Consider the following 57,494-nt stretch of genomic DNA (forward strand, 5'->3'; position numbering starts at 1 on the left):
AGGACCGGACGGACGGCCACTATCCACGAAGCCTGGAGGAGGTATTTCGAAGCTTCGGACCCTCGGGTGGAGGCCCCAGACGCCCATGAGACCAACCGCGCCCGCACCGGTCGCATCATCGCTCAGGCACTCATGTACCGCGAAGCCGGCGAACCCGTCGAATACCTGATCCAGCTCATGTACGCCGACTACGCGGCCAGCAGCAGAGGCTGGGACGATGTCCAGCCCGAGCTCGACGCCGCACTCGAAGACCGGACAGCCGAATACCACCAGGCACGTGGAAAGTTCCATGCAGCCTTCGCGGGAGCCACCGACGATCCCGCCGTCTGGTACGAATCCGCCATCAGACCCTACACCGAAGCCGAGCACGCATCCGACCCCAGTGATCCCCGCGTCCAAGGCCTCTTGAGTCTCCGCCTGGCAGAGTGCTATCTAGCCTTGCTCGAGCTCGGCCAGGACAGCGCCGAGACCCTCCAGCACGGCATCTTCAGTTCCCTCCAAACCGCGGCCCAATACCTGGGCCCAGAACCCGAGGTTGCCAAAGTAACCAGCCTCATGGATGAACTCAGCCCGCAACCATGGTGGCAATCCCTCGTGGCGGGCTCGTAGGCCCACCACTTAAGGCCCCGGCAGGAGAGCCCCCGGACTCTCGTGCCGGGGCTCACTGCTTTTTGATGCCTTGTGCGATATCCCTAATGCATCGCCGCCCCATTTTCGCTAAGCTGTATCCAACAACAAGGACCAAGCCATGCGCGCCATCTGGACCGGCTCTATCTCATTTGGACTCATCAATATTCCCGTCAAATTATACTCGGCCGCCGAGTCCCGCGACGGCATCGACCTACGCATGCTCCACAAACAAGATGAAGCCCCCATCCGCTACGCCAAATTCTGCACCAAAGAAAATATCGAGGTTCCGTACGAAGACATCGTCAAAGCCTACGAATATGATGATGGCCGGTTTGTAGTGCTCAGCGATGAGGATTTCAGCGCCGCCGAGGGTGAAAAAACCGCCACCGTCGATATCGAAGAATTCACCAGCGAAGCTCAAATCGACGTCCGCTATCTCGAGCGCCCCTACTACCTCGAGCCCTCCAAGGGCGGCGAAAAAGCCTACGCCCTCCTGCGCGAATCGCTCGCCCAAGCCGGCAAAATCGCCGTGGCCCGCTTCGTGCTTCGCCAACGCGAACATCTAGCCGCCATCAAACCAGTCGGGAAGATGCTGGTGCTTAATCAAATGCGTTTCCCCACCGACCTGCGTACCCCCGGCGGCCTCAAGCTGCCGCCAAAGGACCTCGCGGGACCCGCCGAGCTCAAAATGGCCGGCACGCTCATCGACCAGCTCACCAAGCCCTTCATCGCCGAAGACTTCCACGACACCTACACCGAAGAGCTCGAGGAGCGCATCGAAGCCAAGGTCAAACACCAACCTGCTCCCAAGATTAAAGCTGCCGACACCGCACCCGTCAAAGACCTCATGGCCGCACTCAAAGCCAGCCTCGAAGAGGCCAAAAAATAAGATTTACTTTCGGTTTTAGTTCGGTATAATACCTTGGCACAACCGTTATACTGATAATCAAGGATACTCACCATGCCCACAGTAGATTTCACCCTCCAAGACATTCGAACCTCTCTGTTACCAGAGATTCAAACTATTATCGATGAATCAATCGACACACGATTCAAGCAGTTTGAACAATCATACGAATCCGACATAGCCGCCATCCAGCAAGATTTCCTTGCCATCTATACTAGGTTCGATGGAATCGACGCCAGGTTCGACGGTGTGGATGCCAGACTCGATGGTATAGACGCCAGATTTGACGGCGTGGACGCCAGACTCGACGGAATGGACTCCCGACTCGACGGAATAGATGCGCGATTCGACCATCTCGAAACCGACCTCAAGGACGTCAAAAAAGACGTCCGCTATATCAAGCACCATATGACCGACCTCGACAAGCTCGCCGGTCAGCACTCGCGCGACATCATGAAGCTCCGCGCCCGCGCCGCCTAAGCCAGGAGCCACCCGGCATGCCCCTCAAGGATTACCACGCCAAGCGCAAATTCGACCAAACCCCCGAGCCCACCGGGGGATCAGGGGAGGGACCGCTACGATTTGTAGTCCAAAAACACCACGCCACCGCCCTGCATTACGATTTTCGGCTCGAAATGGGCGGCGTGCTCAAATCTTGGGCCGTCCCCAAAGGACCATCACTCAACCCCCAAGACAAGCGCCTCGCCATGATGACCGAAGACCATCCCTACGACTACCGCACCTTCGAGGGCGTCATTCCCGAGGGCAACTACGGCGCCGGTCCCGTCATCGTCTGGGACGAGGGCACCTATGAGCCGCTCTTTGCCACCGGCGACCGCGACGCCGACGACAAACTTGCCCGAGCCGGCGTCCACAAAGAGCACCTCACCTTCATCCTGCACGGCCAAAAACTAAACGGCGAATTCGCGCTCATCAAAATGCACGGCAACGCCGATGAAAACGCCTGGCTAATCGTCAAGGCCCACAAAGACAAATTTGTCTCCGCCAGCGACATCACGGCCCAAAACCGCTCAGTCGTCACAAACCGCACTATCGAAGAGACCGCCGCCGGCAAACCCATCACCAAACTCCACCTTGGCGAACTAACCACGGCGCCCAAAGCGCCCCTGCCAAACACCTTCGAGCCCATGCTCGCCACCCTCGCCGAGCATCCATTCGACGACCCCGCTTGGATCTACGAGATCAAATGGGACGGCTACCGCATTATGGCCGAGCTGGGAGCCGGCGGCGTCACGCTGCACACGCGCGGCGGCCAGGATTATACCCAGCGCTTCAAAATCATCGCCGACGAATTGCACCACCTACGCGTCCCGGCGCTCATCGACGGTGAAATCACTGTGGTCGACCCAGACGGCCGCTCCAGCTTCCAGGCGCTCCAAAATTACCTGCGCACGGGCCAGGGCCGGCTCCTTTATTACGCCTTTGACCTGCTCCACCTCGCCGGACACGACCTCACAAATTTACCTTTGGCAAGCCGCAAAGCCCTGCTGCGCCGAATACTGCCCCCGGGCCCGCATCTGCGCTACAGCGACCATATTGCCGAGCAAGGCACGGCGATGCTGGCGCACATCAAAGAGCAGGGGATGGAAGGCATAATCGCCAAACGCGCCGACAGCCTCTACCGCTTCGGCCACCGCAGCCGCGATTGGCTCAAGCTCAAAACCAAACACCGCCAAGAAGCCGTCATCGTGGGCTATACCGCCCCGCGCGCTGGCCGCCACCATTTTGGCGCGCTGGTGCTCGGCATCTACGACCACCAGCGGCTCGTCTACGCCGGCCACACCGGCTCGGGCTTCACCGACGCATCGCTGCAGAGCCTCCACGAACAGCTCCAGCCGCTCGTCACCACCCAGTGCCCCATCGACCCGGCGCCCCAAACCAACGAACCCGCCACCTGGGTGCGCCCCAAACTCGTTGCCGAAGTTGAATTTACTGAATGGACCGAAGACGGCTCCATGCGCCACCCCATTTTTGGAGGCCTGCGCGAAGACAAGCCCGCCGCCGAGGTGCACAGAGAACAAGCCATCAACGAGGAACCCACCGTGACCAACGAAACCACACTCAAGCTCAACGGACACACCGTCCCCATCACCCATCGCGACAAACTGTATTGGCCCGAGGACGGCATCACCAAAGGTCAGCTCATTGAATACTACCGCGCGATCGCCCCCACCATATTGCCCTACCTCACAGACCGCCCCGAGTCGCTCAACCGCTTCCCGCACGGCATCCACGGCGACAGCTTTTACCAAAAAGACCTCGAAGACCACCCCGCCTGGGCCAAAACCACCCTGATTCATTCCGAATCCGCCAACAAAGATATCAATTATTTACTGTGCCAAAATGAGGCCACGCTCATCTACATGGCCAACCTCGGCTGCATCGACCTCAACCCCTGGAATTCGCGTTTGAAGCACCTCGACAACCCCGACTGGTGCGTCATCGACCTCGACCCCGAGGACATCGGCTTCGAAGCCGTCATCGAAACCGCTAGAGCCGTAAAATCTGTGCTTGATAAAGCCAAAATTCCCTGCTATCCCAAAACTTCCGGCGCCACCGGCATTCACATCTACATTCCCATGGGCGCAAAGTACCCCTATGAACAGGTCAAAGATTTCGCGCACATCATCGCACGGCTCGTAAACGCACAAGTACCCAAACTCACCAGCGTCGAGCGCAACCCAGCCAAACGCCAGCACAAAGTCTACCTCGATTACCTCCAAAACCGCCACGGCCAAACGCTGGCCGCTCCCTACTCGGTTCGGCCCCGACCCGGCGCACCCGTCTCTACACCCCTGCGCTGGGACGAGGTTAAGCCCGGCCTCCAGCCCACCGACCACACCATCCACACCACCACCAAGCGCCTCGAAGCCGTTGGCGACCTGTGGGCACCAGTGCTGGGCCCCGGCATTGATCTCGCCGCAGCCTTGGGGAGACTCTAACCACACCCCATGGAAGCATACCGCACCCAAATCGACGCCCTCGACCGCCAGATTATCGCCCTGCTTGGCCAACGCTTCGCTGTCACAAAGCAGGTGGGGGAGTACAAACAAATCCATCACCTGCCCATACTCGATGCCGACCGCGAAACAGCCCTCCAGGAGCGCCTGCGAACCCTCGCCATAGACGCCCACCTCGACCCGGAATTATGCCTTGTCCTCTACGAAATCATCCTCAGGCACTCCCGAACCCAACAAGCCTTGCCAAAACATATCTAAGTCACTCGCCGGCGGACTCATGCTGGTACTCAGCTCGGCCAAGCCGAACCCAAAGACGAGCCGGCACTATAGCAGCAAAACGCCCGGCTTAACAAAAGCACGGGCGTTTTGAACGAAAGATACGGGAGCTAGAAGTAGGTCAGGTTAGCATCTACCGTCGTGTCGTCAAGCCGGAAGTTAAGACCACTGGCGTGATTCTTCACTTGAGCCCTCACAAAGTAGGTACACACAGCCTCCCGAGTGTTGGGCGAGCAGCGCAAGTAAGCCGTACGCGTGAAAGCGTTGCTTTCCCAGGCGTTCGGATCCACCTGGCTGTTGGACCACGCAAACGAGTCAGGCTCGGGCGCGCTTGGCTGGCCCTCGGCCCCATTAATCAGCACCCGACCCTCGCACCACTGATTGTTCGCCGCCGCCGAGTTGGTACACGTCACCTCGCCGTCCACCTTCACTACCGCCAACGCCGACTTACCGCGCGGCACCGTTACCGTAAACGAACCACACTGCAAATTCACCCAATCCGTCGTGGTGTAAGCAGTCGGCGTGTTATTCGTATACGCCCGGCGCTGAACCGCCGCATTCGTAGCCGAGAAGAACCGACAGTCCGGATTGGCCGCCGCCACCGCCGCTGCGTCCAACTTCTTAAACCCATCTTGCGCACTCTGCGCCTGCGTTTCCGCCAGCACCGGCCCGCCTCCGAGCACCAACAGGCCGGCCAGGCCAACACCCGCCACCAGCTTCCTTTTAAGCGTGAATTTCATAAACACTCCTTTTAATTGTGTCATCCCCTAAAACATCGTGAGCTCAACGACTCGACCATAATGGGCTTGCCCGAGGGATTCAGCCACTCACAGAAACGAAAACTTTCTCATCCAAAAATCAATAATTATTAGAGATAAGCACAAGAATTAAGAGCACCACAACCCCCGCTATACATGGAAAATATTAAAAAATCCCTAACTCGGCTACATTTGCCGCTTATTCAGAATCCCCACCACTCGCACGCCGAATCAAATCAAGCCCACGCTTAAAATCGTCACCCGTATCCTCGTAAGAAAGGTCTCTCAAATTCCGATAAAGCCCTGGTGAAACCCTCTCGATGCGATAAGCCACCTCACGCAACCCATCGACGTTATTGCGGGCCCGATACAAGGCGGGGATTATCTCGGGGTCTTTGGCGTTGAGCAATTCAAACCCATATCCCGCCAGAGCGCTCGAACCATAAGCAATGGCCCCATTAGGCGCTTTGGCAATGTACTTACCTGGAATTTGGCCTAAATCCGTATCCATGAAACCATCAATGCCGGAAAAACCATGGGGGAGACCCAGCTCATTTTGGATATAATCCATCTCCACAACGGCGCCAAAAGCCTCCTCGATAAAACCGCCTTGGCCGGCCACATTATGCCCCTGACGAAGCGGTTGGAATAATTCAGTACCATCTTCTGTTTTGAGCAGGGCCATGTCGTAGTATTTCCCACTACTATGCGACTTCTCATGAACCAGAGTCGCTTCAGAAAACCCCGGCCCATTGGCGGCCTCCATCGCAGGATCGCGAACAACAAAGGTCAACCCTACCTCGTGCAAATATCCCCCAATAAAACTATCTTTTTCTGCCACATTATTAGAAATACCGTTAGCCGCTAAGACTCGCCGAAACTCCGGAACGTCTTCGGGCGTCAACAGAATATGAGGCCTAACTGCCAGGCCCTTCTTCGCAAAATACGAAGCGACCCGAGCGACGTCGATGCCTTCTTCGCGCGAAGGCGTCGCCTCCATAAGACGCTGTCGAGCCTCAGCCCAGTAAGCTAAAAAGGCTTCATCATCTGATTCCTCCGCGTTCGCACGAACCAGATCGCCGCTCTTTCCGGCCTTAAAACGCATCAGATTAGGCTCTTGATCGGGATGAAAGGGGAGTTCCGCCATACCAATTAAATTACAGCAAACGGCTCTTAGCGAAAAGGGCCTCAGGCTCGGGTCGAGGGACTTCCTTTTAAAACCGCGTCTCCTATACTAATTCCATGAACCGCGCCTACCCAAACTCCATTCTCAAACTCATCTGGCGCCTACTCCTACCCGTACGCGCTTGTTTCTGGGTCCGAAACTGGATCCGCTGGGCCCGCACCAAATTTCCCGACCCGCCCAAAGACATGGAGGTAGCCGCGCGTCTCCAAACATTCATCATCGTGACGCTCTTCTTCATCGCCTACGCCTTCTACCGCTCAAACCAGATCACCAGCTTCACCGACCTGGCCAATAACTTTCTCCTCAGCCTCAGTGCCGCCTCGGTAGGCAACACCGCCGTCTTTGTACTGGGGGTTTTCGTGATTTACGCCTACCTCATGGGCGTCCCGGCCCGCCAACTCTGGGCCCCCGTCGCCTGCATCGCGCTGCCGCTCGGCATTTTGCTCAGCTTGTTCACCTTTCAATACACTCGCTGGGACATGGCGCCAATCACGAGTCTCAGTGGTAACGACGCGATATTGTCGCTCATCACCGGCTGTATGCTCCTTTTTGCCACCGGCGGCTTCGTCTACACGCTCCATCGAGCCGTTAAAGCCCGCTTCAACGCCTACCTCATGCACCCCGCGCTCACACCGCTCATCGAGCTAGCCCTCACTGCCAAAGCCCTCGCCATCGTCCTCGAAGGCCAAGCCACCTTCCCGTCGCTGCCTTTCGTTTCCGGCCGTCTGCTCATCGTCGCCCTACCAGCCACCATGGTAGTTTATTACCTATACAAAGCCCTCATCGGCGAACGAACCTACTTGCGTCAACATCAAGCCGATCCGTCCGCCCGCATCCACGCCTACCGCTTTGCCCTGGCCATCATTCTCCTCATTGTCGTGCTCGTCTTCTTCCCCTCCGGCCTGGCCAACTCCGACTTTTTCCGGCCCCATTAATCCAAGAACGCATACAACCCGTCCCTTGAAACACAAGCCTCAGATAAGTAAACTGCCATACATGCTTACCGTCCGGTAAGCTACGTAGACGAGCCAAAGGGGCTAAGGTGGGAACAGGTACGGCCCAGCGGCCAAGAGTGGGCGCCGTTCGCGGTACTCTAACTCTCCTCGCGCTAGCACTTGGAGTCGGAGCAATGGTTCTTGGCATACATCCGACTGGCGATCGCAACCCGAAAATAAGACTATCGACCACAACGCCACGCACTATCGAGATGCGGGCGCGCTGGTCGCCGGATGACCTACCCGAGGACAGGGTAGGTGAGCTGACAATTTCGTGGCGGCTGGGCGAAGGACATGATTCGGGCCCACTCCAGCCATCGGATGTGAAGACCGTGCATGACGCTGGCCGCGAATACCGCTCCTGGTCACACAAGCGCCAACTAGGAGTACCGAACATCGCTTACAACGGGGAGTTCGCCAGCATTGAAGCCGAGGCCAAGAACAACCAGGTACATCTAAGGGTCTCGATCGTTATTTCTCTGCCTGAGTTCGGATCTGGAAACGAAGGTGACGGACACGCTTACTGCCAATATCCCTAAGACCCAGCCGGCTCAACTACTGCTCCGCGTACCGGCCCGTTCGGCGCGCGGAGCAGATTGCCGCTTCAGTGAGCTAACCTAACCGAGCCGATTATTGATGAACCTATGAAATTATAGTAAAGTATTAAATCGGTTGCACGCCCCCACTCACTAGGTGGTACACCATGTACATCGGGAGCGACGGTCCTCGTCGCCTGCTCAACATCACGCCGACCCAGCCGCTGTCAGGCGAGCCGGCCCTCGACCTGCTCACCCACTACCTCGTCCATGTCCTAGGCACTGCCACCGCCGGTCTCGTGATTGCCGAAGCAGGCTACCACGAGTTCAAGCCGGGCGCCACCGCCGCTGAGCAAACCTGCGCTTGCGGAGTCACCGCACCTGAGTTCGAATACTATGTGCAGGATCCGGGGCTGTACGGCCACATCTTGCCCTCCCTAACGCTCCACTATCTGGTCTGGCATCGAGCAGAAGTCCCGGGGCACCACCTCAGACTCCTTCGGCAAGCCGCCACCGACAGCTTCATGAGCAGCATCGGCCAGCGACCGCCGGCGCTCGCCGTCCAGCGCGACGAGGCTATCACGATCGTTCGCAAGACGCAGGAGTACCTGCACCTCCAAGGAAACCCGGCCAAGCTGACCGCCGCGCTTGCCACCGCGCTGACCGAAGTGGGCTACCAGCAAGTGGGATGGCGCCACACGTGCCCACTACAAGACGCCACCACGGCGATCGTCGCCGCCTACGCGAAGCTCCACCCCGATATCGACACGGACTGTGTCGACAGCACCGCCCTGGCGCATATAGGCGAGTGGGCCGCTCAGCCCAATCGGTCGCTCGCCGAAGTCAAGCGCATCCTCAAGGGCGCCATCCAGCATCTCAGCAATCCCTGAGTACCCGCAACCTCATGCCCTGCCAGGGCTGGAGCGATTAACGCCCCGTCATCTTGGCAGGGCGTTACTCGTTAATGAACAAAGCCGTTAACATTGGTTCAATACAGTAGATAGATAGGAGCAAACCATGCCCACCTATGATATAGAAAAGATCAAATACGCCACCGATCCGCCAACATTTCAGCGAGCCGTGGAGCTTTATGAGCAATCCAAAATAGTTGATTTCACCGCCCTCGCCGACGGTTTTCGCGCCACCGTTCTTGGCACGCAGCCCTATCGCGTGGTCGTTTCGGCGAAACACTTCGATCACGGCAGCTGCGAATGCTACCTCGGCCGCAAAGATACATTATGCAAGCATCTTGTGGCAGTTGCTATCATGGCCGCAAAAAATGGACAACCGCTCGAAAAGCCCGAAATAACACCGGTAAGCGCCCCGACTCCCAGCGGCAAAATAGGGGAGTTATCGGAAGAGGATTTAGCCCAAACCAAACAAGCCGTCACCGCTGCAATGCGCCATATCAAAGCCTATTCAGGACCATCTCGAACTTGGTTCGCCTATCAAGGATCGCTACAAGAGGGTTGCTATCGACTGTCGGACATTGTGTCAAAACTGCCCATAAGCCCACAGGCAGCCAAATTACTCGTAGACATTCTGCTCCGGCTCGATCGCAAACTCATGACCGGCGGGGTTGATGATTCCGATGGTACCGTCGGCTCGTTCATAGAAGACACGGTTATCGTGCTGAAGCATTTTGTCTACCTAGACCCCAATTGTAAATCAACATTATACCGCCTGACCTACCGTCCCACCTGCTTTGATTGGGAGGTCCCTCTGGTGGAACTGCTAAACGAGCGATGAGGCTCGGCTGACTCCACTCCTGCCCTCATACTGGCCCATCCGGCACGCGGGATCGAAAGAGAGCAGGAGTACTTCCGCGACGTCTAACCGCAACAGGCACCCCGGGTCGGCCCACCCGCCGACCCGGGAGCACCGCCCTTATTCAAAAAACAACCCACAAGCCATGGGTTGTTTTTATTTTTGAGCCAAAATAATACCTTGGTAGTCCCGAGGGGATTCGAACCCCTGATCTCCTCCGTGAGAGGGAGGCATCCTAGGCCGCTAGACGACGGGACCACATAAAAGACCGTATGAATATAGCAGGAAACAAGCGTTTTGTCCACCTCGACACCGGCCGAGCAGAGTCTCGACACTCGGACGCTCCCAGTACATATTATCAACGGAATCCGAGGAAAACGGAGATGGATCCTGCTTACAAATACATAAAATCCTCGGATTCCGTTGATAATAGGGAACAGACGCAACCCCCGGGACGAGCCCCAGCCCCACCCAGCGCACACCCACCCCCTGCGCTTGCGAGCCCGGCCCCGAGCGGGCATAATTAACCACAAGCATAATTGTGTGTTGATGCGCGTATGAACCCATGACCGACCAGCGAACCCGCAGCCTAACCATCCTCGCCCGACTCCAAGCCGCCCTCGGAGCCGGTATAGCCGTGATTGTGTTTGGGCTCTACGGCCTCGTGCCCAACCTCCTCACCGACACCACCCTTTCGCTTACCGCCGCCATTTTGGGCGCGTTTGCCGCCGTTTATTTCGGCACGTTGCACCAAATTTTCAAATTCAGCAAACTCGCCCTATCCACGCTGGCACTGAGCATCATCACCGGCATGAATCTCGTACTCGTCATTACCTCCACCGGCGGGCTCGACTCACCGTTTTACGCCTTCTGGATTCTAGCCATCGTGGTAGCCGGAATCTTTGGCGTCGTCGAGATCATTTTGGTCGGCAGCCTCACGGTAGGGTACTACGCCTACGAAATTTTCCACGGCGGGCTCCACTCCCAGTACCTCACCGACCACCTCATCGAATTTGGCCTCACGCTCGCCGCCGCCGGCCTCGCGCAATGGGTGCACATCCGCACCCGCAACGCCGCCGTCGCCACCAGCAAAATCGCCAAGCTCTCCGGCCAGCTCAGCACCGAGCAAATCAAAGCCGACGCCATCGTTTCGAGCATTGGTGAGGGCGTAATGGTAGTCGACAGCCTACGCCGCATCCAAGTCTTCAACAAAGCCGCCCAAAACCTGTCCGGCTGGGACGAATCCAGCGCCCAAAACATCGACTACAATCTGGTATTGCAGCTGCGCACCACCGACGATCAACCCCTCAACGACCTCAACGACCCGTTCAACGAAGCTTGGCGCAAACAAGCCGAAATCGTCCACGACAATCTCACCACCACCACGCGCAGCGGGCACAAAATTCAACTCAGCCTCTCGATTTCACCGCTCTTCGACGACCATGGCGCGCCCAGCGGCGCCATCGCCCTCTTCCGCGACATCAGCAAAGAAAAAGAAGTCGAACGCCAAAAAGACGAGTTTGTGAGCACCGCCAGCCACGAAATGCGCACCCCCGTAGCCGCTATCGAAGGCTACATTTCGCTCGCCATGAACGCTAATGTAGCCACCGTCGATGACCGTGCCAAAAAATACCTCGGCAAAGCCCACGACACCATCCAGCATCTCGGCGAGCTCTTCCGCGACCTGCTCAGCGTCACCAAGGCCGAGGAAGGCCAGCTCGGCGGCCACATCGACGCCATCAACCTTGGCGAGCTCGTCCAAAGCACCGTCGACGACATGCAATTTACCATCCAAAAGAAAAACCTCACCCTGGTATACCAAATCGGCGGCCAATCCGGCAAAGCCATTGCCCCGCTCTACTACGTAGCCGCCAACCCCGAGCGCCTGCGCGAAGTACTCATGAACCTCATCGACAACGCCGGCAAATTCACTACCGAGGGCGGCATCAAGGTCACCCTCGAAGGCAACGAAAAAGAGGCCACGGTGGGAATCAGCGACACCGGCGTCGGCATCGCCCCCGAAGACATCGGCCACCTGTTCCAAAAATTTTACCGCATCGACAACTCTGCCACCCGCACCATCGGCGGCACCGGCCTCGGTCTCTATCTCTGCCGCCGCGTCATTGAGCTCTTCAACGGCCGCATCTGGGTAGAATCCAAGGTAGGGGAGGGGAGCACGTTCCGCTTCACCCTGCCACGGCTCACCGACGCTGAAATCACCAAAATTAAGCTGGCGGCCACCGCCACCACGCCCGGAGTCACCACCCCGGGCGTTGATTCCATTGCCGCACCCGCCGCCATACCAGCCCCAGCCGCGCATCCCGCCAGCTCAACCAGCAATCGGCGAATACGTTGATCCCGATTGGACCAACCCCCTTGCCAAGCATAAGACGAATAGTCTAGACTAGATACAATGGCAAAAATCCTGTTAGTCGAAGATGATGTCAACCTTCGTGAGATATATTCGGCCCGGTTTGCGGCCGAGTCATATGAGGTGATCACAGCCTCCGACGGCGAAGAAGCTCTCGCTACCTCGGTGCGCGAACGGCCCGACCTCATCGTGCTCGACGTCATGATGCCCAAAATATCCGGCTTTGACGTTCTCGACATCATTCGCTCCACCCCCGAAACCAAAGACACCAAAGTCATCATGATGACCGCCCTCAGCCAAGAAACCGACCGCCAGCGCGGCGAAGCCCTGGGCGCCAACAAATACCTGATCAAATCTCAGGTGACCCTCGAAGATGTAGTTAATTCGGTAAGAGAAATTCTCGGCGCCGCCAAGTAAGGAGCGTCCATGAGCCATACGGTTGCAGTTGGCGAATTTGAGGGACCGCTCGGCGTGCTACTCGATCTGGTCGAGCGCAACCAACTCGAAGTCTCGCGCATCTCAGTCGGACGCATCACTACCAATTATCTCGAACACGTCCACCAATTAGCCAATGTCGGTCCCGAAGAACTCAGTGAATTCCTCCAACTCGGCGCCCGCCTGCTCTACATCAAGAGCCTGGCCCTCCTTCCGCAAACAGATTCCGACGAACAAACCCGCGAGCTCCAACAACTAAGCTTGGAGCTCGATGAATACCGCCGCTTCCAAGCCGCCGCCAAACTCCTGGCCTCACGCGGCTCACAGCGCACCTGGCAGCGGCCGGCCAGCCCCCGCCGGTCCGGCGCCGATCAGCCGCTGCCAGCACTCAGCCTCGATCAACTCGCCGAAGCCTTTAGCCGGGCGCTCAAATTCGCCCCGGCCGTACCCCGCCACACCGCACTCCAACCCCACTTGAGCCTCGAAACCGTCACGGCCAAGCTCCACCGAAAACTGCCCGCCGGCTTCGATCTTCATACTATCATCGAAGGCTGCCGCGACCGGCTCGAAGTCGTCGTCACGTTTCTCGCCCTCCTGGAGCTCATTCGCAACGGCGCCGCCTACGTCATCCAGGCCGGCCAATTCGATCCCATCCGCGTCGAAGCCGCCTCTGCAAAGGTCGCTCATGAGTAACCTCAACCTTGATGCGCTCATCGAAGCCGTGCTTTTTAGCACCCATGAGCCCCTCACGATGGCCCAGCTCGCCACCATAACTGGCGCCGACACCGACGCCATCCCCGGCGCGCTGGAAAGCCTCAAAGGCCGGCTTACGGGCGGCATCCGGCTGGCTCATTCCGGCGACACCTTCCGCCTCGTCACCGCCCCCGAAGCCGCACCAGTCATCCAGGCGTTTCTCGATGACACGCAGCGCCAAGACCTCACCCGGCCGGCACTCGAAACCCTGGCAATCGTCGCCTACCGCGGACCCATCACCAAATCCCACATCGAGCACATCCGCGGCGTGGCCTCCGAAAGCATGCTGCGCAACCTCGTAGCGCGCGGCCTCGTAGCCGAAGCCGGCCGCAGCCCCGAGCCAGGCCGGCCGCAGCTCTACGCCGTCAGCCACACCTTCCTGCAGCATTTTGGTCTCACCAGCACCACCGACCTCCCGCCACTTCCCGCCGAAGAGCCGGCCGCGTGAGAGTTAACCAGTTTGTGGCCGCCGGCTCTGGTCTCTCGCGCCGCGCCGCCGATACCGCCATCGCCGCCGGACGCGTACTCGTAAACGGGGAGGCCGCCGGCTTGGGACAGCCCATAGCCCTCGCCGACACCGTTACGCTCGACGGCACCCCGCTCACACTCCCCGCCAATCACACCTACATCATGCTCAATAAACCCGCCGGATACGTATCCAGCCGCGTTCGCCAGGGCTCAGGTCCCACCCTCTACGACCTACTCCCCGCCACCCACCATCACCTGCGCATCGCCGGCCGGCTCGACCGCGACTCCAGCGGACTCATCATACTCACCGATGACGGCGCCTACATCCAGCAACTCACCCATCCCGGCGCCGGCAAATCCAAGCACTATGAACTCAAACTCGCCCGACCCCTCGCCGCCCCCGACGCCGCTGCTCTCGAACGCGGCGTCATGCTCGGCGACGGTCTCAGCCGAGTCAAAATCCTCAACCACCGCGGCCGGCACGTCACCGTCTCGCTCAGTGAAGGCCGCAATCGCCAACTCCGCCGCACCTTCGGGGCCCTCGGCTACACGGTCGAGCGGCTCCACCGCACCAAACTCGGGCCATTTGACCTACACGACCTCCCTCCGGGAAAATGGATCAAGACCGATCATGCCGATCACTTCGAGGAACCACACCCATGAAATCCATCACTCTCGCCCTCATGCTAGCCCTACAGGCCACCGGGCTCTGGAGCCACCTCTCCGCCCCCAGCCGTGCCCACCTTGCCGCCAAGGCCTCCGGTGTCACGGCGCCAGCGACACTGCCCATCACACCGCCCCCGGCGCCGCTCGTGCCCCTGCCGGTTCGCGGTCCCGCCGGCGCCGAGCCCCATCTGGGCGTCGCCTCGGCCTTTGCCATTGACCGCGACACCGCCACCGTCCTGTACGCCCAGAATAGCGGCGCCCACCGGCCCATCGCTAGCGTCACCAAGCTCATTACCGCTCTCGTGATTCTCTCGCGCCATGATCCCACCGAGACCATCACTCTCCCCAAACTACCCGATTATCCCCCCGAAGCCGAAACTATTGGCCTTGTTTCCGGCGACACCTTCACGCTCCAGCAAATCCTCGAAGCCGCCCTGGTGCCCTCGGCCAACGACGCCGCCGACGCCATGGCCATCTGGGACGCCGGCTCCGTAGCCAAATTCACCACCCGCATGAACGCCAAAATGGCCGAATGGGGGATCAGCGACACCCATTTCGCCAGCGCCAGTGGCCTCCAAGACTCCGGCAACTACGCCTCCGCCGCGGCGCTCGCCAAAATGGCCGGCTTAGCTCTGCACAACCCCACCATCGTCAGCATCATCAACAACCCCAACATGACCATCGCGAGCCGCCAAGGCCGCACCTACACCGCCGCTTCCACCAACGAACTCTTGGATTCTGGTGGGTTTTATGGTATAAAGACGGGGTACACGCTAGCCGCCGGCGAATGCTTCGTCGGCCTTACTCGTATTAAGGGTCATGAAATCATCACGGTGGTACTCGGCTCGGATGATCGCTTCGGCTCTACTGTCATACTAACCAATTGGATTGCACGAACTTGGCAATGGCTCTAACTCCGAACATTTTACGTGGCTTACGCCTTCCCGATAGGCTCGGTGTTTTTAGCTCATATATGGTATCAGACCAATCTCATATATGGTATAAATTCGCCTATGCATACAAAGGGGTAGTATTCTCCACCGATGCCACCCTGAGAGGCAGCCTATGAGCACCCCCCTCGTCGCCATCGTCGGCCGGCCCAACGTCGGCAAATCCAGCCTGTTCAACCGGCTCATCGGCACCCGACGCGCCATCACCCACGACACGCCCGGCACCACCCGCGACGCCAATTACGGTCAGATAGCGTGGCGTGGCAAACATTTCACACTCGTCGACACCGCGGGCCTATCCAAAGGCGCCGGCGATATTGAGCTCCAAGCCCAAGACCAGATCCGCCAAATGGCCAAGGCCGCCAGCGTCATCGTCGTGGTCGTCGACGCCGCCACCATGATCACCGCCGACGACCAAACCGCCGCGCGCCTAGCGCTCAAATCCGGCAAACCAGTCATCCTGGCCCTCGGCAAGGTCGACACGGCCGCCGGCGCCGAGCTCGAAGCCTGGCGCCGTCTGGGCATCCCCACCGTCATCGGCGTGTCGGCCATCCATGGCCGCGGCACCGGCGACCTGCTCGACGCCATCACCGAGCTCATCACCGACGCCCCCGAGCCCGACGCCGCCGCGCCCCTCAAGCTCGCGCTCGTCGGCCGGCCCAACGTCGGCAAATCCAGCCTGCTCAACGCCCTCATCGGCAAGCAAAAAGCCGTCGTATCCGCCACCCCCGGCACCACCCGCGACGTCGCCTCCGAAATCATCAAATACAAAGGCCGCGAAATCGAGCTGCTCGACACCGCCGGCATCCGCCGCCGCGGCCGGATCGAAAAGGGGATTGAGAAATTCAGCGCCCTGCGCACCCTCAACGCCATCCACGAAGCCGATGTTTGCGTGCTCGTGATGGACGGCATCGAAGGCCAAGTCGCCGGCGACCTCAATCTCGCCGGGCAAATCCTCGACGCCGGCAAAGGCCTCATCATCGCCATGAACAAATGGGACGCCGTACCCGACAAAGACGACAAAACCCAAGACCGCCTCACCGTGCTCCTGCGCAACGAATTCCAATTCGCCTGGTGGGCACCGCTCGTTTACACCTCGGCCACCCATGGCCTACACGTGAACCAGCTCATGGAGCTGGCCGTCCAGATCGACGAACGCCGCCGCACCGAGGTCCCCACCGGCCCCTTCAACCGCCTCATTGAAAAGCTCGTCACCAAGCAGCCGCCGTCCGGCCTCAAAGGCCGCCTGCCCAAAATCAACTATGGCACCCAAACCGGTGCCCAACCACCCACCTTCACCTTCTTCACTACCTACCCCGATCTCATTCATTTCGGTTATCGCCGCTATCTCGAAAACAACATCCGCACCGAGTGGGACTTCGGCGGCACCCCCATCCGCCTCGAATTCCGCCACAAGCACGGCGACGACATCCGTCGCGGCGGCGGTAGCGGGAAGAGCAAGGGCTTTAAAGTCGAAAAACTCAGGAAAACTCCGTGAAACTCATCATCGGTCTCGGCAACATTGGCAAACGTTACGCCCACACCCGCCACAACCTCGGCTTCATGGTCACAGACGAGCTCGCCAAAAAGCTCCAATCTACCCAGATCCACGAATTCAACTCTTCACTAATCGGCAAAATCAGCCCGCCCTCCGTCACCCCCCAGTGGCGCCAAGAGCCCAAACTCCAAGCCGAAGTAGCCGAATTTACCCTTGCCGAAGACAAAATCATCCTGGCCAAGCCTCAGACCATGATGAACCTCTCCGGCGAAGCCGTGCAGCGCCTGATGCAAAAATACCGCGCCCGCCCCGCCGATGTCTGGGTGATCTTCGACGACCTCGACGTCCCCTTTGGCCGCCTGCGCATCCGCACCGCCGGCACCTCCGGCAGCGGCCACCAGGGCGTAAACTCCATCATGAGCCACATCGGCGCCGACTTCGTGCGCGTCAAAGTCGGCATCAGTCTCAACGACCGCACCACCGAACCCAGCGAGGTGTATGTGCTCAAACCCTTCACACCCGATGAGCAAGCCAAATTACCCATACTTATCACCACCGCCGCTAGCGTTGTCGCCGATCAATTAGACCACCCCACAGCCCCCGACACCACCTTCGACCTCGTGTAAAAAGGAAGCTGTACCGCGCCACTCCAACCTCGCTAGACAACCCCGCCATCAATCGCCACAATAAAACAACGTCCCAAAGCCAAAAAGCGCACCTACACATCCCCACCCTCACACCCACTTGGAGCCCTCATGCGAGCCCAAACCACCCGACGCCGCAGGCACCGCATAATAGCACTCGCAGTGCTACTCGGCTTCCTCAGCCTCGTCAGCCCCGGTGTCACCCACCTCCTGCCACCACGAACCGGCCAAGAAGAGGGTGGCAACAGCCAGCAATTCAAGCTCGTGGCCATGTGGCGACTGCCAGGTGGCGCCAAAGACATCCAATGGAGCGCGTCCCCCGATGGCGATCATGGCGGCGGCGCCGACCCCCAGGCCGACCGCAGCCAGGTCAAGAACCAATGGGAGCAGCCAGTCACTGCCCACGAGGGGCAGACGATTTCGTTCACCGTTTTTGCCCATCCTGGAGCCAATAGCCGAGCCCACTTCATCTGGTGTTTGATCTTTCGAATACACCAATCACTCGGGGAAACCATCGAGGAACAAGTAAACGAAAACGACACCCGATGGCAACGAGTAGGACCTATCGTAAGCCTCCATTGCCATTGGATTGTGCTCTAGACGGTCTGCTACAACAGCGCTGAGGCCGGGACGCCTTCGCACCTGGGACGGCACCCAACATCGTGCCGTCCCAGGTGTCCTACCGCCGCGCCAGCACCCTCATTTCCGCCGGCCGCCCCAATACCTCGATCCCCGTCACTCGCCGTCGCACCACAAAACCCGGTTGCGACTTCAGTGCCCAATCCAGCACCCCCACCTCACTCGTGAGCACCACCACCAAACCGCCCGGGCGCACCACCCGTACCGCCTCGGCCAGCATCCCCCCGTACAACGCCGGCAAATCCTCAGGGCGACCAATTTGCTTTCCCCAAGGCAAATTTGTCACCAATTTATCCACCGACGCGTCTTCCAGCGGCAGCTTGCGTGCATCCATGCGTTCAATGCGCACCGGTTTGTGGCGCGGGCCAAAATTAGCCACCGCCGCTTTTACCGCTCCTACGTCAATATCACCACCCAGCAGCAAACCATGCCGCCCCGCCAAAGCCCGCTCAAGCAATATTGTCCCCGTGCCGCACAACGGGTCCAAAAACACGTCATCGTCAGCCGGTTCGCTCAGCCGCACCATGGCTGCCGCAATCGTCGGCCGCAAGGCTGCCGCCCGCTCCACCGCCCGGCCGCCCCGAGCACGATTCACACCGCTCGTCAGACGCAAGCTCACGGTAAGGTTGCGACCAACCTGGTGCAGCCACACCTCAAACGGCGCTTCCCCTGCATTCAGCCGCCAACCCGGACGCGCCCGGCCCACCCCAGCCTCCGCCGCCCGCTGCAAATCCACCCGCCGATACCCGCGCCAAGCCGCATCATCCGCCTGCGCTACCACCCGAAACACCACTCGCGCCGGCGTCGGCCGGCCGGCCAGGTGGCCCTGCGCGCGCAGTGCCGACTCCCACACCTCAGGCCGCCCCAGCGCCGCCGTCACCGCCTTCAAATCCACCGTTTTGCCGCTCAACGGTATCGTTTCCACCACTACAAACACGTCCTCAACCAACCGTAGTCCCAGCAACCCAGCCGGATCACTCGTCTGCACCCACACCAGCTCACTACCCCGCGCGCGGCCCGTCGCCACCGGCGCCAAACCCAAACGAGCCGCCATTTCCTCAACGACCAAAACCCTCAAACCCGGAAACATCGATACCAGAAGTTTCATACGCCTATCGTACATGAATTCACCACCAGACCCGATGCCAATTCGCAAAAAGCCTTTGCTATCGTAAAATTGTTTTGTCTCACGCCCTGCCAACCCGCCTACGCTCGAGGAAGAGGTTACGTGTCAGCCATCCAGGCCGGACGCCGCACACCCTGGCGACTTATCGCCCTCGCGGCAGCCGGTGCAGCCCTCCTTGCGGTTGCCACCCATGGCACTCCCGCCAGCGCACCCCACACCGGATCCGCGGCCAAGCCAAACAGCGTCGCCACTCCCGAGATCACCGGCCACCGCCCGCCGCCGGCGCCCCAGGCCGCCACAACCACCCCACCCCGCCGCCCCGACCAACGCCTGTTTAGCGTGTCCGTCTGGTGGATCAATGCCCACGACGCAGGCGTACAGAGCCAAATAAGCGTCGGCGGCAATGCCTATAACGCCCCCATAACCCCGCACCCAGGCCCACACGGCATCGCCTACTTCACCGTCGCAGCCGCCTTTGAAGAGACGATTGATGTAATCACTAGCCGCACGTCGCGCTACGGCATCGTCGGCACCCTCAACTGCAGCATCACCGATCAGCGCGGCGAGATCATCGACCTGCAGTGGGTCGACGACGGACGACAGGGACTAGCCCGGTGTCAAAAGCTGGTAGGCTGGGGCCCCAACCCCAATCGACGCATCAAGGGCTAGACCGGCACGGCCGAGATATATTCCGCGAAACCCATCGCCTTCGCCGGAAAAACCACCCAGGACGGCCCACCGCCGAGCCGTCCTGGGTGTACCACCTTACAACCAAAATTATTCCAATACGCTACACTAAACATTGTCTCGGCCCAAGCCGCGTTCTTGCACATCCCAAGCCTCTTGTCGTCGTTAAGGAGAAGCGCAATGGGTGGCACCCAAACCCCAACTCGCCGCCGAAACAGCGCCGCAGCAGTATTCGTAGTGGGCGCGTTGCTCATCGGCATCGGAGCCCTCACGGGCAACCTCACCCCTACGAATCGGCCCAGCCCGCACGCCACACCGTCGGCCGTCATCGACGCCGAGCCAAGACCAAGCTTCCAGCCAGGGCCACGTGACCGCAGAAGCCACCTCTACGACCTGGAGGTTTATCGAGTTAACGCTCCGACTGATATCGCCATCACCTACACGATAGGCGCAGTACTGCATCTAGTCTCACCGAGCGATCAGGCCCGTGAAACCACCGGAAACATCTGGAAACGACGCGTCACCGCCCGCAACGACGAGACGATTCTGCTAAGAGCTGTCCCGGTCACCCGCGGCGCCCACGTGCCCACGCACATGCAGTGCAAAATCTGGCTCATCGTGGTGCGCGGAAAAGGCGAGGTACGTGGTTTTGTCGCAGAGGATCCACCACATAAAGCCACGGTAAACGCCAACCAGTCGGTGAGTTGCTCGACTCCCGTCGCAGGCCCGTACCCCGACTAATCACCGAGACGTCCACGCCGGCGAGGCCAAGCCCCGCCGAAACCACCCAGGACGGCCCACCGCCGCGCCGTCCTGGGTGGCCCACCCGCACCAAACCGCCGCAATACGTTACACTAAACAATGTCTCGGCCCAAGCCGCGTTCTTGCACATCCCAAGCCATTTCTCACCACGAGGAGACCCCACCTATGGGCAACACTCAGACCCCAACACGCCGAAAATTTGGCGGACTACTGCTCACAGCCGGCCTGTTGCTTGGCGCCGTGGTAATCACCAGCAACCACCCCATCGGTCAGCCTGAACCATCCGCCACCCCGACCGCCGTCATTGATGCCGCCCCCGGCCCGGACGACAACCAGGTATACACCTACGACCTCGAGGTTTTGCGCGTTCACGCACCGTCTGGAATTTCCATTTCCTACTCCATCGGCGCCATACCGTACGTGGTCCCGGCGAAAGCCCAGAAGCGCGAAACCACCGGAAACCTCTGGAAACGACGGATAACGGTCATCAACAACGAACTCGTCGTCTTAACTGCCGCGCCCAATGCGCGGGGCGCCCATATCCCTACACACTTGCAGTGCCGAATCAAAGCCGTTATGAGCGCCCATGCCACCTTCCCTCTCTCCGAGGATCCGCCAGGTAGAGCTACCACAAACGCCAGCGAAACGGTGAGTTGTTCGATCTAGCAATCGCGACGGCGCCGAGACACCGCCGGGGATGGCGCAACGACGCCCCATCCCCGGCGCCGAACCCGAACATAAATCCAACAAAATAAAGACCCGAGACTCATTCGCGCAGTGGGTGGTCACCGCACGAAAAAGCTCGGGTCTTTATTACACCCTTCAACCTCACCTCGGGGGCGTTTTATGCGAAACGCGTATAGCGTAACGGGTGTGAAGGGACTAATCCGCCTGCAGTGAATAGCTAAAGGAGGGTGCATTTAGATATTCTTACAGGCGAATTAGTGGTATGTTGAGGTGGTTCTTGCCTACGCATTGCAGGCATAACTAAGATGCTAACACACTTTACGGATTCTGTCAACAATAATTATGCAAATCTCTAACATTTCTCACAACTCAAACTCGTTTCCAGATATACTCAGGCAAATTACCGAACCGCCCAGAAGCATAAACGTTTTAGGAACTTTGCCCAAAGACTCCATGGTAGCGGTCGTCGGCACGCGCCGGCCCACCGCTTACGGCGAACGCGTCACCTACCAAATAGCAGGGGAGTTGGCCAAGGCCGGCGCCGTCATCGTGAGCGGCCTAGCGATCGGCGTGGATTCCATCGCTCACCGCGCCGCCCTCGATGCCGGCGGCCGCACCGTGGCCGTACTAGCTCACGGTCTCGACCGCATCTACCCGCCCCGCCACCGCGGCCTGGCCAAAGAGATTCTCGCCTCCGGCGGTGCGCTGGTTTCTGAGTACGACATTGGCACCCCGGCCCACAAACACCACTTCGTGGAGCGCAACCGCCTCATCGCCGGCCTGTGCGCCGCCACCATCGTGACCGAAGCCGCCACCAAAAGCGGCTCGCTCATCACCGCCCACCGCGCCGCCAAATACAACCGGCTCGTGATGGCCGTGCCCGGCAACATCACCTCCGTCTACTCAGCCGGCCCCAACAATCTGATCCGCACCAATATTGCCACCCCCATCACTTCCACGGCCGATGCCATCGTAGCGCTGGGCTTCCACGCCCGCGAGGCTGTGCCCGTGTCGGCCCAAAGCCCCGACGAAGCCAAAATCCTCGAGCTCCTCGAAGGCGGCGCCAGCAATAGCGAAGACCTCATCGCCGGCGGCAATTTCAGCGCCGCCCAATTTGCCAACATCATCAGCCTCATGGAAATCACCGGCAAGGTCCGCAACCTCGGCGCCGGACAATGGGTGGTGCGGTAAGCATTTGGCTGTCCGCTCCCGCATGATTTACACTGGTACCCGTCTCGTTGTTTCCCGTCCAAGAGAGCAGGATGCATGGCCACCAAGACCACCAGCACGCCCAGCCGAGCGAGAGGGCGGGTCCGCGCCGTCCTACTGTCTTTGATCCTCCTCGCTGGCGTCATCACGCTGGGTTCGCAAGTCACCATTAGCAAGAATCCCGCCCTGCCCAGCGAGAGCCCGCAGCCGGCCCAAACGACCTGTGTTCCGCCGCCGGGAGCCAAGACCTGCAAACCCGATCCCAAGCTCTATGTCGTCCTGGTGAAATGGAGCGGCCTCGACGGTAAACCCGAGGGGCCGGACATCAAGGTCGCGCCCGAACCACTCGTAGCCGACTCCGCCCCGGTCATCGACGCAGGACGCTGGGTAGCCATCACGACGGCCAATCCCACTGCCGCCAGCAAATTTGCGGTCACGGTCGGAGTGAGCGCGAAGAAGACTCCGCGAAAGATCGAGCAGGCCCAGACCAGCTGCCGTGTTTTTCCATTCACCGGAACCCAAATCACACTCCGCGCAGCCGAGGCCAGCATCGCCGGAAGTGACCCGATCACCACTGGCACAGGCAGTGATGTAACTCGCTGCCTGGTACCCCGGTAATCCGCAGGTACGAGACGCTCTGCCCGGAGGAACGGCCACGAACCGTTCCTCCGGGGCACCACCAACTATTCGCTAGCCATAAACCAATCCTTGGCACTACAATAATTTCGTCTCGTGTCGCTCAGGAAAGCTCGTTCACATCCACGACCCAAGGGAGCTCCCACTCCATGCCCAACGAGCAGCAAACACGCGGGATCAGCGCCGCAGGAGCTGCTGTCTTCGTCATCGGCCTCATCGCCATAGTAGGCCTAGCCGGTAACAACGATTCCGACAGCCGCCCGTCATCCTGTGGCCAGAAGCCAATAACCCATTCCGGAATTCCCGGAGCCCGCTTCACGAAGTTCGACTGCCTCCCGGGAGCTACCGCGCTCCCGGCTGTCACCCGGGCCCAGCGCGACCAAGAACTATACCTGGTCCTAGCCGGCTGGAAGGGCACCTCCAACGCCACCATCGGAGTCGTCCCTCCGCCCCTCGCCTCCACGGACTCGCTCTTCCAGGTCAGTGGCAATGAGGGCCTATGGTTTGGCCTGACCACCGCCAACACCAACCCTGCCATCAAGAATAGTAAGGGGAAGCCGGTGAAAGTCAGGGTGGTCATCCAAGCCAACCTCAGGGTAGGCAGCCGTTTGACCTGCGCCATCTATCGCATAACGAACTTCGACACACCCGGAAATGTTGCCAGTCAACACCGGCTGGAGCACAAAGAGTTCCACCCCGACCGGCCTCTACGCAACCCGACCTTGGAATGCAGCATTCCCCTCTAGCACCAGCGGCACGAGACACCCGCACCACCCGAGAACGGCGCCCTCCAGCGTCGTTCTCGGGGCACCACCCACCTAGGCGCTCCTTCACCCCAATCGGAAGGATCCATCGTGTCGAGAAGCCGAACAGCAGCGAAAGCACGCCTTCTTGTGATGGCGCTGATCGGAGCCAGTCTGGTCATCGGCACCACCCAAGTTGGCCGGATGCTTCCCGGCAGCAATGCGGACGCCTGCCCCGTCGCCACCCCCAATCCCGCCGACAGCGGCGTGGTGGTAGTCGGAGCCAACGACTGCATCCCCCGGATGCCGCCAGTCCCCAAATCCATCAGAGACCGAGAGCTCTTCGTGGTCGTGGCTGGCTGGAGCAATCTCTTCGGGGTTCCCTACGAGACCGGCGTCAGCATCAATGTATCGCCGCCACCGCTCGGAATGACCGAACGCACCATTCGCCTGCCGCAACCTACAGGACACTGGTACGGCGTCACCATCGGCGCCCAACCCGGCGACATACCAGATTTCAAAGACAACAACTACCGGGTCCTCATGGGAGTGGGGGCTTCAGACGCCACCCACAAACACCACCCCAACTCCGGCCTGGCCTGCGGCATCTATCGCCTCACCACACCCGATGCACCCGAAAACAGCATCGTGCGAGCAAATTTTCTCAGCGGAGAAATCTCCACTCCCGCAGAAGAGGCCCCCCCCGATTATTCATTGCCGGTATCCCAACCGCAAGTAACGCCAGCGGCCTGAGCACGAGACGCCCGCACCACCCGGGAACGGCGCCACACAGCGGTGCCGTTCCCGGGGCACCACCGCTTGAACCCGCGCCCATACCTGCTACAATATCAAAATGAAGTTTTGGCAACAGCTACCGCAGCCGTTCTTTGTGCTAGCCCCCATGGACGACGTCACCGACGTGGTTTTTCGGCAGCTCATAGCCGAAATCGCGCCACCAGACGTCTTCATGACCGAATTCGTCTCGGTGGACGGCCTCCAATCAGCCGGCCGCACCGTCACGCTCGAACGCCTGCGCATCGCCCCCGGCAGCGCCAGCAACCTCGTGGCCCAAATCTGGGGCAACGACCCCGAGCGCTTCTACCGTTCCGCCCAAGACATCGCCGCGCTGGGCTTCGCCGGCATCGACATCAACATGGGCTGCCCCGAGAAGGGGATTGTAGCCCGCGGCTGCGGTGGCGGCCTCATCGGCCACCCCGACGCCGCGGCCGACATCATCGCCGCCACCAAGGCCGGCGCGCCCCATCTGCCCGTCAGCGTCAAGACTCGCCTCGGCCTCGGCCAACCCATCACCGAAGACTGGGCTGGCTTCCTGCTCGGCCAAGACCTTGCCGCCCTCACCATCCACGGCCGGACCGTGCGCGAAATGAGCAAAGTCCCGGCGCACTGGGACGAAATCGCCAAAGTAGTGCGCCTACGCAACCAACTGGCCGTGCCCACCAAGATCATCGGCAACGGCGACATCGAAAGCCGCGCCCACGGCCTGCAATTGGCCTCAGACACCGGCGTCGACGGCCTCATGATCGGCCGTGGCATCTTCCACGACCCCTTCATCTTCGACCCCGCCCAGGCCACCGCTGACCCCCAAAAACGCCTCGCCATCCTCCTCCGCCACGTCGAGCTCTACGAGCAGTGGGGGAGTACCAAGTCGTTCCAAACCCTGAAGAAATTCTTCAAAATCTATGCCAACTCCTGGCCCGGCGCCGCCGAACTGCGCGCCGAACTCATGGAGACTTCCATGCCAGCGCAGACACGAGGCATTATTGCCGCACATTTAGGAAAAATCCAGTAGAATAATTCACGTCTCGTACAGCCTGAGACGTCCTTCCCATCCCAACGGTTGCCCCAGGAGGCAAACAAAATGAGCCGCACCGCCCAGCGCGGAGTGATTGCCCGGATCGGTGGCCTCTTGTTCACAGTCGTGGCGCTCTTAGCCGGCACTGTAGCGATCATGAGCTCGACCGGCACCAAGACCTGCAAGTCCGCACCGGCCCCCGCTCCAGCCGTCCAGTTGGCAGCCCAAACCGCCGCGGCCCCCGAGAGCACCCGGTACGTCTTCTTGGCCCAATGGACTCGCTTCCAGCCCAACGAAGTCAACATTCTCTACACCGACTACCTGGAAGATGGCCACCCGCGCAAGCAGATCGTCCTCGACACTGACAAGGGCCCCAGCAGCTGGAAGACCGTGATCACCGCGCCAAACGGCAGCAAGCCCACGCTCGAGATCACGCCGCCCCCCTGGGCCTGCAACGATGTCCATGGGCTCACCAAAGGCGCCTCTGTGAGCTGTGTCGTTTACCTGGTCAGCACCAGCAAGCCGGAAGACAGCATGATCCCGTCCAACGTCCAGGCCCGTGCCACCAACACGACCGGACAAAGCGCAATTTGCAAGGACTTCACCGCCGGGAAGCGGAAGCACGCCTCAGAACTCGATCCCGAGCACTAGCCGGGCACCGCGTACATCCGAGACTGTCCCGCCGAGGCACAGCACCCCGGCACGGGGGCCGCAATGGCGCAAAACAGCGCCATCGCGGCCCCCCGCACCATCGTCCCAACCCCAGCACCCGTCCGTCGCTCTAGCAGCCCTTTCACAACCACGGCCACGCAAAGCCCCATCAGCCACCCAGCGAGCGTCAGATCGTGCTCCGATTGGCCTGGCGGCAAGCCCCCGACGGCGTCACCATCCGCTACCGGATCGGCCACCAGCGCGAAATCACCATAACCGACGGCCGGCACGAACACGAAGGGCTTGAGTTTCCCGTCCCCGCCGAAATCGGCGACGAGATCAAGCTTTCTATCACGCCGGTCTTCGAAAACGAATTCACCCCCACGAACGTGCGCTGCTTCATCTACCAGATCAAGTTCGGCCGACGCATCGAGGGGCACGTGGATCCGCCACACGGCTATACCCCCGACGCGCTTGAATCTGCCCACTGCAAGTGGGTAGTCACGCCCTAGCCGGTTCGGGGACGGCGGCATCACCGTCGTCCCCGAACCCCCAAATCTATTGAAATCCGCGCCGTCCCGAGGCCAAACCTCAAAAACCCTTTTAAGCAAAAATCCAGTAGAATAATTCACGTCTCGTACAACGTGAGGCTTCTTTCCATCCCAACTTTTGCCCCAGGAGGCAGACAACATGACTCGCACCGCCCGGCGCGGAGTGATTGCTCGGATCGGTGGCCCCGTGGTCACGGTCTCAATACTAGCGATCGGAGCCATAGTGATCGCCAACTCAACCGGCACCAAGACCTGCAAGTCCGCACCGGGCCCCGCTACTCCGGCCACCACCAAGCCCGCATCGGCCTCCAGCGACTGCTCCACCCCACCCGGCTCCCAGACCACCGCTCTTCGGCATGTCCACACGTACTACGGCACCTCCACAAAAACCGGCTACGCTATGGGCGCCCAGTACCAAGTCGGGCCGATTAGCGGCAATATACTCCCGTTCTCTCGCGGCAAGCGCGAAGCCAGCTGGACCGGCCTACTCACCGCCTTCGAAGGCGACCCACTCACAATCGACATCACCGGGGTCGGCGACGCTAACCCGACAGCCAAAGTCGCGTGCGCCTTCTACCGCATCACCGACCCGGCCAATCTCAGGGCCAACGCCGTACCTGCCAACCTCGTCGGAGTACCCCAGTCCGGCACGGGCCCAAAGGGCCACGCCCACTGCGAAATAATCTCCGGCGAGTAGTCCCTCACGCCACCCGAGACACCCCGCCGAGGCACAACGCCCCGGCGCAGAGGCCGCAATGGCGCAGCGTTGCGCCATTGCGGCCCACCCGCACCCTGCATTGATATTAAAAATCCGACATTATGCCGTAAAATTAAGTCGTCTCGCGTCCAGCCCCGCAGCACCCCACAATCCACCACCGGAGGACTTCTGTGCTCACTCGTACCCCCACCAGGCCTCGATCAGGCAAGAGATCCAAGGCCGTGTGGGCGATTATTGCCATAGGGCTCCTGATCCTCGGACTCCAAGCCCTCTCCGCACCCAGCAATCGATCCGCACCCCACAGCGGCGCCACCCCTACCACTACCCAAACCGCCGAAGTCATCGAACTCGGCGGCAACTGGAACAGCGTAGATGGTGACGTCAAGATCACCATCACCACCAACGGCCATGCGATCCCCTTGCCAGAAACCTTCCCCGGCAACCTCTACGACTGGAACCAACCACACGTGGTCGCTCCAGGCGACGAGGTGGTACTCAACATCAGGCCGGTCAACCCGCAAGACAAGCACTATACGATGTATTGCAAAATCTTCGGTCCGAACGGAATCCCGGTCGACGAACAGCCCGGCATCCACGACGACCATATCAACGACGGGGTCACCTGCTACTACCCGTTGCGGCCCAAGCCCTAGCTGCCTTCACGAGGCGTGAGACGCCGGCCCCAGGATGGCACACCGAAGTGTCATCTTGGGGCACGCCAGCATGAAACCCTCCACCCTTGATGCCCGAGGAGAACATCCGTGCGTACCACCGCTCAGCGCGCCCCCAGTAGGCTGCGCCAAACGCTGCTTGTCATCCTTGCCGGCGCGCTAGCGATCGGCATCGGAACCAACTTGCCAACCAGCCAATCCGCCACACCCCCAGCCGCACGACCCACCCGGCACCTCTCGGTCGTGCCGCAGCCCACAGTCAGCACCGAGCCCAGTGCCATCACGAGCGCACCGGTCGCCACGGGGCCCGAAGAGCGATGGTTCCATCTGCAAGGCCACTGGGACCTGCCGGCCAAGCCCGGCAAACCCCACGTTCGGGTTGTCATTACCGTCATCGTCTTGGGCTCCGCTCCCGACCCAACCCCCTCCGAGGACCCCTTCGGTAACTTCGATAGTTGGGTATCCACCCCGGGCCCCGGCGTAATGCTTCGCATTGCCCCCAAAACGCCCGAGCCCCGCACCCCAAAGATGAGCTGCAGCATCCATGACGAACATGACCTGCCCATCGGCATCGTCTACCCGGTGGATCGCACGGGCGGAGCGTTGTGCGTGGCCCGGTAAATCGAGCTGAGCTCCACGAGGCACCATAGCCCAGGACGGCCCACCGCCGGGCCGTCCTGGGCTCTTGCCCAACCCGCTCCACGCTTGCATCCTCCACCTCCACCAGATACGGTAGGGAATACCATGAAGAAAGCTGTCGTACTCATAATCGGCGTTCTGGTATATCTTTGGTTTCTCCAAGCAGCCCAAGACGTGGCCGCCAGCCAGCTCACCGAGCTCCAATACTTATACACAAGCTCAGGCGCTCAAGCCGCCGCCATTTCAAATCCCAACAGATAGCTCATCTACCCACCACTATTTCGTCAAAACACGCAGGGTAAATTTATTATGCTCGTGGTATAATCAGCCACTTTCGGCTCGTACAAATCTAGCGTCATCCCCAAGTTAATGGCCCTGCAACCACAATTATTGGCGTGTCAAAACCACAGAGTTCCGATACAATGGTTCCCGGCTTGCGTGGCAAGCCCCGTCCCATACCCACCGCAGGAGGGATTGTGCAGTGGTTTTGACCGGGCAACGTCCATCAACCCGACGACGAGGCATGCGCAGCGTAGTCACGACCGTGCTCATCGTTGCAGCCGTTCTGTGGGGACTGCCTAGGCTCAACCCCGACACGCAGACCTGCTCCGCCGTGGCACAAACCAGCTCCCAACCTCAAGGCGACTGCTCCACCGGACCCAAAATCCGATTCCGGCTCTCGTGGTCCGAAGCACCCGAAGGCCTGGTCGTCGAGTACTACGCCGACGGCCACGGCCTGGGCCCAACGCACCCCGACACTGCATACGACGAATGGGACGTCACGCTGCCGGGAACCGTCGGGTTCATTAGCCTCAGCGCCCCCAGAGGCTCCTACATCGGCTTCTTGAAGTGCCGGCTTTCAAACCCCGACACCAACGAGCAATACGACGCCGCCGAGTACTTCCCCGTGGATGGACCCCTACAGCAGCTGCCGAGCGGAAAATGGGGCATTGAATGCCACACGCCGGGCATAGCCTAACACCGGGTGAACCTCCATTCGCCTGATCACTCCGGGATGGCCCAATGTCGCGCTATCCCGGAAGGTCCTAGAATTATCATTCTCATCTGCGCTAAAATCATGTGGTCCGCTGTTCGCCCGTCGAAAGGTAGTGTTCGTGACAACCACCCAGCGGCACCGGCCAAAAGCCCGGGGTAGCGGCAGGGTACTCCTGGCGATAGCCGGCCTCATCGCTGCCGTTATTGTCATCCCGTTCCCAGCCAAAACCCACCCCAACCCCGTCACTACGCCATCGGTAACCCCAGCCGGTCCCCGGGCAGTCGAATTCAAATTCGACGCCACCCTCACCGGACTGGCCCATACCGAGATCGAAACCGAGGTTGGTGGAGCCGCACAGCCGCATCCCAATATCATCACTCCCACCTGGGAGACCACTCGGCCAGGCACCGAGTACCAGTCGGCCGAGATGACGATCACGCCCCGGGAAACCACCAACCGGTCGCGCGTAACCGGCGTCAGAACCATCTGCCAAATCTTCGTGCGCATCCTCCCGAACGGCGCGTTCGAAGGCCAGGCCTACGTGCCCGGGTTTAGTGTGAATGAACAGATCACGTGCCGAGCACATCCACCCTACGCGCTAACCGGGTAGGGCATCATGCTCCGCACCCGCAGTCGCATCGCACCCGCAGTCCTCGCGCTCGCTGCTCTTGCTAGCTTTGCTTGGTTGGCCGCCGTGCCACATCCGCCGGCCAACCATGATGCCACCATCGTCATCTACTACCCAACCCCAGCCCAGGCCGACGCCGTACCGGCACCCCGACCGCCGACCACGATCGACGACGATCACGTCCGCTACTGGGCGGTGATCGAATGGGAGCGTTCTGCCGGCGTATCAATCGCCTACCTGATCGGACCAGTAGCGCCAGCCCCCACTACCGACAAACGGCCGGATGGGGTCGAAAAAATTCTCATTACGGCACCTCGCGACAGCCTCATTCAGGTACATGTAGTGCCTCACCGGCTGCCTCGTGGAAACAGCTACGCCAGCCAATGCGCCGTGTATCTCGTCACCCAGCTCGCACCGCTGGAAGACAACGAAAAGATACCGAACATGCGGGCCCACGACGTCACCACCCCCGGCAAAACCGGCATCACCTGCACGCTCACAGCCACCGGCGTGTAGCAATTGCCCGCCTCACACCCCCAAGACGGCCCACTGTCGTGCCGTCTTGGGGCCCTCCATCGCACTAATACCACCACATGCGTTACAATAATCGGCGTCTCGTAAACCCAACCCGACCCGCAAAGGATGGCGCAACGTGATCACCGGAACGAGAAGGAGGGGCCGGCTCCTCCTCGTCGTCCTAGCAGTCATCGGCCTCCTAGCCGGTGTAGCCGAGGGAATGGGGGCCTTCAGCCAGCAACGCACCCTCGTGCTCGTTGCCCAATGGACCAATACCCCAGGGGGCGTAGAGATCGATGCCGCAGCCAATGGCATTAAGCTGGACCCGACAGATCCCAGCTACACCACCGGTACCCCCCTCGACGCCGCTACAGGCTTCCGCAGGATCACCGTAACGGCCGCTTTCGCCCACATCATTGTCGGTAACGTCATACCCGCAATACGAATCGATAGCAGGGTCCGCTGCGCCGTCTTCGACCCCCAGATCAAAGCGCCACTTTTTTCAGATACTGTCACCGGACGAACCGGTGCCCAGGCTACCTGCTACTACAACGAGACGGTACGGCCAACACCGGCACCACCCACACCGACGAGATAACTCGCCGGCCACAACCACCCCCAAGACGGCCCACTGCGGCGCCGTCTTGGGCTCACCCCGCTCGCATACAAAAAGACCCCGCCGCACCGAAGCGCTTGGGGGTCTTTTTGATCAGCCGGTAGCAATTACCAGCTGTGGCGGGCGAGCCAGTGGCTGTAGGCGCTAGCCCAGGAGCCGAACCGGCCTACTGCGTAGGCGTTAGCCCAGCGCAGCTGCGTGACCGGGTTGGTCAGGTAGTCCGAACCAAACGGTGCCATTTTACTAGCAGGCATGGCCTGGCCGAGGCCGTACGCACCCGAGCCAGCGTAGTTGCTCTTGGTTACACCCCAACCACTCTCGTGGTCGATGATGTAGTCGACATAGCCAAAATCTCGTTCGGCGATGCCGGCGGCTCGCATCCAGTCGGCGTGACTGCCAGCAATCTGGATCGTCACCACCGGGCGAGCTACTACCCGCTTGGCCGCAGCCTTGGCTTTCTCGGCCGCCAATTTGGCAGCCGCCTCAGCCTGGGCCTGAGCCGCGTGCAGGGGAGCGAGCACTTCGGCATCGTAGTCGGGCTTTTTAGGGCCGACTATCTCAACCGCCGAAGCAGTGTTGGTATTAAGTTTCACCTCGTAGACTCCAACGGCGCTGTCCGAAGACGTTGCCGTGGCGGCCACATCACTTAAGAAAGGAATGTGCACCTGAGAAGCTAGCAGCACCAGAGATGCCGCGAACTGCAAGATGTTACGCATGGGAGGGTCACCGAAGCAACCTCTTAGCCCTTTCGTTAATGGGTGTCACAAAAAATGACCCCGCAAAAGGGTCGTTTTGAGTGAACGCGACGTAGTATATACCAATTACCTATTTTTGTCAATAGCATAAGCGGGTTAATCGGATAACTCCCGCCCCAACGAACCCGCGCCCTCGAGCATTCGAAGTCTAAAACTTAGACAAAATCTGCTCATCTACGCTCAAACTATCCCTCAAATTCTAAACTTTAGACCACCCTCTACCCACATCCACCCGAAGGGGGAGTCAAAAATAACCCAAAGCAACCCGACAAAAAATGTTACAATATCCTTATGCTTCTTGTGGCCTTTGTGCAGTGGTGGTACGGGCCCGGCTGGCGCGACGCCGCCGGCCGTTTGTTGGCGCGTATTCACGATACCTATCTGTTGTTTTCGGTTCCAAGCCTGCTCACTACCATGTTTGCCCCGTGGCGGCGCATTATTTCGTCACCCGGCCGCAGCATCGGCGACCGTGCCCGGGCCACACTCGACAACCTCATTTCGCGGGTCGTCGGCTTCATCGTGCGACTCATCGCCCTTATCGCCGCCGGCGTCATCATCACGCTCTACCTCGTACTGGGCGGAATCCTCCTGCTCGTGTGGCCGGTGGCGCCGCTGCTGGGCCCCATCCTGATCGTAGGAGGATTAATCTTTTGAGCCGGTACACCTTTAATGCCGGGGCCCTGCGCATCACCAAAGCCCGCACCGCCCGCCTCATACCCGGCACGCTCAAAACCCTGCTCGGCGCCGTCGCCGGGCTCAGCCTCATCTCCGGTGTCGTCCTGATAATCCTGGGCCACAACCCCGGACTGAGCCTCACGGGCGTGGCAGTGGCGCTCATCACGACGCTCATCTGGATTCGCCGCGACCTCGACCAATTGCCAGCCGCTGCCGTCGGCTCCACCACCCAGCTCGAGGCTTTGCTGCCCCTCGAGCTGGCCTCGCATTACCGCGAGCCATTTACTGCCGCCGGATTGTGGCAAGCCCTGGGCGCCGGCTGGGAGACGCGTTTCATCTGTGTTCGCTTTGGCCTCGATCTCAACCTAATCGCTCAAATCCTCGCCCAAAGCAGCCTCGACCCCGACCAGCTCTGGAGCACGGCCGAACAAACCAGCACCGAACTGGGCCTTCCCACGCTCGAAGCCGGCACCATCCTCACCGCCCTGTTTGCCGTCAGCCCCGAGCTCACGGGTTACCTCACCAAGATCAAACTCACCCCAGCCGATCTGGCCGAAGGCGCCCGCTGGGTCCATCGCGTCGACGAACTCAGCCATATCAAACGGCCTATTTACGGCGGCATCGCGCGCGACTGGGCTTCGGGCTTCACGCCCCAGCTGTCGCGCTTTGGCACCAACATTAGCCTCGAGGTCGAATCCGCCGCCGGCAACCTCGCCACCCAAGAGCGCACCGACCAGCTCGACGACCTGGTGACCGGCCTCAACAGTGCCTCGGGCAGCGTCGTGCTCATCGGCGAGCCCGGCGTCGGCAAAAGCGCCCTACTGCTAGGCCTCGCCGAGCGCCTGCTCCAGGGCCGTGCCAGCCGCAGCTTGGCCCATTACCAGATCTACTCGCTCAGTGCCTCCACCATCCTCTCCAGCTCCGAGCGCAGCGGCGACATCGAGCGCATCGTGATGACCCTGCTATCCGAAGCCGGCCACGCCGGGAACATCATCATCGCCCTCGACGAAGCCCAGCTGTTTTTCGGCCAGGGCACCGGCGCCGTCAACCTCAGCCAAGTGTTGCTGCCGCTCCTCCAATCACGCAGCTTCAAGCTCGTGCTCGCGCTCACCCCCGGCGACTGGCAGCGGCTCAAAGCCACCAACACCGCCATGGCCAGCCTGCTCACCCCGCTCGTGCTCGCCGAGCCCGGCCAAGCCAATGTTGTGCGCCAGCTCGCCGACCGCGCGCTGTATCTGGAAAAAGGCCAACTCCTCACCACCTATTCGGCGCTCGTCGAGGCCTACCGGCTGTCCGGCCGCTACCTCCAAGACGAAGCCTACCCCGGCAAAGCCCTCAAGCTCCTCGAGGCCGCCTTCAACCACCCCGATGGCTCGTTCATATCCGAAATATCCGTTGAGCAAGCCATAGAAAGCCAGTTTGGCGTCAAAGTCCAAACCGCCACCTCGGCCGAATCCGACGTCTTGCTCCACCTCGAAGACAAAATTCACGAGCGCATGATCAACCAAACCCGCGCCGTCAGCGTGGTCGCCAACGCCCTGCGCCGCGCCCGCGCCGGCGTCGCCAACCCCAAGCGACCCATCGGCAGCTTCTTGTTCCTCGGCCCCACCGGCGTCGGTAAAACCGAGCTCGCCCGCAGCATTGCCGCGCTCTATTTCGGTAACGAGTCCAACATCATCCGCCTCGACATGTCCGAGTACCAACAGATCGCCGACGTCGACCGCATCCTCATGTCGGCCGCCGAAAACCCCTCCGGCCTCCTCCCGCGCGTCCGCCAAACCCCATTTAGCGTCGTGCTGTTCGACGAAATCGAAAAAGCCCACCCCAATATCCTCAACCTCCTCCTCCAACTCCTCGACGAGGGCAACCTCACCGACACCACCAGTCATCCCGCGTCATTTAAAGACGCGATCATTATCGCCACCTCCAACGCCGGGGCCGAAGAAATTCGCCAGCGCATCGAAGCCGGGCAAGCCCTCGAAACCTTCGAACAAGAGTTCACCAATAGCCTCATCGATTCCGGCGCTTTCCGGCCTGAGCTTCTCAACCGCTTTGACGAAATCGTGCTGTTCAGGCCTCTCAACCAGGCTGAGCTCGCCCAAGTCGTGCGCCTCATGATCACCGAGGTCAACAAAACCCTCGCCAACCAAAAAATCATCGTCGCCCTCACCGACGCCGCCGCGGCCGAGCTCGTCGTGGCCGGCTACGACCCCCGCCTCGGCGCCCGCCCGATGCGCCGCATGGTGACTCGCCGCGTCGAAGACACCGTCGCCGCCATGATCCTGCGCGGCGAGGCTCGCCCCGGCGACACCATCACCCTCGATGCCGGCCAGCTCGGCGGCGGCAGCGAACCAACCCCAGTTGATCCGCCGCTTGAAGTTTAGGTAGAAATATTATATAATACCTCCGTCCCCAAAAACCCGCCCATTTCGAGACGAGAGCAGGTCACAAAGCCATGACTACCGCCAGTAAGGCTCCTGAAATCGCCCCCGAAGTCGCAGAAGCCCTGCGCCGAGCTCACGACGCGCGCAACGAGGTCGTATTGGCGCGCGACCAGCTCGACGGTCTCAGGCAGAGCCCCCTCCCTTGGGAGTTCGAAGCCGGGCTCAAGCGTCTGGAAGCGGCAGAGGCGAAGCTCTACGAATCGCTCTGCCAACTCTTGTCGCTCTCCCTGGCGCTCTTGCCTCCGGAGGCGATCTTCGCGCTCTTCGGCGGACTCAACGCCGAACCTCCCAGCGCCGAAGCGCTCACCAACCTCGTGGCAAGCTGCCAGCGGCAATCCCGCGCCCAGCCAGCCAGGTGACGCTGCATCCCAGCGCGGCCACAGCGGCCGCGCTGGGTTCCACCACCCTGCTCTCCGAATATACCCCAGCATAAGGCTGGGCTTTTTTATATCACCATGCACTAGGCCGAGTTAAGACCCGACAAACAAAAACTCCCCAAAAGGGGAGCATTCTTACGCGCTAGCTAAAAGCGAACCTTAGCGCCGCGGCCCGCGCGACATCGTGCGATCGGCCCGCGAACCCTCGGCAATCGCCGCCGCACCCGTGCTCACAAACGTCAGCGCCTTGCCCATCTGCCCAGCGCGGCCTGTACGGCCAATACGGTGCACATAGTCTTCGTACTGCTTGGGTGCGTCAAAGTTGATCACGTGCGACACGTTCGGAATATCCAGTCCGCGCGCGGCCACATCCGTGGCGATCAGCGCCTGCACCTTTTCGGCCTTGAAGTCGTTCAAGGCGCGTTGGCGCTGCGGCTGGCTCTTGTTGCCGTGAATCGCCGCCACCTTGAGGCCGCGCCGTTCCAGCCGGTCGGCCAGCTTCTGCACGCCCCATTTGGTCTCGCCAAAAATCAGCACTTTTTTGAAATCCGAGCCCGAAAGCAGCTCCACCAGCTTCTCCTCTTTGGCTTCCTTGCCACCCTCCACGCGAATCACGTCCTGCTCCACGTGGTCGCTCGTTTCACCGCGGCGCACACTCACGGTAGCTGGGTCTTTCAAGATCGTGGTGAGCAATTGGTTAATCTCGGGCGTGGTAGTAGCCGAGAAAAACAGCGTCTGCCGCTCCTCGCGCAGGTAACCCATAATCGTCCGAATATCCTTGATGAAGCCCATATCGAGCATGCGGTCGGCCTCGTCGAGCACGAGCACATCAAAGTCATCAATACTCTGGCCATAGTTTTCAATGAGATCCTTGAGCCGACCCGGCGTCGCCACAATAAACTGCGGCTTGCGTGCCAGCTGCGACAGCTGCCGACCAACCGAAGCCCCACCCACTACAAGCGTGGCGTACAGGTTGAGCCCCTTGGCAAAAATCCGGAACTCTTCCTCGATCTGAATCGCCAACTCGCGCGTCGGGATCAAAACCAAGCAACGCTTGGCGTGCCCATGCAGCATCCGCTGCAAAATCGGCAGCAAAAACGCCGCGGTCTTGCCGGTACCCGTGTTCGCCAGGCCGATGATATCGCGGCCGGCCAGCACGTAGGGGATAGCCCCGTCTTGGATCGGCGTCGGGTTCACATAGCCGTGTTGCTCGACGTTAAACTGCAAACGGTCGTCAAGCGCAAAATCCTTAAACGTATGCACCGGTTCAAACACCACTTCTTCAAGCGGGGCGACGGCTTTATTAATGAATTTATTCGGGTCGATAGCTCGGACTTTGGGCTGGCGTAGGTTCTTCGATGAAAACATCGGGCGACCGCCGCGACGACCGCTACCTGCAGATGATTGTGGGTACAAAGGGACTCCTAAAATTTACTGATAAACTGCCTCGCAAATCTGCAGTTCCAGTAAATAGGTCCGCGGGTTCACGATCAACAATTAGGCGTACTGTAGCATAGTTCCAAGATTTTGTCGAGGACGAGCCTCGCCACCTGTAATTCCTCACTTGACGCCCCTGGCACCGAGCTGTTACCGTCAGTCTCCTAAGTGCACCGCCCCAGACCATAAAGCACAAGAACTGTGATACGTTATTCACCATGAGCAAAAACCTCGTCATCGTAGAGAGCCCCGCGAAGGGCAAAACCATCGCCGGCTTCCTGGGCAAAGATTACCAGGTTGAGGCTTCGTACGGCCATATTCGTGACTTACCCAAATCTGGCATGTCTATCGACATTGAGCACGGCTTCGAGCCCACCTACGAAATCAGCCCCGACAAGAAAAAGCGCGTAAACGAGCTCAAAAAGCTCGCCAAAACCGCCGACGCCGTCTGGCTGGCCTCCGATGAAGACCGCGAAGGGGAGGCCATCAGCTGGCACCTCTGCCTGGCGCTGGGACTCGACCCCAAAACCACCAAGCGGATTGTGTTTCACGAAATCACCAAGCCTGCCATCGAACGCGCCATCGCCAGCCCCCGCACCGTCGACCAACACCTCGTAGACGCCCAACAAGCCCGCCGCGTGCTCGACCGGCTCGTGGGCTACGAACTCTCGCCGGTACTGTGGAAAAAAGTGCAGGGCGGCTTGAGCGCCGGCCGCGTACAGAGCGTGGCCGTCCGCCTCATCGTCGAACGCGAACGCGAAATCGAAAACTTCACCTCGGGATTTAGCTACAAAATCACCGCCCAATTCGACGCCGCCGGCGCCGGCTTCAAAGCCGAGCTTCCCGCGCGCTTCAAGACCGACACCGAAGCCAAAAAATTCCTCGAAGACGTCGCCACTGCCTCATTTAGCGTCGCCAGCCTCGAAACCAAGCCCGGCGAGCGCAAACCCGCCGCACCGTTCACCACCTCCACGCTCCAGCAAGAAGCCAGCCGCAAGCTCGGCTTCTCGGTAAAACAAACCATGGTGCTCGCCCAACGCCTCTACGAATCCGGCAAAATTACCTATATGCGTACCGATTCTGTGCACCTCTCCGACCAAGCCATCGACGGCGCCGCCAGCATGATCAAGCAAAAATTCGGCGACAAGTATTACAAAAAACGCCAGTACACCACCAAATCCGCCGGCGCCCAAGAAGCCCACGAGGCCATTCGGCCCTCAGATTTCACCCGCGACACCGTCACCGGCGAATCCGGCGAAATACGCCTGTACGAACTCATCTGGAAGCGCACCGTGGCCTCCCAAATGGCCGACGCCGTACTCGAACGCACCACGGTGGGCGTTGCCACCTCTACCCGCCCCGAAAATCTCGTTGCCAAGGGCGAAATCATCAAATTCGATGGCTTCCTCAAGCTCTATCTCGCCCAAGACACCGACGAAGAAGCCGAGGAAGAGGGAATATTGCCCCCGCTCACCGTCGGCCAAACCGTCGTCCTCGACACCATGCAGGCCGTGCAAGTTTACGACCGCCCCAAGCCCCGCTACACCGAGGCCAGCCTGGTTAAAAACCTCGAAGAAATGGGCATCGGCCGCCCATCCACCTACGCCCCCACCATCTCCACCATCCAAGACCGCGAATACATCATCAAAGGCGACCTCGAAGGCAAAGAGCGCCCAGTGAAGCGCTTCGAGCTCAAAGCCGGCACGGTCACCGAAGCCAACACGGTCGAGACCTACGGCGCCGACCGCAACAAGCTGTTTCCCACCTCTATCGGCATGCTTGTATCCGATTTCCTCGTAAAACACTTTCCCAAAGTGGTCGACTACGACTTCACCCGCAAGGTCGAGGAAGAATTCGACGAAATCGCCGACGGCAAGCAAACCTGGAACAAAATGATCGCCGAATTCTACGAAGGCTTCCACCCCACCATCCTCGCCGCCGACTCCATCAGCCGCCAGGAAGCCGCCGGCGCCCGCGAGCTCGGCGCCGATCCGAAATCCGGCAAACCGATCATCGCCCGCCTCGGCCGCTACGGACCCATGCTGCAGCTCGGCTCGGCCGAAGACGAAGAAAAGCCCAAATTCGCCCCCCTGCCCACCGGCCGCCGCATCGACGACGTTACGCTCGAAGAGGCCCTGGAGCTCTTCAAGCTACCCCGCGTGCTCGGCCAAACCGCCGACGGCGCCGATATCGCCGTAAACTTCGGCCGCTTCGGCCCGTACGCCAAATGGGGAAGCAATTACGTCTCCATCAAGCCCGACGACCCCTTCACCATTACGCTCGAACGCGCCCGCGAGCTCATCACCGAAAAAGCCGCCACCGACGCCGCCAAGCGCATCAAGAACTTTGACGACAGCCCCATCGTGATTCTCAACGGTCGCTTCGGCCCCTACATCACCGACGGCAAGAAAAACGCCAAAATCCCCAAGGGCACCGAACCAGCCGAAATTACCCTTGATGAAGCCAAAAAACTCCTAGCCGACGCTCCCGCCAAATCAAAACGCCGTCGCATCGTCAAATCTTAATCTTGTAATAAATCCCAAGGCTCGTTACGATAATTGTCTAATATCACAACGTAGCCTCGTCTACTAGTACTATGGCCAAGTCTAAACCCAAACCCCGCAAGTCACCCCGCGGCCTCTTTTACGAGGCGCTTCCGGTTGCTCAACCATCGCAACTCGGCCTTAGCGACGCCGGGCAACAACTCCGCGACGCCCTCCAAACTCTCGGCGAGCTATGGCAGACCCTGCGCGAACAATCCGGCCCCGTCTCACGCGCCTGGTCGGCCTGGCTGATCCGCACCGGCCTCGCCACCTCCGCAACCCTCGGCCAATGGGCCCGCGCCGGAATAGTCGCCACCCGCTATGCCGGCGACGCCACCCGCACCTACGCCCCGGCCGCCGTCGCCGACGCCGGCGTATTTGCCGGCCGCGTGCGCCGGCGCCTAGGGGATCGGCGCGCTCGCGCCCTGTATCTGTCGCTAGCCGCCGGCGCCCTGTTTGGCCTGGTGGCCGTCACCGCCGTCACTGCCACCAACACCCTGCGTTCCTACGCCCAAGACATTTCCAGCCCCGGCGCCCTGCTCGACAAAAAGAAAACCGGCATCACCATTCTCGATCGCAACAACCAAGTCTTGTATCAAGGCTACGGCGCCCAATCCAACACCCCCGTGCAGCTCGGCGACATCCCTCCCACGCTCAAAAATGCCACCCTAGCAGCTGAAGACCCCAGTTTTTACGAACACCCCGGCTTTTCCTGGCGAGGCACCATTCGCGCCGCCGTCACCGACCTCACTCACCAAAACCGCGCCGAAGGCGGCTCCACGCTCACCCAGCAACTCATCAAGAACGCTCTGCTCACCTCCGACAAGAAATTCCAGCGCAAGTACCAAGAGTTGCTGCTAGCCATGGAGCTCGAGCAGCGCTACTCCAAAGATGACATCCTCTTGATGTACCTCAACGACACCTACTACGGCCAGGGTTCATCGGGGGTCGAAGCCGCCAGCCAGACCTACTTTCACAAGCCCGTCAGCCAACTCACGCTCGGCGAATCAGCGCTGCTAGCCGGCCTGCCGCTCGGCCCTTCGCGCCTCGACCCCAATGTCAACCTCGACGCCGCCCTCGGCCGGCGCGATTATGTGCTCACCCGCCTGGCCGAGCTGGGCAAAATCACCCCTGCCGAGGCCACCGCTGCCAAAGCCCAGCCTCTCGCCCTCGCCGATTCACCCGGCGCCAGCCCCAATGCCCTGATCGTCTACGCCAAGCCTATTATTATCCGCGCCCCCCATTTTGTGTTTTACGTGCTCGACCAACTCCGGTCCAAATACGGCTCAGACGCCGTCGAAAATGGCGGTCTCACCGTCCACACCACGCTCGACCTCACCAAGCAAGATTTAGCCCAACAAACCATCCAAACCCAAATCAGCAAGCTAGGCTCGCACCACGTCACCAACGGCGGACTCATCTCGATCGAGCCGTCCACCGGCAACATCGTCGCCATGGTTGGCAGCGTCGACTACAACGCACCCGGATTTGGCAACGTCAACGTGACGCTCTCCCAGCTCCAACCTGGCTCCAGCTTCAAGCCCATCGCCTACGCCACTGCCTTCAAAAAAGGCTACACCGGCGCCACCCATGTCGACGACACGCCCATGTCGGTCCCCAACGGCGATGGCACACTCTACGTACCCCAAAACTACGACCTCAAATTCCGCGGCTCCGTGTCACTGCGCCAAGCCTTGGCCAATTCACTCAACATCCCAGCCATTAAAGTGCTGCAATTTGCCGGCATCCACGACACCATCCAAACCGCTCACGACATGGGCATCACCACCCTGCAAGACGAATCGCGTTTTGGCCTCGCCCTCGTACTCGGAGGCGGGGAAGTGCGCCCCCTCGACATGGCTACTGTTTACGCCACCTTTGCCAACAACGGCACCAAAGTTGAACCGCGAGCCATCCTAAAAGTCCAAAATCGTTACGGCCAAGACATCACCAAACCAGCCAACACCACTCCCCAAGCGGTCCTCGATCCCCGCATCGCCTATATGATCACCAACATTCTCTCCGACAACCCCGCCCGCACCCCCGAATTCGGCCCCAACTCACCACTCAAACTCAGCCGCCCCACCGCCGCCAAAACCGGTACCACCAATGACTTCCGCGACAACTGGACCGTCGGCTACACGCCCCAGCTCGCCACCGCCGTATGGGTGGGCAACAACGACCACACGCCGATGAACAATGTCGACGGCATCACCGGCGCCGCCCCCATTTGGGGCACCTTCATGGAAGCCGCCCTGGCCGACCAACCCGTCGTCGACTTCAGCATTCCCGCCGGCATCGGCACGGCCAAGGTCTGCGCCGCCGACGGGGGGCTTGCCAACCCCTGGGACGCCGGCTACACCGAGATATTCATGACCTCAGCCATGCCCACCAAACCCTGCGCCAGCCGAGCTCCACAGGTCGACATACCGCCGACCCCAGCCAGTCCCACCGCACCCACGATTCCGCTCCTCACGTTGCCCAATCTTCCCCCTATAATCCTGCCCCACACCAAGCCATTCTTGAACCCCTTTCAATAGCACCCCGCGCCTAAACTATTGACAAAATAGAGTATATGTAGTAAAGTGTATCGATTCGCTCATAACCCGAGCGATTGAGAAGGAGATTACTACTATTATGATCACCATGAATCAAACCTCGGCTCGCCGCCTCACCCAGGCCGGCGTCGCCATGGGTACCCTCGCGGTACTGGGCGTTGGCCTGGCCGGCGCCTGCCACCCCCAGGGCGTCATCACCAAAGATGTCCAAAACCTCACCACTGGTTCTGCCCTGTCCAAAGCCGATACCCTCGGTACCGCCGTTATGGCTCGCCCCGGCGACACGCTCGTCTACACCGTTAGCATCTCAAACCTGGCTACCGGCAACCAAGACCAGCTCATCAACACTGCCATCACCGACGCTTTGCCGGCCGGCCTCACGCTCGTGAAGACCGACTCGTACAACGTTGGTACCATCCAGATGAAGCAAACCGCCAAGCGCACCATTACCGTCAAGGTCAGCGCCACCACGGCCGGTGCCATCAAAAACACCGCTTGCTTCACCGGCGACTCGGTCGACCACAAGGTACCCCAAAGGGGTTGTGACGTAGCCTACGTGAACGTCGTGGTTCCGACCCCGACCCCCACGCCTACGCACACGCCCGACCCCACGCCCACCCCGACCCCGGGCGTTACGCTCGGCACCAGCACCGTGGCTCCGGCCATCCTGCCGGTAACCGGTGCGGGCGACGCCAGCGCCATCATCGGCCTCACGGCCATGATCGGCACGGCTACGGCTTACATCAAGTCGCGCCGCCGCAAGTAAACCCAAACCGAGCCTCGGCTCAGCCAAAAAGACCCTCGCCATGAGGGTCTTTTTGAGTTGTCGAGCTATAATGAGCACCATGCAAGACCTCATCCGCCAACTCGAAGCCCTCGCAAGCAGCATCCGCGAGGCCACCACCAAACTCGGCCTCGACGCCGATCGCCGCCGCGTGGCCGAGCTCCAAGCCCAAGCCACCGCGCCGGACTTCTGGAGCGATTCGCAGGCCGCCGGCGCCGTCAGCAAACAGCTCGCGGAGCTCGAGCGTCACGTGGCCTCCTGGGACAACCTTCAAACCGACGCCAACGAGGCCCTCGAGCTCGCACACCTCGAGGTCGGCGGCACCGACGAAGCCGCTCAGGCGCAAGTCCGCGAACTCTACGACCACACCCAGGCCGAATTCGACCGCCGCCAATTCGAGCTCAAACTCTCCGGCCCGCACGACCGCTCCTCAGCCATTGTCGAAATCCACGCCGGCACCGGCGGCACCGACGCTCAAGATTGGGCCCAGATGCTCCAACGCATGTACTTGCGCTACGCCGAACGCGCCGGTTTCAGCGCCGAAGTCGACTCCACCTCGCACGGCGAAGAAGCCGGCATCAAAAGCACCACCTTCGAGATCAACGGCCCCTATGCCTATGGCAAGCTCAAAGGCGAAGCCGGCGTGCATCGCCTGGTGCGCCTGAGCCCCTTCAACTCCGACAACCTGCGCCAAACCTCGTTCGCGCTCGTCGAGGTCCTGCCCCAGATCGCAGCCGGCCCCGAGCTCGAAATCGACCCCGACGACCTCCGCATCGATGTCTACCGCTCCGGCGGCCACGGCGGCCAATCCGTCAACACCACCGACTCCGCCGTGCGCATTACGCACCTCCCCTCCGGCCTCGTGGTCGCCATCCAAAACGAACGCTCCCAGCTCCAAAACAAAGAAAAAGCCATGGCCATCCTCAAATCCCGCCTGGCCACCCTCATGGAAGCCCAAGCCAAGGCCAGTCTCACCGAGCTGCGCGCCAGCGACAAATCGGCCGAGTGGGGGAGCCAGATCCGCAACTACGTCCTCCACCCCTACACCAAGGTCAAAGATGTCCGCACCGGTGCCGAAACCAACCAGGCTCAAGACGTGCTTGACGGCGACCTTGATCTATTTATCGAAGCCTATCTAAACTCCCAAATCGGCGCCGACAGAGCCTAGCCCATGACCGCGGAGTTGACCCACCCAGTACGTATAACGGAATCCGAGGAATTGACCCATTAGCGAGGGAGAATCTCGCCCCATTCCTCGGATTCCGTTATACCCGCTACAAATGGGCACACCGCACCACCAGAGCCAGCCCCATATGCTACACTAAGGTCAAATGATTCTCTTCGACCGAGTCACTAAAGTGTACCCGAACCAGATGGTCGCGCTCAGCGGCCTGAATTTGCACATTCAGCCCAAAGAATTCGTGACCATTGTGGGATCGAGCGGGGCAGGGAAGTCCACGCTCATCAAGCTCCTCACGCGCGAGGAAGTCCACAGCTCAGGCAAAATCATTGTCGGCGGCCTCGATTACGACACCATCACCGCCCGCGACGTGCCGCTGGTGCGCCGCCGCATCGGTGTGGTATTCCAAGACTTCAAACTCCTGCCCGGCCGCCGCGTCGGCGAAAACGTCGCCTTCGCGCTCGAAGTCTCCGGTGCCCGCGGCCGCGAAATCAAGCGCGCCGTGCCCAAAATGCTCACCCTCGTCGGCCTCAGCCCCAAGGAAAACAGCTTCCCCACGGAGCTTTCCGGCGGCGAGCGCCAACGCGTCGCTATCGCCCGCGCCCTCATCCGCCAGCCCAAAATCCTCATCGCCGACGAGCCCACCGGCAATCTCGATCCCAAAAACGCCTGGGAAATCATCGAGCTCCTGCTCAAAATCAACCGTTTCGGCACCACTGTCGTGCTCACCACGCACAACAAAGAAATCGTCAACGCCCTCAAGCGCCGCGTGATCACCATCAACCGCGGGCGCATCATCAAAGACGAAGAGCAGGGCCGCTACACCTTGGAGGGCGGCAAATGATACTTCAACTATGGCGGGTCATGCACGCCGGCCTGCGCAATTTCATCCGCAACGCCTGGCTATCCACCGCCGCCACCGCCGTGATGACCATCACGCTGTCGATCATCGTGCTGTCGTTTATTTCCAACTCGGCCCTCACCAGCACCATTAAAGGTGTCACTGACAAAATCGACGTCTCGGTCTACCTCAACGACACCATCACGCCCGCGCAGCGCAACACCTTCCAAGCCGCACTGAAAAACAACCCTAACGTCGACGCCATCCACTACACGTCCAAAGCCGACGCCGTAGCGCTGTACAAGGCCCAACACGCCAACGACCCCAGCCTGCTCAGGGCCCTCGATGTCGCCGGCAACGCCCTCCCGGCCTCATTCCAGGTGAAAGCCAAAGACCCCAAGAAAATCGACAGCATCATCGCCGTCACCAACCAACCCGACTACAAGCCTCTGCTCGACCCCGACAAAGGCACCACCTACTCTGGCAAGGACAAATCCACCATCGACCGCATCGTTTCGGTGTCAAACTTCTTCAAATCCACCGGCCTCTACGCCAGCATTATCTTCGTGATCATCTCCACGCTCATCATCTTCAACACCATCCGCATGGCCATCTTTACCCGCAAAGAAGAAATCGAGATCATGAAGCTCGTCGGCGCCACCAAATGGTTTATTCGCGGACCATTCCTGTTCGAAGCCGCCCTCTACGGCATCGTCGCCGCCGTCATCGCCGCCAGCCTGTCCTACGCGCTCTTGCTCGGCGCCGGGCCCAAGCTCTCTGGGTACATCGACGTCAAATCCACCATTGAGTTCTTCCGTAGCTACCCCGCCTTCGTCATCATCGGCGAGCTCGTGATCGGCATATTCATCGGCGCATTCTCCTCGCTACTCGCCATGAGCCGGTACCTGAAGCTATGAATAACACACCACCATATTTCAGCATTATCATGCCCACATACAACCGAGCCAAGCTGCTCAAACGTGCGATCGACTCGGCCCTAAACCAAACCTTCGCCGACTTTGAGCTAATCGTGGTTGACGATGGATCTACCGATAATACAGGTGAAGTCCTAGCCCGCATAGCCGACCAACGCCTTCAGATCATCAAGCAACCCAATGCCGGACCGGCCGCCGCTCGCAACACCGCCCTAGAGTCGGCCAAAGGTACATTTATTGCCTACCTCGATTCAGATAACACCTTCCATCCAGATTTCTTAAAAGTCCTAGCCGATGAATTAACAGAGCCTTTTGTAGCAGCCTATACCGGTCAAAATCTATTCCTGGTCGACGGCAATTTAGACGAACCGCACGTAATCGGGCGCAAAACCCGCAGCCTACCCTTCAACCCGGCAGCCTTTCAAAATGGCAATTATATCGACATTGGTTGTTTTGTCCATCGCGCCGACATTATAAAAATCGTGGGGACATTCGACCCCTCTCAGCCATGGGCCGAAGACTGGGATTTGATCGCGCGGATAGCTATCCAATATCCTTTTTACATTAAGCATATCGACCAGGTTCTCTGCGATTATTACGCTTATCTGCCCGAAGCACTACCTACCATGACAAACCAATCAAAGGCTTGGGCCGTTAATATCAAACGCGCTTTTGGGGTTGGGCCGACAGAGGCCCGCGACAAAAAATTGGCCGAGCACATCACAACGCTGGTCCGTAAGCGCTACCCTCGCTGAATTTTGAGTTAAATTCTCAAGTTTGAGCCTCGATCTCTCCATAATTTAGTAATTACGTCAAGAGCACAACCAGTTTGACAGATAGGGCTACCGAGGCTACTATTGGGGTACCTTGGAGGGGCCAGACCATTCGTTTCTACCGCGACCCAAAACCAAAAATCAATCAGGCGTGCATCGCTCTCGTAAGCCTGGTTGCGATGGTATTCTCGAGCGCTGGGCCGGCATTCGCGGACAGCTTCGACGATCAGATCGCCGCCCTCAAGCAGCAAATGAGCGGACAGGCCCAACAGGCCGCTAGTCTCCACACCCAGGCCAACGACTACCGCTCCAAAGTGGCCGAACTCCAGGCCCAATCCGCCGCGCTCCAGACGCAAATCAACCTCAATCAAGCGCTCTTCAACAAAGTCACCGCCAACATTGCCGAGAACGAAGCCAAACTCGCCGAGCAAAAGACTGTGCTCGCCGCCAACCTCAAGTCGATGTACCTCGACAGCAACGTCACGCCCATCGAGATGCTCGCTTCGAGCCACAACATCTCGGAGTTTCTCGATCAGCAGCAATATCAGGACCGTATCAAAACCAAAATTCAATCCGCCATGGCCGACATCCAAACCCTCCAGCAGCAGCTCCAAGGCCAGCGCGAGCAGGTGGCGTCCATCCTTTCCGGCCAAAAACTGCAACAGCAACAGCTCATCGCCTCTCGAAACGAGATCAACCAGCTCCTCGCACTCGCTCAGCAGAATGCCGGCGCCGCCGATCAGCAAGTCAAAGACTCAAACACCAAGATTGCCAGCCTCAAATCCCAGCAAGCCGCCATTTTGGCCGCTTCATCCCGCAGTTTCAACGGCTCCATCCCGGGCGCATCGGGCGGCTCGGGCGGTGCCTGTGACAACGGCCACGGCAACGGCGGCTACCCCATGCTCTGGTGCAACGCCGCCCAAGATTACCCCGGCTACGGCGGACCCTGGGGCTACAACCGCGAATGCGTGTCCTGGGCTGGCTGGCGGCGTCAGCAAATGGGCCACCCGGTCTACGCCTGGGGCAACGCCAATCAATGGGACGACGGCGCCCGAAACGCCGGTTACCGCGTCGACAGCTCTCCCGAAGTCGGCGCCGTAGCCCAAACCGACGCCGGCTACTTCGGCCACGTCACGGTCGTGGAGGCGATTCAGGGCAGCAACGTCATCGTCAGCGAGATGAACTACGACGGCGACGGCCACTTCCGGTATGGCAGCTACCCGGCGACGTACTTCAAATATATTCACTAGAAAGGCCCGTGGTTTTGAAAAAAGTCCAACTCAACCCGCTCATTTTAGCGGCCATCATTATCGCGGTGGCCGGCAGCTCATTTTACGCCGGCGATGCTTCCGGCAGCCTAGTTTCGCTACCATTTCTCAAACCCGTTCACAAAGCCGATTTCTCCAGTCTCAACGACATTTATGCCCTTATGCAGCGCAATTTTGACGGTCAAATCGACAATCAAAAAGCCGTCGACGGCGCCAAAGCCGGTCTGGTGGCGGCCGGCGGCGACCCCTATACCGTCTTCCTCGACGCCAAATCCGCCAAAGAATTATCCGACGACCTCACCGGCAAACTCTCGGGCATCGGCGCCGAAATCGGCATCAAGAACAACATCCTCACCATCATCGCTCCCATCGCCGACACCCCCGCCGCCGCTGCCGGACTCAAGAGCGGCGACCTCATCGCCAAAATCAACAACGAAGATACCTCGGGCATGACCGTCGACACCGCCGTTTCCAAGATCCGCGGCGACGCCGGCACGAAAGTGACGCTCAAAATCGTCCGCACCGGCACTCCCCAGGCGTTTGACGTCACCATCACGCGCGCCAACATCACCGTGCCAAGCGTGAAATCCAGCCTCAAAAACGGCAATGTCGCCTACATCAACATCACCCGCTTCAGCCCCGACACCGCCGACCTCGTCGACAAGGCCGCCACCGACCTCAAGGCCCAAGGCGCCACTCGCGTCGTCCTCGACCTGCGCAACGACCCGGGCGGCTATCTCGACGCCGGCGTATCGGTCGCCAGCCAATTCCTCGATACCGGCAAAACCGTCGTCTCCGAACGCACCGGCGGCAAAACCACCAACACGCTCACGGCCTCGAGCGGCGGCAAGTTCAAGGGCCTGCCCACCATCGTGCTCATCAACGCCGGCTCCGCCAGTGCCTCCGAGATCGTCGCCGGCGCCCTCCACGACAACAAAGCCGCTCAACTCGTGGGCGAAAAGAGCTTCGGCAAAGGCAGCGTGCAAGAAATCAAAGACCTGCCCGACGGCGCCCAGCTCAAAGTCACCGTGGCGCACTGGTACACTCCCGCCGGCGTCAACATCAACAAAGAGGGGATTAAGCCCGACGTCGAGGCCGCCCTCACCCCCGACGACTTCAACGCCGGCCGCGACCCTCAGCTCGACAAAGCCCTCGAATTACTGAAATAACCGGAGGCGCCCGCCCGTGACTGCCAGTCGCATCGCCGTTCTCGATTTTGACAGCACCCTGTTTGACGTAAACAGCTTCGTAACAGCCCTCTCGCAAGCCGTAGAAGCCGAGTTTGGCATCGATGCCCAGGCGTTCGCCGCTCAAATCAACCAACATTACGTTCGTGACGAAACCGGCGAAGGCATCGGCTACGACGTGCAGGCACATCTGCGCCAACACGGTCACGACCCAGCCGACCAAACCGTCCAGGACCGCCTCGTTCACCGCATACTCGCGATCCACCACCTCCGGACCGGCGAACCCGACTTGATGTTCCCCGACGCCCGGAGGTTCGTGCAGCGCCTCATAGCCGACCCCCACACCAAGACGGCCATCCTTACGGTCAACCTCGAGTTTGGCTTTTGGTTCAAGCAGCGCCTCTGCAGCCCGCAGCTAGACGCCATCTCCGCCCGCGTTATCGCCACCAATAAGGGCCTGATGCTTGCCGGCGAATGGGCAACCGCGATCACCTACGATCACCATCCCTACGACACCGCTCTCGTCGTCGACGACTCTCCGGCCCAGATAGAAGCCGTGCCGTCCCGACCCAGCATTCGCCGCGTCCAGATCGTGCGCCCCGGTCACCGTTATCCCCAAACCACCGATCCCTCGATCGAAATCGTCCGCACCCTCGACGATGTCCAATAGCCATCTACCAACCAGAGCATAAAAATTTTGCTTGCCCTCGCCCGCAGTCTCAGGTATTATCTGAACCAATTGGTGTTACCGATGAAACGAGTGTGTTGGAAAGGAGACGTGTGGCGAAAGGAAGCCAGACAAAATTTATTTTTGTAACAGGGGGAGTACTTTCCGGACTCGGAAAGGGCATTACCGCAGCTTCGATCGGCACCATCCTCAAAGCTCGCGGTTTTTCTGTTAATATCCAAAAATGTGACCCTTACCTCAATACCGATGCCGGCACCATGAACCCCGCCGAGCACGGCGAGGTCTTCGTCACCAAAGACGGCGCCGAAACCGATCTCGACCTCGGCCACTACGAGCGCTTCTTGGATGAAGAACTCGGCCGCTCCAGCTCGCTCATGAATGGCCGCATCTACGCCAACGTCCTCGCCGACGAGCGCGCCGGCAAATACCTCGGCAAAACCGTCCAAATCATCCCGCATGTCACCGGCGAAATCGTCAAGCGCATCCTCGAAGCGGGGGAGGGCTTCGACTTCCACATCGTCGAGATCGGCGGCACCGTTGGCGATATCGAATCGCTGGCATTTCTCGAAGGCATCCGCCAACTCCGCCGCAAAGTCGGCCACCAAAACACGCTGTATGTGCACGTAGTCTACCTGCCGTATCTCGAAGCCTCGCACGAAATCAAAACCAAGCCGGCCCAAAATACCGTCCGCGATCTGCGCGAAGCCGGCATCCAGCCGGATGTCATCGTGGCCCGCGCCGAAAAACCCGTCAGCCAAAATGTACTCCACAAGCTTAGCCTCTTCTGCGACGTCGATGAAGCCGGCATTGTGCCTATGCAGACGGTAAAAACCGTCTACGAAGTACCGCTATTGCTCGAGCAAGCCGGCATCGGCAATTACATCACTACTCAGCTCGGCCTGAGCAACCGCCGTGTCAAACTCGCCGACTGGCAGCGCCTCGTCGACCTCATCAAGCACCCCGACCACCGCAAGCTCAAAATCGGCGTCGTGGCCAAGTACATGGAAAACGAAGATACCTACCTCTGCGTCTTCGAGGCCATCAAAGCCGCCGGTTGGGCCAACCGCATCCAGCCCGAAATCTGCTGGATCGACTCCGAACAAATTGTCGACAATTCATCATTGCTGGAGGGCTACGACGGTCTGGTCGTTCCCGGCGGGTTTGGTAGCCGCGGCGTGGAAGGCAAAATTGCCGCCGCCAATTATGCCATCGAGCACAACATCCCGTACCTGGGTCTCTGCTACGGCCTCCACATGGCCGTCATCGCCCTGGCCCGACGCGCCGGCCTCACCGGCGCCAACACCACTGAAGTCGACGCCCAGACACCCCACCCCGTTATCGACATCATGGCCGACCAAAAAGACATCACCAACAAGGGCGGCACCATGCGGCTGGGCAATTACCCCTGCGTCATCACCAAGGGCACCAAAACCGCCGCTGCTTACAACCAAAAAGAAGTTCTGGAGCGCCATCGTCACCGCTACGAGGTCAACAATGATTACCGCGAACAGCTCACCGCGGCCGGCCTGGTGATCGCCGGCCTGTCGCCCGATAAACGCCTCGTCGAGATTATCGAGATCGCCCAACATCCCTACTTCGTCGCCAGCCAATTCCATCCCGAATTCAAGTCGCGTCCCAACCGCCCGCACCCGCTCTTCGACGGCTTCATCAAAGCCGCCGGTCGCCAGCATGAGCAGCATGGTACTCATGCCGAGGCAAAACGTAGTATAGTTGAGTTATGAAAGAGAGCAAGAAGCCGCGCATTCTCCTCGTCGAAGACGATCTTGCTCTCGCCACGGCCTATCAGGTCCGCATGGAAGCCGAAGGCTTTGACGTTCATCACTGCCCCGATGGTGAAGCCGCCATGCAAGAAGCATTGGAATACCACCCCGATCTCATCTTGCTCGACATCATGATGCCCAAGATCTCCGGTTTCGATGTCCTTGACATCATCCGCAACACCAGGGAAACCGCCCACACCAAAATCATCATCCTCACGGCTCTATCGCAGCCTTCCGATCGCCAACGCGCCAAAGATCTGGGTGCCGATGAATTCCTCGTGAAGTCCCAAGCCGTCATCGCTGACGTCATGAAACGCATCCGATTTCATCTCGGCATCAAAGAAACCTAAAAACTACGAGCTAGAAGCCAACCGAGCCGCGCAGTTTAGCCACAAACCGCTTTATTTGCGGGTCCATGGTATCGGCGTCCGCTCCCAAAACTTCCTCAAAGCTCCGCCATGCCCAGCCGCGAAACTCGCGGGGATCCGGCATCATCGGCATATCTTCCGATCCATCCACAACATACCACAAGCTAACATCTACATGCCCGTGAGCACCGCGGGTCTGATTAGCCGTCACAAACAACGGCACCGACGCGATCACCGCCGCTTTGGCCGCCGCCAAACCCAGCTCCTCGATCAGCTCGCGCGCCGCGGTAGCCGCCGGGTCTTCACCGCGCTCAACATGCCCACCCGCCGGCAACCATAGGCCCGACTTGCGATGGTCAAACAGCAGCACCGTTTGCCGCCGCCGATCCACCAACACCACATAAGCCACCAGATGAGGGCTCGGCTCATCGGGCTGATCGCCACGATACAGCTCAGCATCCGACCGAATCCACGCCCGCACCTCGGTCAACACCCGCTTCTCATCATCGTCATAAGGCACGATACTACGCAGCAATTCTAAAAGCTTAGTTCGGCTTTTGTTCATATTTCAATAATACCCGACCCAGTCCACCTATGGCAAGCAAAAACCGCCCGAAGGCGGATTTTCTCAATCAAAATTGCGAGCGACTAATTGTCCGAAACGACCGAAACAATCGTGCGGCGGACCTTGGTACCGGTGAATTTCTGCACTTTCTTCACCGAAAACTTCACAATGCCATCGGTGAGTGCAAACAACGTGTGGTCATTACCCACGCCCACACCCACGCCGGCCTCCATGCGAGTACCACGCTGGCGCACCAGCACCCCGCCGGAGCGCACAAACTGATCACCAAAGAGCTTTACGCCGAGACGCTTAGCCTGACTATCGCGGCCAGTCTTGACTGAACCACCAGCTTTTGTATGTGACATTTAGTTCTTCCTCAGTAACAATAATTGCCGTCCGACCACTTGATCGTCCCGCGCGTAGAGCAGGGGAGTGCGGACATGCTCAAAACCCTTCAGAGTGTAGCCTAAATCAGGTAATTCGTCAACCAATCCCAGATACTGCCAGCGACGGCCATCCCGCCACGCCGGCGCACACAGGCTCACCTCAGCTCCCGCCGGCAATTGCGCCGCAAAATTGCGCAAACTCATGCGGTACAATTCCCGCAGTTCAGCCCGCATCCGGTCGAGCTCCGCCGGCCCTGGCAGCCGCATCAGGTTGGGCCCCAGGTAGCCCTCGCTCACCACGGCACACCCGGGCGGCAGCCGCACCAAGCGGGCGTCAGCCTCGGCCGCACTCCAAGCCGGCAGGGGAGTCGACACCTGCTCGGCCAGCCAAGCAAGATTCGCGCTGGTCGCCGTCACCATCTCCGCCGCCAGATCCGAACCCGCCACCACCCGCCCCGCCAGCAGCGCCTCCTGCAGCACCACTCCCGTACCGCAAAACGGATCGCACACCACCTCGGCTCGCACCGTATTCACGAGCACCTGCGCCAATTTCGGCGGCAGCATGCCTACGGTAGCACTCCGGGCCGGCCGGCCGTAGTCGCGCTTGGAGTACCAGTCGATATCCTGCACCCCCACCGTACGCGCCACGATCATTTCATGCTCGGCCACCACCACGAGCAGCTCAAAACCATCCTCGATCACGCGGTTGTGGCGCAACTCCGCCGCCGATACCGCCAGCCCCTTCGCCGGCTGCACCAACCGCACCGATCCGCGCTCACGCAGCCGCTTCTTCAATTCCAGCCCCGCCGCCGTCAGCGACCGTGCCGTCTCGCGCCCACCGTAGCAGCTGATGGCAAACGGCGTCTTCGTGGCGCGCATCGGCAGCGCCTCGAAATCCACCGGCAACTCCCGCAACGGCTTCACCGCACCCCGGTACAATACCTCGCCCAGCTTCAACACCCCACCCAGCTGGTCCACGGGCACCATTTCACCCACCAAGGCAACCTGCCGTCCAAACGGTCGCACCCCCTGCGCACCCAACACAGATTCTAGCTCCACCAAGCCAAGTTCCGGCTGACGACCCAAAATTGCCACGAAATTAAGTAATGACATAATTGTATAATTATAGCAATTTGACTAACAACACGCAAATATCCCATAATAGAGCCATGAGATGCGCAGCCACCATCCGGGCGGTCCCCATCGGACCCTTCGCGGTCACCGCGCCTCTTAGCACGACCTGAGCCACCCCACGCGGGCGGCTCTTTTGCTCGTTGACATGCCCCCAACCCGAGGGAGAACTCGTGGCAATTGTAGCAAACTACCGCCATCCACCCACCCACCGGCCCACCGGCCGACCACCACGGTGCACCCTCGGAAGCGGCCGATCTCGCTCCAGCCGGCACCACGGCGCCAGCGGCACCTACAGGCGCGGGCCCCGGAACCCCAGCGAGCGCATGGTAGACCGATGGCTCAGCGAGGCAGACATCGAGCCCCAGTACGAGCCCCACGAGCTCGAGACGGGGCTCACCGGCCGCGGGATGAGCATCCTCCGGCCCGATTTCTACCTGCCCGATCAGGGCATCTACATCGAGGTCACCCTCGCGCGCCGCTGCCTGCACCTCAAGCAGGCCAAGGTGCGCGCAGCAGCCAGCCTCAACCAGGTAGCAATCCTGCTCATCACCCGCGATGAGCTCGAGGCCCTGCACTCCCGCCACTACAGCATCCGCGATTTCATCAAGGATGGGATCGCCGACCACGCCATGGAGCTCAAGCTAGCCGCCTAGCACCACCAAGGGGGAACACGATGCACACTGCGACGCCGTCCCGCCACACGGTCGGAGCCAACGCCGTCTAAGGGGGTGATCAGAGTCTCCCGCTGCCCCGGGTAATGGGCAGTCCGCCGCCGGGCCCTCGTCTCACGCCGAGACGAGGGCCCGCGCGCCAACCCATCCGTACGCTATAATCCAATCATGACCCCCCAAACCATCACCGTCAGCGAATTCCTCGCCATCATCAACGAAACCCTGAATTTTGCCTACCCCGAGGTAATAATCGAAGGCGAGGTATCGAGCTTTAAGGTCAACCAGGGCAAATTCATCTTTTTCGACCTCAAAGACGACACCAACACCCTCGGCTGCTTCATGATGATTCACCAGCTCAAGCTGCCCATCGAAGATGGCATGAAGATTCGCGTCACCGGCTCGCCCAAAGTTACCAAATATTCCAAATTTAGCCTGACTGTCCGCGAAATCGAACTAGCCGGAGAAGGGGAGCTGCGCCGGGCCATGCAGCTGCTCAAGAAAAAACTCGAGACCGAAGGCCTGTTCGACCCCAGCCGCAAACGACCCATTCCCAAATTCCCCGTGCGCCTGGGGCTCATTACCTCCGGCGCCTCCGCCGCCTACGCCGACTTCATCAAAATTCTGGGCTCCCGATGGGGTGGGGTAGAGGTATTGCTGGCCGATGTCAGCGTTCAGGGCGTAGCGGCTCCCGACCAAATTTTGGGCGCACTCGATTACTTCAACCACCTCAGCCCGCCCGCCGACGTACTGGTACTCATTCGCGGCGGCGGTTCGCTCGAAGACCTCATGGCCTTCTCGACCGAACCCGTCGCCCGCGCCGTGGCCGCCAGCCGCACCCCCACGGTCGTCGGCGTCGGCCACGAAGTCGACTTCTCGCTCGCCGACTACGCCGCCGACCTACGCGCCGCCACGCCCACCGACGCCGCGCGCCTTGTGGTGCCCGACCGCACCGAAATCACCGCCCACATTACGCACTTGGCCGGCCGCCAAAGCGCCGCCGTGAGTGCGCTCATCGCCGGCTACCACCGCCGCACCGACGGCGCGCTCGGCCGGCTCGAAGCCGCCTTGCGCTACCCGCGCGAACATTTGGCCGCGCTACGCCAGGCCCTCGAGCGAGGCCTCGAGCACGTGCTCACCGAGCGCCACACGCGCGTCACGAGCCTCACCCGCCTCCTGCAAAGTCTCGACCCCAAAGCCGTGCTGGGCCGCGGCTACGCCATCGTGCGCAGCCCACAGCGCATCGTGCGCCGCGCCGCCGACGCCGGGCCCGGCACTCCGCTCATGATACAATTGGCCGAGGAAACTATCGCCGCGGAGGTAACGCAAGCCAGTGACAACCAAACCATTTGAATTCGAAAAATCCCTCGGTGAGCTCGAGGAAATCACCGCCTGGTTCGAATCGAGCGACGTCGACCTCGATGCCGGCCTCGCCAAATTCGAGCGCGGCATGGAGCTCGCCGGCGAGCTCAAAACCCACCTCACCACCATCGAGAACCGGGTCGAAAAAATCCGCCAGCGCTTTAGCGCTCCCGCGGCCGGCCCCGCCGCCACACCCACCGACACCACTACGGCACCCGAACCCGCCGACGACCAAGGTGACCAAACCGGCCTCTTCGGGGCCTAGAGCTACCGGCAGCCGTGGAAGCCATCGCTCTCATAGCCCTCGCCATCGTTTTGCCCTTTGGCATTGGTGCCGTACTGGGTGCGCCCTACGTCCCCATTTTGCACCGCGATAGCCGGCGACTACTCGAGATCGCCAACCTCAAGCCCGGCCAAACCCTCATCGATCTGGGCTCCGGCGACGGCCGCCTTTTGCGCGCCGCCGCCGCGCGGGGCATTCGCTGCATCGGCTACGAGATCAATCCGTACCTGGTGCTCATCTCGCGCCTCGTGTGTTGGCGTTATCGAAAGCTTGTCACCATCCACACCGCCGACATCTGGCACGTCAAACTCCCGCCCGCCGACGTCATCTACATCTTCATCCTCGACAAGTACATGGCCCGGCTCCATGAAAAATTCCGCACCGAAATCACC

The 57,494-nt window shown here is 60.3% G+C and carries 62 protein-coding genes and 1 tRNA gene (2 of these 63 only partly in view); 53 read left to right on the forward strand and 10 right to left on the reverse strand.

Annotated features, from left to right (window positions below; translation table 11 throughout):
• The 5 genes from VMT30_08235 to VMT30_08255 form a co-directional block, all read left to right on the forward strand.
• Window positions 1–609, forward strand: the 3' portion of a protein-coding gene (locus tag VMT30_08235) for a hypothetical protein (GenBank protein ID HVQ44914.1). Its footprint begins 111 nt before the window's first position; 609 of the gene's 720 nt are visible here — the last part of the coding sequence; its start codon lies off the left edge, out of view; the stop codon is at window positions 607–609.
• Between the two features lie 139 nt (window positions 610–748).
• Window positions 749–1,519 carry a Ku protein gene (locus tag VMT30_08240; protein HVQ44915.1) on the forward strand — a complete coding sequence of 257 codons (771 nt, stop codon included), beginning with the start codon at window positions 749–751 and terminating at the stop codon, window positions 1,517–1,519.
• Window positions 1,520–1,591: 72 nt separating this feature from the next.
• The gene (locus VMT30_08245) at window positions 1,592–2,017 is read left to right on the forward strand and encodes a hypothetical protein (protein HVQ44916.1); all 426 of its coding nucleotides are present in this window, start codon (window positions 1,592–1,594) and stop codon (window positions 2,015–2,017) included.
• Between the two features lie 17 nt (window positions 2,018–2,034).
• A complete protein-coding gene (gene ligD, locus VMT30_08250; GenBank protein ID HVQ44917.1) occupies window positions 2,035–4,500 on the forward strand; it encodes a DNA ligase D in 2,466 nt (821 codons plus the stop codon).
• A gap of 9 nt (window positions 4,501–4,509) precedes the next feature.
• Entirely contained in the window at window positions 4,510–4,776 is a 267-nt protein-coding gene (locus VMT30_08255; GenBank protein HVQ44918.1) for a chorismate mutase, read from the forward strand.
• Window positions 4,777–4,904: 128 nt separating this feature from the next.
• On the opposite strand, the gene VMT30_08260 is transcribed toward VMT30_08255, so the two are convergent.
• Both VMT30_08260 and VMT30_08265 read right to left on the reverse strand, forming a co-directional pair.
• The gene (locus VMT30_08260) at window positions 4,905–5,534 is read right to left on the reverse strand and encodes a hypothetical protein (protein ID HVQ44919.1); all 630 of its coding nucleotides are present in this window, start codon (window positions 5,532–5,534) and stop codon (window positions 4,905–4,907) included.
• Between the two features lie 217 nt (window positions 5,535–5,751).
• Window positions 5,752–6,699, reverse strand: a complete 948-nt coding sequence (locus VMT30_08265; GenBank protein HVQ44920.1) for a hypothetical protein — start codon at window positions 6,697–6,699, stop codon at window positions 5,752–5,754.
• A gap of 95 nt (window positions 6,700–6,794) precedes the next feature.
• Between VMT30_08265 and VMT30_08270 the strand changes: the two genes are divergently transcribed.
• The 3 genes from VMT30_08270 to VMT30_08280 all read left to right on the forward strand — a co-directional run bounded on the left by VMT30_08270 (window position 6,795) and on the right by VMT30_08280 (window position 10,018).
• Window positions 6,795–7,673 carry a hypothetical protein gene (locus VMT30_08270; GenBank protein HVQ44921.1) on the forward strand — a complete coding sequence of 293 codons (879 nt, stop codon included), beginning with the start codon at window positions 6,795–6,797 and terminating at the stop codon, window positions 7,671–7,673.
• A 763-nt stretch (window positions 7,674–8,436) separates the two neighbouring features.
• Window positions 8,437–9,159 (forward strand): hypothetical protein, encoded by a 723-nt coding sequence (locus tag VMT30_08275; protein ID HVQ44922.1) that lies wholly within the window; start codon window positions 8,437–8,439, stop codon window positions 9,157–9,159.
• A gap of 127 nt (window positions 9,160–9,286) precedes the next feature.
• Window positions 9,287–10,018, forward strand: coding sequence for a hypothetical protein (locus VMT30_08280; protein HVQ44923.1), 732 nt, complete (start codon window positions 9,287–9,289; stop codon window positions 10,016–10,018).
• A gap of 199 nt (window positions 10,019–10,217) precedes the next feature.
• Here VMT30_08280 and VMT30_08285 read toward each other — a convergent pair.
• Window positions 10,218–10,294: transfer RNA gene (locus VMT30_08285), tRNA-Glu, on the reverse strand.
• 307 nt (window positions 10,295–10,601) lie between these two features.
• On the opposite strand from VMT30_08285, the gene VMT30_08290 reads away from it, so the two are divergent.
• The 8 genes from VMT30_08290 (at window position 10,602) to pth (ending at window position 17,803) form a co-directional block, all read left to right on the forward strand.
• Window positions 10,602–12,392 carry an ATP-binding protein gene (locus VMT30_08290; protein HVQ44924.1) on the forward strand — a complete coding sequence of 597 codons (1,791 nt, stop codon included), beginning with the start codon at window positions 10,602–10,604 and terminating at the stop codon, window positions 12,390–12,392.
• Window positions 12,393–12,449: 57 nt separating this feature from the next.
• The gene (locus VMT30_08295; protein HVQ44925.1) at window positions 12,450–12,824 is read left to right on the forward strand and encodes a response regulator; all 375 of its coding nucleotides are present in this window, start codon (window positions 12,450–12,452) and stop codon (window positions 12,822–12,824) included.
• A 9-nt stretch (window positions 12,825–12,833) separates the two neighbouring features.
• Complete coding sequence (locus VMT30_08300; protein HVQ44926.1) at window positions 12,834–13,535, forward strand: segregation/condensation protein A; 702 nt, start codon at window positions 12,834–12,836, stop codon at window positions 13,533–13,535.
• Complete coding sequence (gene scpB / locus VMT30_08305) at window positions 13,528–14,043, forward strand: SMC-Scp complex subunit ScpB (GenBank protein ID HVQ44927.1); 516 nt, start codon at window positions 13,528–13,530, stop codon at window positions 14,041–14,043. The genes VMT30_08300 and scpB overlap by 8 nt, the downstream gene beginning before the upstream one ends.
• A complete protein-coding gene (locus VMT30_08310; GenBank protein ID HVQ44928.1) occupies window positions 14,040–14,726 on the forward strand; it encodes a pseudouridine synthase in 687 nt (228 codons plus the stop codon). The genes scpB and VMT30_08310 overlap by 4 nt, the downstream gene beginning before the upstream one ends.
• Window positions 14,723–15,643 carry a serine hydrolase gene (locus VMT30_08315; protein ID HVQ44929.1) on the forward strand — a complete coding sequence of 307 codons (921 nt, stop codon included), beginning with the start codon at window positions 14,723–14,725 and terminating at the stop codon, window positions 15,641–15,643. The genes VMT30_08310 and VMT30_08315 overlap by 4 nt, the downstream gene beginning before the upstream one ends.
• 151 nt (window positions 15,644–15,794) lie before the next feature.
• A complete protein-coding gene (gene der, locus VMT30_08320) occupies window positions 15,795–17,177 on the forward strand; it encodes a ribosome biogenesis GTPase Der (protein ID HVQ44930.1) in 1,383 nt (460 codons plus the stop codon).
• The gene (gene pth, locus VMT30_08325; protein ID HVQ44931.1) at window positions 17,174–17,803 is read left to right on the forward strand and encodes an aminoacyl-tRNA hydrolase; all 630 of its coding nucleotides are present in this window, start codon (window positions 17,174–17,176) and stop codon (window positions 17,801–17,803) included. Before der ends, pth begins: the two co-directional genes overlap by 4 nt.
• Window positions 17,804–17,986: 183 nt before the next feature.
• Here the strand turns inward: pth and VMT30_08330 are convergent, their stop codons facing one another.
• Together VMT30_08330 and VMT30_08335 are read right to left on the reverse strand one after the other, a co-directional pair.
• Window positions 17,987–18,262 (reverse strand): hypothetical protein, encoded by a 276-nt coding sequence (locus VMT30_08330; GenBank protein HVQ44932.1) that lies wholly within the window; start codon window positions 18,260–18,262, stop codon window positions 17,987–17,989.
• Between the two features lie 238 nt (window positions 18,263–18,500).
• On the reverse strand, window positions 18,501–19,568 hold the full coding sequence (locus tag VMT30_08335; protein ID HVQ44933.1) for a methyltransferase domain-containing protein: 1,068 nt from the start codon (window positions 19,566–19,568) through the stop codon (window positions 18,501–18,503).
• A 120-nt stretch (window positions 19,569–19,688) separates the two neighbouring features.
• Between VMT30_08335 and VMT30_08340 the strand changes: the two genes are divergently transcribed.
• The 18 genes from VMT30_08340 (at window position 19,689) to VMT30_08425 (ending at window position 32,092) form a co-directional block, all read left to right on the forward strand.
• Entirely contained in the window at window positions 19,689–20,255 is a 567-nt protein-coding gene (locus VMT30_08340) for a hypothetical protein (GenBank protein HVQ44934.1), read from the forward strand.
• Window positions 20,256–20,453: 198 nt separating this feature from the next.
• Window positions 20,454–21,014, forward strand: a complete 561-nt coding sequence (locus VMT30_08345; GenBank protein ID HVQ44935.1) for a hypothetical protein — start codon at window positions 20,454–20,456, stop codon at window positions 21,012–21,014.
• A gap of 186 nt (window positions 21,015–21,200) precedes the next feature.
• Complete coding sequence (locus tag VMT30_08350) at window positions 21,201–21,701, forward strand: hypothetical protein (protein HVQ44936.1); 501 nt, start codon at window positions 21,201–21,203, stop codon at window positions 21,699–21,701.
• Window positions 21,702–22,064: 363 nt separating this feature from the next.
• Entirely contained in the window at window positions 22,065–22,913 is an 849-nt protein-coding gene (gene dprA / locus VMT30_08355) for a DNA-processing protein DprA (protein ID HVQ44937.1), read from the forward strand.
• Window positions 22,914–22,988: 75 nt separating this feature from the next.
• Window positions 22,989–23,549 carry a hypothetical protein gene (locus tag VMT30_08360; GenBank protein HVQ44938.1) on the forward strand — a complete coding sequence of 187 codons (561 nt, stop codon included), beginning with the start codon at window positions 22,989–22,991 and terminating at the stop codon, window positions 23,547–23,549.
• 167 nt (window positions 23,550–23,716) lie between these two features.
• Window positions 23,717–24,313: a hypothetical protein gene (locus VMT30_08365; GenBank protein ID HVQ44939.1), complete on the forward strand. Its 597-nt coding sequence runs from the start codon at window positions 23,717–23,719 to the stop codon at window positions 24,311–24,313.
• A 108-nt stretch (window positions 24,314–24,421) separates the two neighbouring features.
• On the forward strand, window positions 24,422–25,063 hold the full coding sequence (locus tag VMT30_08370; GenBank protein HVQ44940.1) for a hypothetical protein: 642 nt from the start codon (window positions 24,422–24,424) through the stop codon (window positions 25,061–25,063).
• 100 nt (window positions 25,064–25,163) lie between these two features.
• Window positions 25,164–26,120, forward strand: a complete 957-nt coding sequence (locus VMT30_08375) for a tRNA-dihydrouridine synthase (protein ID HVQ44941.1) — start codon at window positions 25,164–25,166, stop codon at window positions 26,118–26,120.
• A 69-nt stretch (window positions 26,121–26,189) separates the two neighbouring features.
• Entirely contained in the window at window positions 26,190–26,774 is a 585-nt protein-coding gene (locus VMT30_08380) for a hypothetical protein (protein ID HVQ44942.1), read from the forward strand.
• A gap of 194 nt (window positions 26,775–26,968) precedes the next feature.
• A complete protein-coding gene (locus VMT30_08385) occupies window positions 26,969–27,286 on the forward strand; it encodes a hypothetical protein (protein HVQ44943.1) in 318 nt (105 codons plus the stop codon).
• 178 nt (window positions 27,287–27,464) lie between these two features.
• On the forward strand, window positions 27,465–28,022 hold the full coding sequence (locus VMT30_08390; protein ID HVQ44944.1) for a hypothetical protein: 558 nt from the start codon (window positions 27,465–27,467) through the stop codon (window positions 28,020–28,022).
• 191 nt (window positions 28,023–28,213) lie between these two features.
• Entirely contained in the window at window positions 28,214–28,696 is a 483-nt protein-coding gene (locus VMT30_08395; protein HVQ44945.1) for a hypothetical protein, read from the forward strand.
• Window positions 28,697–28,804: 108 nt separating this feature from the next.
• The gene (locus VMT30_08400) at window positions 28,805–29,335 is read left to right on the forward strand and encodes a hypothetical protein (GenBank protein HVQ44946.1); all 531 of its coding nucleotides are present in this window, start codon (window positions 28,805–28,807) and stop codon (window positions 29,333–29,335) included.
• A 123-nt stretch (window positions 29,336–29,458) separates the two neighbouring features.
• Window positions 29,459–29,614 (forward strand): hypothetical protein, encoded by a 156-nt coding sequence (locus tag VMT30_08405; protein ID HVQ44947.1) that lies wholly within the window; start codon window positions 29,459–29,461, stop codon window positions 29,612–29,614.
• Window positions 29,615–29,876: 262 nt separating this feature from the next.
• Entirely contained in the window at window positions 29,877–30,332 is a 456-nt protein-coding gene (locus tag VMT30_08410) for a hypothetical protein (protein HVQ44948.1), read from the forward strand.
• A 136-nt stretch (window positions 30,333–30,468) separates the two neighbouring features.
• Window positions 30,469–30,960, forward strand: coding sequence for a hypothetical protein (locus VMT30_08415; GenBank protein ID HVQ44949.1), 492 nt, complete (start codon window positions 30,469–30,471; stop codon window positions 30,958–30,960).
• Window positions 30,961–30,966: 6 nt separating this feature from the next.
• On the forward strand, window positions 30,967–31,494 hold the full coding sequence (locus VMT30_08420) for a hypothetical protein (GenBank protein ID HVQ44950.1): 528 nt from the start codon (window positions 30,967–30,969) through the stop codon (window positions 31,492–31,494).
• 136 nt (window positions 31,495–31,630) lie between these two features.
• Window positions 31,631–32,092, forward strand: a complete 462-nt coding sequence (locus VMT30_08425) for a hypothetical protein (protein ID HVQ44951.1) — start codon at window positions 31,631–31,633, stop codon at window positions 32,090–32,092.
• A 125-nt stretch (window positions 32,093–32,217) separates the two neighbouring features.
• On the opposite strand, the gene VMT30_08430 is transcribed toward VMT30_08425, so the two are convergent.
• Window positions 32,218–32,826, reverse strand: a complete 609-nt coding sequence (locus VMT30_08430; protein ID HVQ44952.1) for a hypothetical protein — start codon at window positions 32,824–32,826, stop codon at window positions 32,218–32,220.
• Window positions 32,827–33,156: 330 nt separating this feature from the next.
• On the opposite strand from VMT30_08430, the gene VMT30_08435 reads away from it, so the two are divergent.
• The 3 genes from VMT30_08435 to VMT30_08445 all read left to right on the forward strand — a co-directional run bounded on the left by VMT30_08435 (window position 33,157) and on the right by VMT30_08445 (window position 36,343).
• Complete coding sequence (locus VMT30_08435; protein ID HVQ44953.1) at window positions 33,157–33,519, forward strand: hypothetical protein; 363 nt, start codon at window positions 33,157–33,159, stop codon at window positions 33,517–33,519.
• On the forward strand, window positions 33,516–35,924 hold the full coding sequence (locus VMT30_08440; protein ID HVQ44954.1) for an AAA family ATPase: 2,409 nt from the start codon (window positions 33,516–33,518) through the stop codon (window positions 35,922–35,924). The genes VMT30_08435 and VMT30_08440 overlap by 4 nt, the downstream gene beginning before the upstream one ends.
• 71 nt (window positions 35,925–35,995) lie before the next feature.
• Window positions 35,996–36,343, forward strand: coding sequence for a hypothetical protein (locus VMT30_08445; GenBank protein ID HVQ44955.1), 348 nt, complete (start codon window positions 35,996–35,998; stop codon window positions 36,341–36,343).
• Window positions 36,344–36,520: 177 nt separating this feature from the next.
• Here VMT30_08445 and VMT30_08450 read toward each other — a convergent pair whose 3' ends face one another.
• Complete coding sequence (locus VMT30_08450) at window positions 36,521–37,729, reverse strand: DEAD/DEAH box helicase (protein HVQ44956.1); 1,209 nt, start codon at window positions 37,727–37,729, stop codon at window positions 36,521–36,523.
• Window positions 37,730–38,016: 287 nt separating this feature from the next.
• Here VMT30_08450 and topA point away from each other — a divergent pair, with 287 nt between their 5' ends.
• From topA to VMT30_08510, 12 genes are all read left to right on the forward strand, one after another.
• Window positions 38,017–40,323, forward strand: a complete 2,307-nt coding sequence (topA, locus tag VMT30_08455; GenBank protein HVQ44957.1) for a type I DNA topoisomerase — start codon at window positions 38,017–38,019, stop codon at window positions 40,321–40,323.
• 71 nt (window positions 40,324–40,394) lie between these two features.
• A complete protein-coding gene (locus VMT30_08460; GenBank protein ID HVQ44958.1) occupies window positions 40,395–42,881 on the forward strand; it encodes a PBP1A family penicillin-binding protein in 2,487 nt (828 codons plus the stop codon).
• 97 nt (window positions 42,882–42,978) lie between these two features.
• Window positions 42,979–43,665, forward strand: a complete 687-nt coding sequence (locus tag VMT30_08465) for a hypothetical protein (GenBank protein ID HVQ44959.1) — start codon at window positions 42,979–42,981, stop codon at window positions 43,663–43,665.
• A 79-nt stretch (window positions 43,666–43,744) separates the two neighbouring features.
• A complete protein-coding gene (gene prfB, locus VMT30_08470) occupies window positions 43,745–44,851 on the forward strand; it encodes a peptide chain release factor 2 (GenBank protein ID HVQ44960.1) in 1,107 nt (368 codons plus the stop codon).
• A 163-nt stretch (window positions 44,852–45,014) separates the two neighbouring features.
• Entirely contained in the window at window positions 45,015–45,707 is a 693-nt protein-coding gene (gene ftsE / locus VMT30_08475; protein HVQ44961.1) for a cell division ATP-binding protein FtsE, read from the forward strand.
• Window positions 45,704–46,621, forward strand: coding sequence for a permease-like cell division protein FtsX (locus VMT30_08480; GenBank protein HVQ44962.1), 918 nt, complete (start codon window positions 45,704–45,706; stop codon window positions 46,619–46,621). The genes ftsE and VMT30_08480 overlap by 4 nt, the downstream gene beginning before the upstream one ends.
• Window positions 46,618–47,394, forward strand: a complete 777-nt coding sequence (locus VMT30_08485) for a glycosyltransferase (GenBank protein HVQ44963.1) — start codon at window positions 46,618–46,620, stop codon at window positions 47,392–47,394. The genes VMT30_08480 and VMT30_08485 overlap by 4 nt, the downstream gene beginning before the upstream one ends.
• A 197-nt stretch (window positions 47,395–47,591) precedes the next feature.
• Window positions 47,592–48,662: a CHAP domain-containing protein gene (locus VMT30_08490; protein HVQ44964.1), complete on the forward strand. Its 1,071-nt coding sequence runs from the start codon at window positions 47,592–47,594 to the stop codon at window positions 48,660–48,662.
• A 14-nt stretch (window positions 48,663–48,676) separates the two neighbouring features.
• Window positions 48,677–49,849, forward strand: a complete 1,173-nt coding sequence (locus VMT30_08495; GenBank protein HVQ44965.1) for a S41 family peptidase — start codon at window positions 48,677–48,679, stop codon at window positions 49,847–49,849.
• Between the two features lie 16 nt (window positions 49,850–49,865).
• Window positions 49,866–50,537: a hypothetical protein gene (locus tag VMT30_08500; protein ID HVQ44966.1), complete on the forward strand. Its 672-nt coding sequence runs from the start codon at window positions 49,866–49,868 to the stop codon at window positions 50,535–50,537.
• Between the two features lie 110 nt (window positions 50,538–50,647).
• The gene (locus tag VMT30_08505; protein HVQ44967.1) at window positions 50,648–52,297 is read left to right on the forward strand and encodes a CTP synthase; all 1,650 of its coding nucleotides are present in this window, start codon (window positions 50,648–50,650) and stop codon (window positions 52,295–52,297) included.
• Window positions 52,294–52,686, forward strand: coding sequence for a response regulator (locus VMT30_08510; GenBank protein ID HVQ44968.1), 393 nt, complete (start codon window positions 52,294–52,296; stop codon window positions 52,684–52,686). Before VMT30_08505 ends, VMT30_08510 begins: the two co-directional genes overlap by 4 nt.
• Before the next feature lie 10 nt (window positions 52,687–52,696).
• Here the strand turns inward: VMT30_08510 and VMT30_08515 are convergent, their stop codons facing one another.
• The 3 genes from VMT30_08515 to VMT30_08525 form a co-directional block, all read right to left on the reverse strand.
• Window positions 52,697–53,269 (reverse strand): NUDIX domain-containing protein, encoded by a 573-nt coding sequence (locus VMT30_08515; protein ID HVQ44969.1) that lies wholly within the window; start codon window positions 53,267–53,269, stop codon window positions 52,697–52,699.
• A gap of 83 nt (window positions 53,270–53,352) precedes the next feature.
• A complete protein-coding gene (rpmA, locus tag VMT30_08520; protein ID HVQ44970.1) occupies window positions 53,353–53,634 on the reverse strand; it encodes a 50S ribosomal protein L27 in 282 nt (93 codons plus the stop codon).
• A complete protein-coding gene (locus tag VMT30_08525) occupies window positions 53,635–54,768 on the reverse strand; it encodes a hypothetical protein (GenBank protein HVQ44971.1) in 1,134 nt (377 codons plus the stop codon).
• A gap of 191 nt (window positions 54,769–54,959) precedes the next feature.
• Here VMT30_08525 and VMT30_08530 point away from each other — a divergent pair, with 191 nt between their 5' ends.
• The 4 genes from VMT30_08530 to VMT30_08545 all read left to right on the forward strand — a co-directional run.
• Window positions 54,960–55,442: a hypothetical protein gene (locus VMT30_08530; protein ID HVQ44972.1), complete on the forward strand. Its 483-nt coding sequence runs from the start codon at window positions 54,960–54,962 to the stop codon at window positions 55,440–55,442.
• A 186-nt stretch (window positions 55,443–55,628) separates the two neighbouring features.
• The gene (gene xseA, locus VMT30_08535; GenBank protein HVQ44973.1) at window positions 55,629–56,810 is read left to right on the forward strand and encodes an exodeoxyribonuclease VII large subunit; all 1,182 of its coding nucleotides are present in this window, start codon (window positions 55,629–55,631) and stop codon (window positions 56,808–56,810) included.
• Window positions 56,791–57,084: an exodeoxyribonuclease VII small subunit gene (gene xseB, locus VMT30_08540; protein ID HVQ44974.1), complete on the forward strand. Its 294-nt coding sequence runs from the start codon at window positions 56,791–56,793 to the stop codon at window positions 57,082–57,084. Before xseA ends, xseB begins: the two co-directional genes overlap by 20 nt.
• Window positions 57,085–57,098: 14 nt before the next feature.
• Window positions 57,099–57,494 carry the 5' portion of a hypothetical protein gene (locus VMT30_08545; GenBank protein ID HVQ44975.1) on the forward strand. Its footprint extends 114 nt past the window's final position, so only the first 396 of its 510 coding nucleotides appear in the window; the start codon lies at window positions 57,099–57,101; its stop codon lies off the right edge, out of view.

The organism is Candidatus Saccharimonadia bacterium (assembly GCA_035544015.1).
In the GTDB taxonomy this organism is placed as follows: domain Bacteria; phylum Patescibacteriota; class Saccharimonadia; order UBA4664; family UBA4664; genus UBA5169.

Excerpts from the sequence above, each read along its gene's own strand:
- VMT30_08480 (HVQ44962.1), top strand. The coding sequence starts at position 45,704 with ATGATACTTCAACTATGGCGGGTCATGCACGCCGGCCTGCGCAATTTC.
- VMT30_08430 (HVQ44952.1), bottom strand. The coding sequence starts at position 32,826 with ATGCGTAACATCTTGCAGTTCGCGGCATCTCTGGTGCTGCTAGCTTCT.
- VMT30_08345 (HVQ44935.1), top strand. The coding sequence starts at position 20,454 with ATGGGTGGCACCCAAACCCCAACTCGCCGCCGAAACAGCGCCGCAGCA.
- VMT30_08515 (HVQ44969.1), bottom strand. The coding sequence starts at position 53,269 with ATGAACAAAAGCCGAACTAAGCTTTTAGAATTGCTGCGTAGTATCGTG.
- VMT30_08295 (HVQ44925.1), top strand. The coding sequence starts at position 12,450 with ATGGCAAAAATCCTGTTAGTCGAAGATGATGTCAACCTTCGTGAGATA.
- VMT30_08290 (HVQ44924.1), top strand. The coding sequence starts at position 10,602 with ATGACCGACCAGCGAACCCGCAGCCTAACCATCCTCGCCCGACTCCAA.
- VMT30_08270 (HVQ44921.1), top strand. The coding sequence starts at position 6,795 with ATGAACCGCGCCTACCCAAACTCCATTCTCAAACTCATCTGGCGCCTA.
- VMT30_08330 (HVQ44932.1), bottom strand. The coding sequence starts at position 18,262 with ATGGGCAAAAACGGTGAACGAAATCGTCTGCCCCTCGTGGGCAGTGAC.
- VMT30_08350 (HVQ44936.1), top strand. The coding sequence starts at position 21,201 with ATGGGCAACACTCAGACCCCAACACGCCGAAAATTTGGCGGACTACTG.
- VMT30_08490 (HVQ44964.1), top strand. The coding sequence starts at position 47,592 with ATGGTATTCTCGAGCGCTGGGCCGGCATTCGCGGACAGCTTCGACGAT.
- VMT30_08240 (HVQ44915.1), top strand. The coding sequence starts at position 749 with ATGCGCGCCATCTGGACCGGCTCTATCTCATTTGGACTCATCAATATT.
- VMT30_08375 (HVQ44941.1), top strand. The coding sequence starts at position 25,164 with ATGAAGTTTTGGCAACAGCTACCGCAGCCGTTCTTTGTGCTAGCCCCC.
- VMT30_08525 (HVQ44971.1), bottom strand. The coding sequence starts at position 54,768 with ATGTCATTACTTAATTTCGTGGCAATTTTGGGTCGTCAGCCGGAACTT.
- ligD (HVQ44917.1), top strand. The coding sequence starts at position 2,035 with ATGCCCCTCAAGGATTACCACGCCAAGCGCAAATTCGACCAAACCCCC.
- VMT30_08450 (HVQ44956.1), bottom strand. The coding sequence starts at position 37,729 with ATGTTTTCATCGAAGAACCTACGCCAGCCCAAAGTCCGAGCTATCGAC.
- der (HVQ44930.1), top strand. The coding sequence starts at position 15,795 with ATGAGCACCCCCCTCGTCGCCATCGTCGGCCGGCCCAACGTCGGCAAA.
- VMT30_08365 (HVQ44939.1), top strand. The coding sequence starts at position 23,717 with ATGCCCAACGAGCAGCAAACACGCGGGATCAGCGCCGCAGGAGCTGCT.
- VMT30_08265 (HVQ44920.1), bottom strand. The coding sequence starts at position 6,699 with ATGGCGGAACTCCCCTTTCATCCCGATCAAGAGCCTAATCTGATGCGT.
- VMT30_08300 (HVQ44926.1), top strand. The coding sequence starts at position 12,834 with ATGAGCCATACGGTTGCAGTTGGCGAATTTGAGGGACCGCTCGGCGTG.
- VMT30_08420 (HVQ44950.1), top strand. The coding sequence starts at position 30,967 with ATGCTCCGCACCCGCAGTCGCATCGCACCCGCAGTCCTCGCGCTCGCT.
- VMT30_08435 (HVQ44953.1), top strand. The coding sequence starts at position 33,157 with ATGCTTCTTGTGGCCTTTGTGCAGTGGTGGTACGGGCCCGGCTGGCGC.
- VMT30_08275 (HVQ44922.1), top strand. The coding sequence starts at position 8,437 with ATGTACATCGGGAGCGACGGTCCTCGTCGCCTGCTCAACATCACGCCG.
- dprA (HVQ44937.1), top strand. The coding sequence starts at position 22,065 with ATGCAAATCTCTAACATTTCTCACAACTCAAACTCGTTTCCAGATATA.
- VMT30_08245 (HVQ44916.1), top strand. The coding sequence starts at position 1,592 with ATGCCCACAGTAGATTTCACCCTCCAAGACATTCGAACCTCTCTGTTA.
- VMT30_08410 (HVQ44948.1), top strand. The coding sequence starts at position 29,877 with ATGCGCAGCGTAGTCACGACCGTGCTCATCGTTGCAGCCGTTCTGTGG.
- VMT30_08465 (HVQ44959.1), top strand. The coding sequence starts at position 42,979 with ATGATCACCATGAATCAAACCTCGGCTCGCCGCCTCACCCAGGCCGGC.
- xseA (HVQ44973.1), top strand. The coding sequence starts at position 55,629 with ATGACCCCCCAAACCATCACCGTCAGCGAATTCCTCGCCATCATCAAC.
- ftsE (HVQ44961.1), top strand. The coding sequence starts at position 45,015 with ATGATTCTCTTCGACCGAGTCACTAAAGTGTACCCGAACCAGATGGTC.
- VMT30_08315 (HVQ44929.1), top strand. The coding sequence starts at position 14,723 with ATGAAATCCATCACTCTCGCCCTCATGCTAGCCCTACAGGCCACCGGG.
- VMT30_08460 (HVQ44958.1), top strand. The coding sequence starts at position 40,395 with ATGGCCAAGTCTAAACCCAAACCCCGCAAGTCACCCCGCGGCCTCTTT.
- VMT30_08280 (HVQ44923.1), top strand. The coding sequence starts at position 9,287 with ATGCCCACCTATGATATAGAAAAGATCAAATACGCCACCGATCCGCCA.
- prfB (HVQ44960.1), top strand. The coding sequence starts at position 43,745 with ATGCAAGACCTCATCCGCCAACTCGAAGCCCTCGCAAGCAGCATCCGC.
- scpB (HVQ44927.1), top strand. The coding sequence starts at position 13,528 with ATGAGTAACCTCAACCTTGATGCGCTCATCGAAGCCGTGCTTTTTAGC.
- VMT30_08360 (HVQ44938.1), top strand. The coding sequence starts at position 22,989 with ATGGCCACCAAGACCACCAGCACGCCCAGCCGAGCGAGAGGGCGGGTC.
- VMT30_08485 (HVQ44963.1), top strand. The coding sequence starts at position 46,618 with ATGAATAACACACCACCATATTTCAGCATTATCATGCCCACATACAAC.
- VMT30_08255 (HVQ44918.1), top strand. The coding sequence starts at position 4,510 with ATGGAAGCATACCGCACCCAAATCGACGCCCTCGACCGCCAGATTATC.
- VMT30_08260 (HVQ44919.1), bottom strand. The coding sequence starts at position 5,534 with ATGAAATTCACGCTTAAAAGGAAGCTGGTGGCGGGTGTTGGCCTGGCC.
- VMT30_08405 (HVQ44947.1), top strand. The coding sequence starts at position 29,459 with ATGAAGAAAGCTGTCGTACTCATAATCGGCGTTCTGGTATATCTTTGG.
- topA (HVQ44957.1), top strand. The coding sequence starts at position 38,017 with ATGAGCAAAAACCTCGTCATCGTAGAGAGCCCCGCGAAGGGCAAAACC.
- VMT30_08445 (HVQ44955.1), top strand. The coding sequence starts at position 35,996 with ATGACTACCGCCAGTAAGGCTCCTGAAATCGCCCCCGAAGTCGCAGAA.
- rpmA (HVQ44970.1), bottom strand. The coding sequence starts at position 53,634 with ATGTCACATACAAAAGCTGGTGGTTCAGTCAAGACTGGCCGCGATAGT.
- VMT30_08390 (HVQ44944.1), top strand. The coding sequence starts at position 27,465 with ATGACTCGCACCGCCCGGCGCGGAGTGATTGCTCGGATCGGTGGCCCC.
- VMT30_08335 (HVQ44933.1), bottom strand. The coding sequence starts at position 19,568 with ATGAAACTTCTGGTATCGATGTTTCCGGGTTTGAGGGTTTTGGTCGTT.
- VMT30_08510 (HVQ44968.1), top strand. The coding sequence starts at position 52,294 with ATGAAAGAGAGCAAGAAGCCGCGCATTCTCCTCGTCGAAGACGATCTT.
- VMT30_08380 (HVQ44942.1), top strand. The coding sequence starts at position 26,190 with ATGAGCCGCACCGCCCAGCGCGGAGTGATTGCCCGGATCGGTGGCCTC.